The sequence below is a fragment of the Burkholderia sp. GW821-FHT14F03 genome (genome assembly GCF_058803765.1).
This window is the reverse complement of sequence record NZ_JBXAPG010000021.1, coordinates 1-51814: the sequence shown is the minus strand read 5'-3', so window position 1 is coordinate 51814 and position 51814 is coordinate 1. Positions and strand designations below refer to the sequence as shown.

Below are 51814 nucleotides of genomic sequence, written 5' to 3'. Positions count from 1 at the left end.
GCGCAAGGCGCCGGCGGAGGATTTCAGCGACAGGCGGGGCGCTTCATGGTCGAGGGCGCCGGCCGGTGCGACGCGTGCGACCGGGCCGCCGATGTCTTTTCGGCATGGGCGGCCCGAGCGTGCAGGCCGTGTTCGCGCGCCCGCCGAGCGCGCAAGGCGCCGGCGGAGGATTTCAGCGACAGGCGGGGCGCTTCATGGTCGAGGGCGCCGGCCGGTGCGACGCGTGCGACCGGGCCGCCGATGTCTTTTCGGCATGGGCGGCCCGAGCGTGCAGGCCGTGTTCGCGCGCCCGCCGAGCGTGCAAGGCGTCGGCGGAGGATTGCAGCGACAGGCGGGGCGCTTCATGGTCGAGGGCGCCGGCCGGCGCGACGCGCGCGACCGGGCCACCGATGTCCACCCTTGGTTCGACGACGACGGCGCCCCACCGCCCGCCGCCGTCGCCATGACCGGCACGGCGCTTTCCCGGCGCCCGGCTCGCCGCTGCCGCCACGCGCCGCCCGGACAGGCTCAGGGCGCGCTCACCGGATGCTTGAGCGCGTGCGCGGTCTCGATCCACTGGGCGTGGTACTCGGCCTCGTCGCGCGCGAGCCCCAGTTCGCCGTTGCGATACGCCATCGCGAGCGTCTGCACGGCCTCGGGCAACTCATGGTCGGCCGCGTGCCGGTACAGTTCGAGCGCGCGCGCCTCGTCGCGCGGCACGCCGCTGCCGTCGCGATAGGCGTTCGCGAGCATGAACTGCGCGGCCGGGATGCCCTGGCGCGCCGCCTGCTCGAACCAGCGCGCGGCGGCGGCCGGATCGGCCGGCGTGCCGTAGCCGCTGCGATACATGAGCCCGAGATAGTAGCCGGCGGCGGGGTCGCCCGCGGCCGCGACCGGGCGCAGCAGCGCCAGCGCGCGCGGGTAGTCGCGCGCGACGCCGCTGCCGAGCAGCAGCGCCTTGCCGAGCGCGAGCTGCGCGGTGCGCGCGCTGGCGGGCGCCTTGCCGTCGCGCGCGCCGCCATGCGCGGCGGTCTCCAGCCAGCCGAAGCCCTCGTCGCGCAGCCCCGGCTCGCGGGCGCCGAGCAGCGCGACGCCGAGCGCCGCCTGCGCGTCGCCCGAGCCGTGCCGCGCCAGCTCGCGCAGCTTCTGCAGCGCGCGCGGCTCGCTCGCCTGGGCGACCATCGCCTGCCATTCCTCGATCTGCGCGCGGCTGGCAGGCGCGGGCGCGCGAGCCGTCCAGCCGGCCGCCGCCACGCCGGCGGCGAGCACCGCCGCGAGCGCGAGCATGCCGGGCGGCGCGAGCCGCGCGCGCAGCAGGCGCCGCAGCGGGCTGCCCGCCGGCGAGCCGATCGTCACGAATTCAACGTTGCGCATCGCGTGCCTCATTGCGTCAGGTCGATTTCATAGGTCGCGAGGCTCTTGCCCGTGCCGTCGTCGGCCGCCACCTGCGTGATGCCGATCAGGCCGGCCTTGGTCGCTTCCGCGAGCAGGTTCGGCGCCGACGCGAACTGCACGTGCGCGACCGAACCGGCGAGCTTCGTGAAGCGCCAGCTGCGCGCCGAGCCATCGGCCGTGCGCGTGATGTTGACGCGCTTCTTGATGTACGCGATCAGCACGTCGCGGTTCGCATCCGGCGACGCGAAGATCGTCTTGCTGCCGTCGAGGCCCGGGAAGTTGCCGCCGCCGCTCGCGCGGTAGTTGTTGGTCGCGACGATGAACTGCGCGTTCGGATCGAGCGGCGCGCCCTTGTACAGCAGGTTCTTGATGCGGCCGCCCGGCGCCTGCGTGACGTCGATCTCGTAGCTCAGGTCGGCCGACGTGAACATGTCGAAGTTGTAGCCGGGGAAAGCGCTGACGAGCTTCTGCACGGTCGGCTTGGTCGGATCGATCGTGTTGAAGCGCTTCGCCGCGGTCTCGAGCCAGTTCTTCAGGTCCGCGCCGCTCACCTTCACCGCGTACACGGTGTTCGGGTACAGGTACAGGTCGGCCGCGTTGTTGATCGCGAGCGCGCCCGGCGCGACGTCGGTGAAGTCGTTGCCGCCGCCGAAGCCGCTCTTGAACGGCGCGCTCACCGACAGCACCGGCAGCGTCGCATACTGCGGCAGGTTGGCCTGCACGTAGGTCGCCACGTAGTCGGCCTGCGCCTCGTTGACGATCTGGATCGCGCCCGGATCGCCGACGTCGGCGAAGTAGCTGGTCATGCGGTAGTCGGTGCGGCCGACGGGCGTCTTCACGTAGTCGATGGTCGCCTGATGCTCGGTCGCGATCGCCTTCGACACCGACGGGTCGGCCGCCACGTACGACTTGTCGGCGTTCTGGATCGAGCGCGCCTCGACCGTGGTCTGCGACTTGTCGACGTTCCAGCGCTTGCCGTCATAGGCGAGCCCGAGCTTGATCACGCCGAGGTGCTTGCCCCAGAAGTTCGCCATCACGGTCGGCACGCCGTTGACCGTGCCCTTGACCTTGTCGACGCCCGGCAGGTTGAACTGGCCGACCGTGCTCGTCGCATCCGGGAACACCTGGTGCGAGTGGCCGATCAGCATCGCATCGATGCCCGGCACGGTGGACAGCCACCAGCTGCCGTTCTCCATCGTCGGCGAGTACGCCGAGTTGTCGAGGCCGCCGTGCGAGATCGCGACGATCAGGTCCGCGCCCTTCGCGCGCATTTCCGGCACGTACTGCTCGGCGGTTTCCTTCAGGCCGCGCGTGTAGACCTTGCCGTCGAGCCAGCGCTTGTCCCAGTTCATGATCGCGGGCGGCGTGAAGCCGATGATGCCGACCTTCACGGGCGCGCTCACGGTGCTGCCGTCGGGCGCCGTCGCGGTGACCGTCCGGGTGATGATCGTGTAGGGCTGGAACAGCGGCGCGTTGGTCTTCGCGCTCACCACGTTGGCGAGCACCTGCGGGAAATCCGGGCCCGCGCACTTCTTCTGCTGCGCCGGGTCCGGCATGCCGGCCACGTTGAAGGTGTTGCCCGTGACCTGCGACAGGTACGGCAGCCCGTAGTTGAATTCGTGGTTGCCGATCCCGCCGCCGTCGAACTTCGCCGCGTTCATCACCTTGTAGATCGCGAGCGTCTGGTCGCACGACACCGGGCTCACGAGCGCCTGGTAGTCGGCGAGCGCCGTGCCCTGGATCGTGTCGCCGTTGTCGAACAGCAGCGTGTTCGGATACTGCGCGCGCGCCTGCGCGATCAGCGTCGCGACCCGCTCGAAGCCGAGCGAGTTGTCGGCCGCGAGCTTGAAATAGTCGTACGACAGCACGTTGGTGTGCAGGTCGGTCGTCTCGAGCACCGCGACCGTCGCCTTGGTGCCGACGGCGGGCGCTTGCGCGGCGGGCGGCTGGGCGGGCGAGCTGGTGCCGTCGCTGTTGCAGGCGGCGAGGAACGCGAGGGACGCGAGCGCGGCGACGGCCGGCAGACGCGGGCGGGACAACGGCGGGAAGAGCATCGGATTTTCCTGTTCTGTGTGCTGTCTTGTCGTGCGGAAAAGAGAAGCGGCGCGCGGGCGCCGACGGCCGTCTATTCGGCGCGTGAGAGTATCGAAAGGAAACATGACGGCCGAATGAAAGTGCCATGATGGCTGTTCGGAAGCTGCGCGCCAGCTGGCAGGGCTGGCAGGGCCGCGGGCCGGAGCCGGGCAAATCGGCGCGTCGCGGGATGGCCCGGTTCGCTACAATGGCCGCTGTCATCGTTCTGTCCCGAATCGCCACTTGGATTTCCAGACACCTCCGGGCCTGTCGGTCGAGACCGGCAGCCAAGGCAAGACCGTGCGGCTTTCCGGCCAGTGGACGGCGCTCGCGCTCGCGCTCGATCGCGACCGGGGCGGCGCCGCGCGCCGCGTGGCCGGGCTCGCGCGCCATCCGGTGCGCGAGTGGGACCTGTCCGCCATCGAGCGGCTCGACCACGTCGGCGGCCAGGCGCTGTGGCGCGTGTGGGGCCACCGGCTGCCCGCCGACATCGCGCTGACCGACACCCAGCGGATCGTGTTCGAGCGGATCCAGCGGCTCGACGAGGGGCGCGAGCCGCCCGAGCCCGTCGTGCACGCCGGGCCGGTCACGCGCCTCGGGCTCGCGCTGTTCAAGTTCGGCGAGCACCTGCGCGGCGCGATCACGATGTTCGGCAGCGTGATGCTCGACCTGCTCGGGGTGCTGCGCCGGCCGCGCACGATGCCGTGGACCGAGTTCTCCGCGAGCATCTACAGCGCGGGCACGCAGGCGCTGCCGATCACGGCGCTCGTCGCGTTCCTGATCGGCATCGTGCTCAGCTACCTGTCCGCGCAGCAGCTGCAGATGTTCGGCGCGAACCGCTATATCGTGAACATCCTCGGGCTGTCGGTGATCCGCGAGCTGGGGCCGGTGCTGTCGGCGATCCTGGTCGCGGGCCGCTCGGGCTCGGCGATCACCGCGCGGATCGGCGTGATGCGCGTCACCGAGGAGCTCGACGCGATGCGCGTGATGGGGATCCCGCACGGCTTGCGGATCATCCTGCCGCGGGTGCTCGCGCTCGGCGTCGCGATGCCGCTCCTCGTGATGTGGACCAACATCGTCGCGCTGTCGGGCGGCGCGCTCGCCGCGAAGCTCGTGCTGGGCATCGACGTCAGTTACTTCGTGCGCTCGCTGCCGGGCGTGGTGCCGATCGCGAACCTGTGGATCGGGCTCGGCAAGGGCATCGTGTTCGGGATGCTGATCGCGCTCGTCGCCTGCCACTTCGGCTTCCGGATCAAGGCGAATTCGCAGAGCCTCGGCGAGGGCACGACGACCTCGGTCGTCACCTCGATCACGGTCGTGATCCTGGCCGACGCGGTGTTCGCGATCCTGTTCCAGAACGTGGGGCTCGGCTGATGGCGACCAACGACCTCGTGATCGAAGTGCACGACCTGTCGAAGCGCTACGGGCGCAACGTCGTGCACGAGCACCTGGATTTCGACGTGCGGCAGGGCGAGATCGTGTCGATCGTCGGCGGCTCCGGGTCGGGCAAGACCACGCTGGTGCGCCAGATCCTCGGGCTCGAACGGCCGACGTCCGGCACCATCAAGGTGTTCGGCCAGGACAACGCGACCATCGACGCGGATTCCGCGCGGGTCATGCGCAACCGGTCCGGCATGCTGTTCCAGCAGGGCGCGCTGTTCTCGTCGATGACGGTGTTCGACAACATCGCGCAGCCGCTGCGCGAGCTGGGCAAGATCCCGGAAGACCTGCTGCACGATATCGTGATGCTGAAGCTCGAGATGGTCGGGCTGCCGTGCAAGCATGCGTCGAAGATGCCGGCCGCGCTGTCGGGCGGGATGGTGAAGCGGGTGGGGATCGCGCGCGCGATCGCGCTCGAGCCCGAGCTGCTATTCCTCGACGAGCCGACGGCGGGCCTCGATCCGCAGGCGTCGGACGAATTCGTCGAGCTGATCGCGACGCTGCATCGCACGCTGGGCCTCACGGTCGTGATGGTCACGCACGATCTCGACACGATGGTCGCGCTGTCGACGCGGGTCGCGGTGATCGCGGACCGCAAGGTGCTGGTGGCCGCGCCCGTCGAGGCGGTCGCGAACGTCGATCATCCGTTCATCCACGAGTATTTTCTGGGCCTGCGCGGCCGGCGCGCGCTGCAGGCGTTGCCGCCCGAGCGGCGTGCGAAGCTGCCGAAGGCCGCGCTCGCGCCGGCGCTGTCGAGTGTCGAGTTGTAGACGACGAAGGAATTCCCGAATGGAAAACAAGTCACATGCGTTCTGGGCCGGGCTGTTCACGATCGGGTTGCTGTCCGCGATCGTGGGCGCGGTGTTCTGGTTCAACGTCGACCGCACCGTGCGGATCCCTTATGACCTGGTCGCGCGCACCAATGTCACCGGGTTGTTCCCGGACGCGGCGGTGCGCTATCGCGGGCTCGACGTCGGCAAGGTGCAGTCGATCAACTTCGATCGGGCGCACCCGGGCGAGATCGTGATCCGGATCCTGGTCGACAAGGACGCGCCGATCACGCGCTCGACCTTCGGCAGCCTGGGTTTCCAGGGCGTGACGGGCATCGCGTTCGTGCAGCTCGACGACACGGGCGGCGACGTGTCGCCGCTGCCGACCTCGACCAAGTCGGTCGCGCAGATCCCGATGCACCCGAGCCTGTTCGACCAGATCCAGCAGCGCGGCGACGAGCTGCTGCGGCAGATGGAAGTGGCGGCGAAGAGCGTCAACGCGATGCTTTCCGACGACATGCGCGCGCAGCTGCGCGCGACCGCGGCGAGCATGCAGCAGGCGGCGGACGGCGTGACCACCCTGACCCGGCAGCTCGGGCCGGCGGTCGCGCAGATGCCGGAGACGGTCACGCAGGTCAACCGCACGCTCGCGTCGGCGAATGCGCTCGTCGCGCCGGGCGGCCCGCTCGCGGCGAATCTCGACCGCGCCGGCAAGGCCGCCGAGCAGGCGGGCGCGGCGTTGTCGACGATGGACCAGACGCTGGCCGACCTGAACGCCCGGGTCCACTACGACACGCTGCCGCGCTTCAACACGCTGGCGACGAACGTGAGCGACGCGTCGCGCACGCTGAAGGACGTCGCGGGCGAGGTCGGGCGCAATCCGCGCAGCCTGCTGTTCGGCGCGCCGGGCGCGGCGCCGGGGCCGGGCGAGGCGGGCTTCGCCTGGCCGCAGGGCGCGGCCGCCGGGCAGTGAGCGGCGGTGGGAAACAGAACCTTGTCTTTTGAAATGCAGGAACACGTCATGTCACCTTTTCCTCGCCGTCCGGCTCGCCCGGGCGCCGCGCTGCTCGCGGCGCTGACGCTCACGCTCGCGCTCGCGGGCTGCGCCGGTACGCCGGCCGCGCTGAGCAACATCCGCTACGACTTCGGCCCGGCGACGCCGGCCGCGTCGGCGGGCAGCGGGCCCGCGCTCAAGGTGCTCGACGTGACGGCGCCCGACGTGCTCGATTCGGACAAGCTCAACTACCGGCTCGCGTATGCGGACGCGCAGCGCCTCGCGTCCTACCGCGACAGCCGTTGGACCGCGCCGCCCGCGCAGTTGCTGACGCAGCGCCTGCGCGGCGCGCTGGCGCTGCGCGGCACGGTGCTGGAGGGCGCGGACGGCGTGCGCGCGCCGGTGCTCAAGGTCGAGCTCGACGAATTCGAGCAGGTGTTCGACGGCCGCTCGGAAAGCCATGCGGCGGTGACCGCGCGCGCGACGCTGACGCGCGACGGCAAGGTGCTGAGCCAGCGCACGTTCGTCTCGCGCGCGCCGTCGAGCACGCCCGATGCGGCGGGCGGCGCGCGCGCGCTGGCGACCGCGAGCGACGAGCTGGTCGCGCAGCTGGTGGCCTGGCTCGGCGTGCAGACCTACGCGGCCGCGCCGTGACGGGCGCGGCGGCTGCGCGGTCCGGATGAAGCCCGGCGCGGGCCGCCGTTCGACGCTCGCGCGGCAGGCGCTCGCCGTGTACGCGGCGCTGATCGTCTATGCGTCGCTGTCGCCGTTCTCCGGATGGCGCTCGCTCGGCGTGGGGCCGTTCGACTACGTGCTCGCGCCGATGCCGCGCTACGTGACGACGTTCGACGTCGTCACCAATATCCTCGGTTACCTGCCGTTCGGCGCGCTCGCGGTGCTGTCGCTGTATCCGCGCTGGCGCGGCGCGCGCGCCGTGCTCGCGGCGGGCCTCCTCGGCGTGCTGCTGTCGGCGGCGATGGAGGCGCTGCAAACCTACTTGCCCGCGCGCGTATCGTCCAACCTCGACCTGGCGGCCAATGCGGGCGGCGCGCTCGCGGGGGCGCTGCTCGCCGCGCCGGCGGCGGGCGCGCTGATCGAGCGCGGCCTGCTGCGGCGGGTGCGCGACGCGTGGTTCGACGCGGAGGCGTCGACGCCTTTGTTCATCGCGGCGCTGTGGCCGTTCGCGGTGTTGTTTCCCTCTCCCTGGCTGTACGGGCTCGGCGACTGGCCGGCGGCGCTGTGGGCGCGCACGGATGCGTCGATGCGCGGCGCGCTGCTCGATTGGCTGCCGCCCGCCTGGCAGGTGGCGCGCTGGCCGGAGCGGCTCGACGGCTGGCTCGGCGCGTCGGGCTGGGATGCGCTGGTGGCGGGACTGGGACTTGCCGGGGCGCTGCTGCTCGCGTCGCTCGCGATGCGTCCGGACGCGCCGCGCGTGCGGCTGCTGGCCGGCTACGCGGCGCTGGCGCTGGGCTTGAAGGCGGCGGCGGCGTATCTGCAGGCGCGCGGCGGCTTGCGCTTCGAATGGGCCGCGCCCGGCGCGTGGCTGGGGATGGGGTCGGCGCTCGCGGTGGCGTGGCTCGCGCTGCCGCTCGGGCGGCCGGCGCGGGTCGGGCTCGCGACGCTCGCGCTGGCGGCGGCGGTGGCGCTGGTGAACCTGCTGCCGGTGGATCCGTTTTTCGAATACACGCTGTCCGACTGGCGGCAGGGCCGCTATGTGCATTTCAACGGGATCGCGCACTGGCTCGCGTGGAGCTGGCCCTATGCGGCGCTCCTGTGGCTCGCGACGCAGATCGAGCGCGGCTGGCTCGGGCGGCGCGGCTAGCGTCAGCGGGCGGGCGAGCGGCTCGCTATAATCGGGCGTTCCCGAATTCCAACCATTCCCACTCTACCGGCGCCGACGTCGCGCCCGATCGCCCACATCATGGATGCCTACTACCAACACCACGTCTTTTTCTGCCTGAACCAGCGCGAGGCGGGCGCGGAACGCCCGAGCTGCGCGAACTGCGATGCGCAGACGATGCAGGAATACGCGAAGAAACGCGTGAAGGAGCTGGGGCTCGCCGGCGCCGGCAAGGTGCGCATCAACAAGGCGGGTTGTCTCGACCGTTGCGAGGAAGGGCCGGTGATGGTCGTGTATCCGGAAGGGACGTGGTACACGTATGTCGACAAGAACGATATCGACGAGATCGTCGAGTCGCACCTGCGCGACGGTCAGGTGGTGGAGCGGCTCCGGATCTGAGCGCGGGTCGCGGGTTTCGAGTGGTGGAGTGTGAAGTGAACGAGACAGCAGCATGAACGTACATACGCAGAAGTCCCTGATTGCCGGCCCGGTCGGCGAGATCGAGATCGCCGTGGACCTGCCCGACGCCGTGCGCGAAAACGGCGAGGCGCCGCGCGGCATCGCGCTCGTCGCGCATCCGCATCCGTTGTTCGGCGGGACCATGGACAACAAGGTCGCGCAGACGCTGGCGCGCACGCTCGTGCAGCTCGGGTACGTGGTCTATCGATCGAATTTCCGCGGGGTCGGGGCGACGCAGGGAGCGCATGACAACGGCGTCGGCGAAGCGGACGACCTGCTTGCCGTGATCGCGCACATGCGCGCGCAGGGCGCGTATGCGCAGATGCCGCTCGTGCTGGCCGGGTTTTCGTTCGGAACCTTCGTGCTGTCGCATGTCGCCGAGCGGCTGCGCGGGGCCGGGCAGGCCGTCGAGCGCATGGTGTTCGTCGGGACGGCGGCCAGCCGGTGGCAGGTCGCGAACGTGCCCGAGGATACCGTCGTCATTCACGGCGAGGTCGACGAGACGGTGCCGATCTCGGCCGTTTATGACTGGGCGCGGCCGCAGGAATTGCCCGTGGTCGTCATTCCCGGCGCGGAGCATTTCTTTCACCGCAAGCTGCATGTGCTGAAGCGGATCATCGTGGCGGCGTGGCGCTAGGTCCGCCTCGCGCCGCCGCCCCGATGCGCGCGACTCAGGACCCGGCCGGGGGCGCGTCGTCCTGCACGGAATCGGCCCGTTTGCGCGCCGTCCGGGTCAGATCGGACTGAGTCAGGTCGCCGCCGAAGTGATCGACCAGTTTCTGTGAAAGACGCGTGTCGTCGCTGTTGGCATATTGCCCCGGAAACAGCGGGCCGACCTTGTAATCCTGGTCCTCGAAGCGGGTGACGACGAACTTGGGCGTGTGGTCGGGGTTTGCCGCGACGGCTTCGGTCGCGACGGTGTCCCGGTTGACCTCGGTGGTTTCGCATACGTCGCAGGGCGGCTTGGTGCCCGCCACGTAAAGATCGATGGGCTTCGTCGACGCCATTTTCCGCTGCTCGGGCGTGAGGGGCGGCGCGGTGGCGTCGGGCTCCTCGAGCTCGTGGAACTGCCGCCTGGCCTCCGTTTCCAGCGCGGGCTGATTGCGCTGGACGTGCTCGATGATGCGCTGTTCGGCGTGCTGCATGATGCGCGTGGAATCGGTCGCCCGTCCCGGCGCCATCATGATCTTGCCGTCAGCCTCGCTGCTGCGCAGCGCGTCCCGCAACTGCGTCAGCAGATGCTTGACGCGATTGCGCTGGACCGCGCTCAGGTTCAGGCCGTGCGACGGATCGGTCGACGCGCCGGAGGACGTGGACGCGTTGATCTCGGCTTCCGCGCGGTCGAGATGCGCCTTGAATTTATCGGGTTCGTTGACGAAGGCGAGCAGTTTATTCAGGTGGCGCTCCTCCTGCTGGCTGATGCGCGCGTTTTCCTGCAGCTTGGGCAGTTGGACGGCATGGGCGTCTTCCCGAAGCTTGGCCCCCGTCACGTCCCGGAGTTCCTTGGTCAACGTCGCCACGAGCGCCGTCCGGTCCGCGCCGGGCGCCGTATATTTTTCCGCGAGATTCTCTATCTGGCTGCGTTGCGTCGCCGCAGCCGTGCGGAATTGCGCCAGGCCGTTTGTCAGTGCCGCGGTATCGGCGGCGGGCGCGCGAATCTGGGTGAGGAGGTGGTGGGTGGCGGCTTCGTCGTGGGGCTGCCATTTCAACGTTTCAAGCTGCCCCATGTGGGTGTCCAGGTTCTGGTTGGAGAACCCGTTCTGATTGGCGAACAGATCGTGAAGCGCCCGGCCGGACTGCTCCGCGTCGGTGCGGAGCGCCGTGACATCCGCCGCGAGCGAGATTTTCTCGTCGGCGGTCCGTCCATATTTTTCAGCCAGCCCGTTGAGTTCTCCGTCGGCATGGGCATGGGCGGCATGGGCCGCCGCGCCGTGGCCGACGCAGTTCGTCACGAGCTGGGACGTTTCTTCGGCTTTCGTCCTGGTTGCGTTGACGATCTGCGTGCGGTCCGCTTCGTTGTTGATGATCTTGTGCAGTTGCGCCTTGAGCAAGGTGTCCGCGTCCGAGGCCGCATTGGTTCCCAGGTACACCGTGCCGTTGAGCACCGACGCCTGGACTTCCGGGGTGGTTCTCCTGGGAGTCGCCTGTTTCGCGGCCAGCAAGGCGGTCGTCGCGGTCCAGCGCAGCGCCTGGGGCACGCGCGCCTGGCCCTGGTAGCGCGTCAGCGAATCAAGCATGTGCGCCGTGCCCGCGGGCGGATTGCGCTGCGCGACCTTGGCGTTGTCGACCGGATGCTTGCCGTCGGAACGGTTGGCGTTGGGCTGGAAATCCGCCGGCATGTACCGATCGATCTGGACGGCGTTGTGGGCGGTGGGGGATTTGAGCATCGCGAATCGTTCCTTGTCTGGAAGAAATCCCGACAGGATGCAGCGGCGAGGCGCGCGCAGGTCGCCGCACGCGAACCGCCGGCCGCCCAGGCGAAGCCAATGCGGCGCGGCGCCGATGTGCGCCGGGCGTTTCGCCCGGCAGCCGGATCGGCCGGGCCGAACCTCGGCCCCTTCGTTTCGATGCGCAATAATCTCGGCCGATGTTGACCGATACGCGTCGCGACGCGTATCGGCCTGCTTGCCGGCGCCGCCGCACGCCCGGGTTCGCCTCGCAACCCCACGTATAATGCCCAGGTTCCAAGCGCCGCCCGGCTGGTCCGGCCGGATCCGCCGCCCGGTCCGCGGCCCGCGCGCCTCCCGTGCGCCCAGCCCGCGAACCGATCGTCCCGCGATCTGTCCAACCGGCGCGTTTCGCCCGCTCCGCCTCCCGCGAACGCCGAAACGCCCGCCGCCCGGCTCTCAACCGCGCACCCCGTGCGCTGCACTTTCTGCCTGAATCGACCATGCGTTTGTCTTCCTTCGGCCTCACGTCCCTCGCCTCCACCACCACCCTCGCGCTCGCCGCCCGCAATGTCGCCCTCGGCATCGCGCTGCCCGCCGCGCTCGTGTCGACGATCGCCGTCGCCGAAGCCAAGCCCGCCGCCAAGGCCAAGGCGCCCGCCGCGCCCGCCGCTGCCGAGCCGACCGGCGCGCCCGCGACCTTCATGCCCGGCGCCGTGCCCCCGCCCGGCGTCAACGCGCGCTCGTGGGTCCTCGTCGATGCGTCCAGCAATCAGATCCTCGCCTCCGGCAACGCCGACGAGCGCATCGAGCCGGCCTCGCTCACGAAGCTCATGACCGCCTATCTGGTGTTCGAGGCCCTCGACGCGAAGAAGATCTCGATGGAGCAGATCGTCACGCCGAGCGAGGCGGTCCGCCGCGTCGGCCGCGACGAATCGCGCATGTTCATCGAAGCCAACAAGCCGGTCTCGGTGCACGACCTCGTCTACGGGATGATCATCCAGTCCGGCAACGACGCGGCCATCGCGCTCGCCGAGCTGGTCGGCGGCAGCGAAGCCCAGTTCATCAACATGATGAACACCGAAGCCCAGCGCCTCGGCATGAAGAGCACCCGCTTCGCCGACGTGAACGGCATGCCCGATCCGCAGCACTACACGACGGCCAACGACCTCGCGACGCTCTCGACCCATCTGATCCGCGATTTCCCCGACTACTACAACATCTTCTCGGTCAAGGAATTCACGTACAACAAGATCAAGCAGCCGAACCGCAATCGCCTGCTCTGGATCGATCCGACCGTCGACGGCCTCAAGACCGGCCACACCCAGGCAGCCGGCTTCTGCCTGATCGCGTCCGCGAAGCGGCCGCTGCCGGGCGCGTCGGAAGGCAACCGCCGCCTCGTCACGGTGATGATGGGCGAGGTCAAGGAAAGCGACCGCGTCCAGGACAGCATGAAGATGCTGAACTACGGCTACAGCGCGTTCGACGCCGTGCGCCTCTACAAGGCCGGCCAGGCGATCGAAACCCCGCGCATCTACAAGGGCAAGAGCAACACGGTCCAGGTCGGCGTGCTGAAGGACCAGTCGATCACCGTGCCGAAGGGCATGGGCGACAAGGTCAAGCCGGAAGTCGATCTCAACGCCCCGCTGATCGCGCCGCTCGCGCAAGGCCAGCAGGTCGGGACGGTCAAGCTCGTCGCCGACGGCAAGACGCTCGCGCAATTCCCGATCGTCGCGCTCGAAGCCGTGCCGGAAGCCGGTCTCCTCGGCCGGATCTGGGATTCGATCCTGCTGATGTTCAGCAAAAAGAAGTAAGCTACGCGGAGTCTTCCTTCCGATCCCTTCTCGAGCCCAACCGTCATGAGCCAAGCTGATTTCGATCCGGTCGTTTACCTGAGCGTGTCGTCTCACGTGCAACGCGTGCCGCTGTCCGAGGCGCGCATTCCGGTCCTCGACCGCGGCTTCATCTTCGGCGACGGCATCTACGAGGTCGTGCCGGCCTACGCGCATGAAGGCGGCCGCGCGCCGTTCCGGATCGCGCAGCATCTCGCGCGCCTTGAACGCAGCCTCAAGAAGATCGGCATCGAGAATCCGCACGACGAGGCCGGCTGGCGCGCGCTCATCGACGCGTCGCTCGAAGCGAACGCCGCCGCGCTCGGCGAGGGCCGCCATGCGCTCGTCTACATCCAGGTGACGCGCGGCGTCGCGAAGCGCGGCCACGCGTTTCCGGCGGGCGCCGTGCCCACCGTGTTCATGATGGTCAGCCCGCTGAGCCTGCCGAGCGCCGAGGTGCGCGCGCGCGGCGTGCGCTGCGTGACCGCCGAGGATCGCCGCTGGCTCCATTGCGACATCAAGTCGACGTCGCTGCTCGGCAATGTGCTGATGGCCCAGCATGCGGTCGAGCACGATGCGTTCGAGACGATCCAGCTGCGCGACGGCCACGTCACCGAATGCTCGTCGGCCAACGTCTGGATCGTGAAGAACGGCGAGCTGCTCGCGCCGCCGCGCAGCAACAAGATCCTCGAAGGGATCCGCTACGAGCTCGTCGAGGAGCTCGCGAACGCATGCGGCATCCCGTTCGTCTCGCGCGACATCAACGAGGCCGAGCTGCGCGCGGCCGACGAGATCATGATCACGTCGGCCACCAAGGAAATCCTGCCCGTGACGCTGCTCGACGATCTGCCCGTGCAGGGCGGCACGCCCGGGCCCGTCTACGCGGCGCTGTACGAGGCCTATCAGCGCGCGAAGACGCGCGAGCTGGAACCTGTCTGACCTTTTTGCCGGAGTATCACCATGACCGAACCCACCAAGACCGTCGAAATGACCGGCGCGATCGAGGCGCGCAAGGACTCGCTGCTGGAGTTCCCGTGCGACTTCCCGATCAAGATCATGGGCAAGGCGCATCCCGAGTTCAAGGACACGATCTTCAAGGTCGTGAGCGTGCACGACAACGAAATCGACCTCGAGAAGATCGAGGAGCGCGTGTCGAGCGGCGGCAACTACACGGGCCTCACGATCACCGTGCGGGCCACGAGCCAGGCGCAGCTCGACACCATCTATCGCGCGCTCACCGGCCATCCGATGGTCAAGGTCGTGCTCTGATCCTGCGCGTCATACCTGCCGGCGCGCGGCGGCGTCCGCCGCGCGCCGCGCCTCCAGTCCCGCGCACTCCAGCTTGAAGCGCGCGATCTCCTCCAGCAGCCAACGCCGGAACGCCTGTACCCGCGCGGTGCGCAGCATCGGCTCCGGGCACACGAGGAAGTAGTGCCACGGGCTCGGCCCATCGATATCGAACAAGCGCACGATCCGTCCGAGCGCCAGCTCGTGGATCGCCAGCGAGCGCCGCACGAGCGCGATGCCCTGGCCGTCGATCGCCGCCTGCAGCAGGTTCGATGAATCCTGGTACAGCACGCCGCGGCGCGGTTCGGTCAGCGTATCGAGGCCCGCCGCGTCGAACCACGGCCGCCACAGCTCGTCGTTCGAGCGCAGCAGCGCGTAGCGCGGCAGGTCCGCGGGCGTGCGCGGCAGCACGCCGCCGTTCAGGGTCGGCGCGCAGACCGGGAAAAACGCCTCCTCGAGCAAGGGCTCCACGTACAGCCCCGGATAGTCGCCGGTGCCGAAGCGGATCACCGCGTCGACGTCGTCGCGCGAGAAATCGGTGAGCACGTTGGTCGACTGCAATTCGAGATCGATTTCCGGATGCCGTTCGATGAAGGGGCCGATCCGCGGCGTCAGCCAGCGCGCGGCGAACGACGACAGCATCGACACCACGAGGCGCCGCTCGCGATCGCTCGCGCGCACGTCGCGGGTCGCGTCGGCGAGCATGATCAGCGCGGTGCGCACCTGCTGCGCATAGCGGCTGCCCGCCTCGGTCAGCTGCAGGCGCCTGCCGTGACGCAGGAACAGCGGCGTGCCCAGGTCCGACTCCAGCGCGCGCACCTGATGGCTCACCGCGCCGTGCGTGACGAACAGCTCGTCCGCCGCGCGCGAGAAACTGCCGTGGCGCGCGGCCGCCTCGAATACCCGGAGCGCATTCAGCGCAGGCAGCTGGCGTAAGTCCATTTGCTAATTTTTCTCACAAGGCGGTGAAAATAGATCGTTTGGTGCAAGTCGTTGATCCATATACGATTGGAGCCATTGAAGCAGATTTGTCGGAGACTGTCATGAGAGAGATTTCCTCAAGCATTACCTTCGAAATCCAGGCCGGCGAGACGATTCCGCTGCGGGTCGCGCGCAGCACCCGGCTGAGCGTGCAGGGCGGGGTGGTGTGGGCCACGCGCAGCGACGATGTCGACGATTACTTCCTGGTGGCGGGCGAGGGCCTGAAGCTGCGCCGCGGCGAGCGCCTGTGGCTCAGCAGCGACGGCCGGGCAAGCGCCTGCGTCGCGTTCTCGGTGGCGCTGCCGGTGCGGCAGGCGGCCGTGTCGGGCGTGAAGCGCGCGCTCGCGCGCGTCGCCGGCTGGTTCGGCGACGACTGGCGCACGGTCTGACTCCATCGGCCGCCGCGGCGGCCGGTGATTCGTCCCCTTCATAGGCCGGCGGCGCGGGTGGGATTTCGGTAAACTATCGCCCATGTCTGCCTCGCCGGTCGTTCCCCCTCCCTCCGTTTCCGCCCCGCCGCCCGTCACGGTCCGCTGGCTCGGCGTCGAGCCCTACCCGGTCAGTTTCGATGCGATGCGCGCGTTCACCGAGGCGCGCACGGCGGACAGCGGCGACGAAATCTGGGTGGTCGAGCATCCGCCCGTCTACACGCTCGGCCAGGCGGGCGACCCCGCCCACCTGCTGGTGGCCGACAGCGGCGTGCCGCTCGTCAAGGTCGACCGGGGGGGGCAGATCACCTATCACGGCCCCGGCCAGATCGTCGTCTACCTGCTGCTCGACTTGCGGCGGCGCAAGCTGATGGTGCGCACGCTCGTCACCCGGATCGAGGATGCCGTGCTGGAAACCCTCGCGGCGTATAATCTCGCGTCGGTTCGCAAGGCGGGCGCGCCCGGGATCTATGTGGCATCCGGCCCTCACGAGGGCGCCAAGATCGCGGCGCTGGGCCTCAAGATCCGCAACGGCTGCAGCTATCACGGCCTGAGCCTCAACGTGAAGATGGACCTCCGGCCGTTCCTCGCGATCAACCCCTGTGGTTACGCGGGGCTCGAAACGGTCGACATGGCGAGCGTGGGCGCGACGGCCGGCTGGGACGAGGTCGCCCGCACGCTGGTGGCCCGTCTGATCGCCAACCTCGACGGCGCAACCGCGGCCGCCGTATTGCCGCAGGCACTGGAACAATCGAATGACTGACCTTATCGCTACCTCCGCATCGGCCGATCCGGCCGCCGCCTACGATCCGACCGCCAAGCAGAAGGCGCAGGCGAAGACGGCGCGCATCCCGATCAAGATCATCCCGATCGAGAAGCTGAAGAAGCCGGAGTGGATCCGCGTGAAGGCGGCCACCGGCAGTTCGCGCTTCAACGAGATCAAGACGATCCTGCGCGAGCACAACCTGCATACGGTGTGCGAGGAAGCGAGCTGCCCGAACATCGGCGAGTGCTTCGGCAAGGGGACGGCGACCTTCATGATCATGGGCGACAAGTGCACGCGCCGCTGCCCGTTCTGCGACGTCGGCCACGGCCGCCCCGATCCGCTCGACGTCGAGGAGCCGAAGAACCTCGCGCGCACGATCGGCGCGCTCAGGCTCAAGTACGTGGTGATCACGAGCGTCGACCGCGACGACCTGCGCGACGGCGGCGCGGGCCATTTCGTCGAGTGCATCCGGCAGGTGCGCGAGCACTCGCCCGAGACCCGCATCGAGATCCTCACGCCGGATTTCCGCGGCCGTCTCGATCGCGCGCTGCAGATCCTCAACGCCGCGCCGCCCGACGTGATGAACCACAATCTCGAAACGGTGCCGCGCCTTTACAAGGAAGCGCGCCCCGGTTCGGACTACGCGCACTCGCTCAAGCTGCTCAAGGATTTCAAGGCGCTGCACCCGGACGTCGCGACCAAGTCGGGGCTGATGGTCGGTCTCGGCGAGACGCCGGAGGAAATCCTCCAGGTGATGCGCGACCTGCGCGAGCACGACGTCGACATGCTGACGATCGGCCAGTACCTGCAGCCGTCCGAGCATCACCTGCCGGTGCGCGAGTACGTGCACCCGGACACCTTCAAGATGTACGAGGAAGAGGCGTACAAGATGGGCTTCACGCACGCGGCGGTCGGCGCGATGGTGCGTTCGAGCTATCACGCGGATCTGCAGGCGCACGGCGCCGGCGTGGTGTAAGCCGCGCGCAGCGTTTCCGTTGCGCCGCACCGAGAAAGGCCCGCAGCGATGCGGGCTTTTTGCATGGCCGCGCGCCGAACAGCGCCGCTGCGCCCGCGACCCCCGCACACACAGCGATCGCCATCGCCAGCACCCCCTGACCCGTCCCGAATCCCGCGCTCACGCCGAACGCGGCGAGCGATGCGCCGCCGATCTGGCAGCAGCCGACGAGGCCCGACGCGATCGCGGGCCGCCCGTGCCGGGCGCCGATCGCGGCCGGCACCGCGAGCGACAGCGACGACCCGTTCGCCACGCTGACGAGCAGCATCGGCAGCACCAGCGCGGCGACCTGCGCGACCCCCAGCGCGGCGCAGACGACGAACGCCGCGCCGCCGAGCGCGAAGCTCGCGAGGCCGAGCGCGACGATCGCGTCGTAGGGCAGGCGGCCGAGCAGCCGCTTCGCGGCGAGGTTGGCGGCGATGATGCCGCCCGTGAGCGGCAGGTACAGCCAGCCGGCGGTGGTCGGCGCGACGCCGAGCCGTACGAACAGGAACGGCGACTGGGTGAGGTAGATGAACCATGCGGCGTAGATCGCGCACACGACCAGCGTGTAGCGGATGAAGTCGCGGTCGGTGAGCACTGCGACGAAGCCGGCGCGCGCGCGGGGCGTGTCGACGCCCTGCGTGTCGACGCCCTGCGTATCGACACCCTGCGTATCGACACCCTGCGTGTCGACGCCCTGCGTGTCGACGCCCTGCGTGTTGACGCCCGGCGTATCGACGCCCGACGTATCGACGCCCGATGCGTCGCGACGGGTTTCCGGCAGATAAACGAGCGTGAGCAGCAGCGCGAGCGCACCGAACGCGGCGACGAAGACGAAGTCGGCCCGCCAGCCGAACCGCTGCGCGAGATGCGCGCCGAGCGCGGGCGCGAGCGCCGGCGACAGGGATACGAGCGGATACACGATGCCGTACACGCGGGCGGCCGCCTGCGTGTCGCAGGTGTCCGCGATGATGGTGCGGCCGAGTACGAGCCCGGCCGCCGCGCCGAGCGCTTCGAGCGCGCGCCAGGCGAGAAACGGCATGAAGCCGGCGGCGCTCGCGCAGCCGAGCGAGCCGGCGATGTACAGCAGGATGCCGGCGATCAGCACGGGCTTGCGGCCCCAGCGGTCGGCCAGCGGCCCGTAGCCGAGTTGCGCGATCGCGAGCGCGAGCAGGTAGACGGACACGGTCTGAGGCATCCGCCAGTCGGCGACGCCGAACGCGACGGCCATCGCGGGCATGGCCGGCAGGTAGACGTCGGAGGCGAGCAGGCCGAACACGCTCAGCACGGCGACGACCAGGATCAGGGAGGGGTGGGGCATGGCGGGAGCAGGGCGGAGTGAAAAGGTCTCGCATCGTAGGCGCGTCGTGCTCGTGTGAAAATGCATGGAAATGCACGAGGCGCATGCAAAAACGCCTGAACGACGAGAAACGAAAGCGATGACGAACGGGAACTGGGACGACCTGCGGATCTTTCTCGCGATCTGCCGCGCGGGTTCGCTGTCGGGCGCGGGACGCACGCTCGGGATCGACCAGACGACGGTCGGGCGCCGCCTGGCCGCGCTCGAGGCGCGGCTCGGCGCGACCCTGTTCCTGCGCACGCGCGGCGGCGAGGCGCTGACCGACGCGGGCCGGCAGGCGCGCGACGCGGGCGCGGCGATGGAGCGCCTCGCGCTGTCGTTCGAGCGGCGCGCGGAGCAACTCGACGAACGGATCGCGGGCGAGGTGCGGGTCACCACCACCGATGCGCTCGCGGTCGATTTCGTGACGCCGGCGATCGCGTCGCTGCGCGAGGCCCACCCGGACGTGCGCGTGATCCTGACGACGACCCGGCGGCTTCTCGACCTGTCGCGCCGCGAGGCCGACATCGCGATCCGCACCGTGCGTCCGGCCCAGGGCGAACTGATCGTGCGCCGGCTCGCGCAGTGGGAGGTCGGGCTGTACGCGACGCGCGGCTACCTCGACGCGCGCGGCGCGCCGCGCGCGGGCGACGGGCTCGCGGGCCACGACATCGCGCTGTACCAGGCGGGCGTGACCGAGCGGCAGGACGGCACGCTCGTGGGCGAGTCGATCGCGCACGCCCGGGTGGCGGCCGAACTGGATTCGAGCCTGATGCTCGCGACTTTCGTGCGCGCGGGGCTGGCGCTCGGCGAACTGCCCGTCTATCTCGCGCGCCGCGATCCGGCGCTCGTGCGGGTCTGGCCGGAGGCGCGCCGGGCGGCCGACTACGAGGCGTGGCTGGTCCTGCATCGCGACCTGGCGCGCGCGGCGCGCGTGCGGGTGGTGGTCGACGCGCTCGCGGCGGCGTTCGCGCACGCGTGAGCGTCGCTGCGGCGCGGCTTTGCCGGCCCGATCGCGCGGCGCATCCAATCGAACAGGGAAAGCAAAGCGCCAACGGCATCAATAGCATCGCAGGATTAATTGGAACCCCGCGGTTTCAAACCTCCTATAGTCGGAAGCCTTTTTGCCGCACCGACAGGAGAGAAGTGCCATGCAGCGTTCCCGATTGATTCGCCTCGCGGCGGCCGCGCTGACGGTCGTCGCATCCGCCGTGGCCGCGCCGGCCGCGCACGCCGGGCCGCGCGAAGTGGTGATCGCGTACCAGGACATGGTGGTGCCGTGGCGCTATGCGCAGGCGAGCGGTGAAGTCGAGAAGGCGACCGGCTACAAGGTCACGTTCCGCAAGCTCGACAGCGGCGCGGACGTGATCCGCGCGCTCGCGTCGGGCTCGGTGCAGCTGGGCGAGGCGGGATCGAGCCCGATCGCGGCCGGCTTGTCGCAGGGGCTCGACATCTCGCTGTTCTGGATCCTCGACAACATCAACGACGCCGAGGCGCTGGTCGCGCGCGACGGCTCGGGCGTGACGAGCATCGCGGGCCTGAAGGGCCGCAAGATCGGCGTGCCCTACGTGTCGACTTCGCATTTCCACACGCTGGTCGCGCTGCAAAACGCGGGCGTGAACCCGAACGACGTGAAGATCGTGAACCTGCGCCCCCCCGAGGTCGCGGCGGCGTGGGCGCGCGGCGACATCGACGCGACCTACATCTGGGACCCGGTGCTCGCGAAGGTGAAGCAGAGCGGGCGGGTGCTGACCACGTCGGGGCAGATCGCGAAACAGACCGGCAAGGCGACCTTCGACGGCTTCGTGGTGAGCCGCGCGTTCGCGCGCGACAACCCCGAGTTCGTCGCGCGCTTCGTCAAGGTGCTGGCGGCGGCCGACGCGGACTACCGCGCGCGGCCGGCGGCCTGGGGCGTCGGCTCGGCGCAGGCGGCGGCGGTCGCGAAAGTGTCGGGGGCGAACCTGCCCGACGTGCCGGCGAGCCTCGCGCTGTACGCCTTCCCGACGCCGGCCGAGCAGGCCTCGAACGTCTGGCTGGGCGGCGGCGCGCAGTCGGGCGCGGCGAAGTCGCTCGCGGCGACGGCGGCGTTCCTCAAGGCGCAGGGCACGATCCAGGCCGTGCTGCCCGATTATTCGGCGGGCGTCGACCCGCGGTTCGTCCAGAAGGCGGCCGCGCGCTGAGCGCGGGGGAGGTCAACATGAGCAGGCTGGAGATTCGGCGACTGTCCGTCGCGTATCCGGGCGCGCGCGGCCAGGCCGGCACGCAGGCGCTGGCCGGGGTCGATCTGTGCATCGAGGCGGGCGAGTTCGTGGTGGCGCTGGGGGCGTCGGGGTGCGGCAAGACGACCCTGCTCAACTGCATCGCGGGCTTCGTCGCGCCGACCGAGGGCGACGTGCTGATCGATGGCGCGCCCGTCACGGGGCCGGGCGCGGAGCGCGGCGTCGTGTTCCAGAAATATGCGCTGCTGCCGTGGCTCGACGTGCTGGGCAACGTCGCGCTCGGCCTGCGTTTTCGGCAGGTGCCGAAAGCCGAGCGGGAGGCGCGGGCGCGCCGCATGCTTGCGCTCGTCGGGCTCGAACGACATGCGCATGCGCGCGTCTACGAGCTGTCGGGCGGGATGCAGCAGCGGGTGGGGATCGCCCGCGCGCTGGCGGGCGATCCGGGCGTGCTGCTGATGGACGAGCCGATGGGGGCGCTCGACGCGATGACGCGCGAGGCGATGCAGGAGCTGGTGCTCGACCTGTGGGCGCGGACCCGCAACACGGTGTTCTTCATCACGCACGGCGTCGAGGAGGCGCTGTTTCTCGCGACGCGGCTGGTGGTGATGACGCCGGGGCCGGGACGGATCGCGGAAACCTATGACCTGCCGTTCGCGCGTCGTTACGTGGAGACGCGCGATGCGCGCGCGGTGAAGTCGTCGGCGGAATTCATTGAATGGCGCGAGCGGCTGATCGAGCGCCTGCACCGGCGCGAACCGATGGAGGCGGCGGCATGAGCGGACGGGATGCGGTGGTGGAGCACCCGCGGTTCGCGGAAGAGAGGCGGGACGCGCGCGGCCGGGCGGACGCGCGGCGCGGGCGGCAACGACGCTATCGGGTGCCGGGCGAGGGCGCGACGGCCGGGCTCAGCGTCGCATCGGTGGCGGGGCTGGCCGTGCTGTGGTGGGCCGCGACGCGCTGGCAATGGCTGCCGCCGCTGTTCCTGCCGCCGCCGGACGCGGTGTGGCGCGCGTTCGTCGATGCGTGGCATGGGCGGATCCAGGGCGGCCTGCCGCTCGCGCAGCACCTGGGCTGGAGCGCGCTGCGCGTGTTCGGCGCGTTCGCGCTGGCGGTGGTGGTCGGCGTGCCGACCGGGATCCTGATGGGCGTGAGCCGCATCGCGCGCGGGCTGCTCGATCCGCCGCTCGAGTTCTACCGGCCCTTGCCGCCGCTCGCGTATCTGCCGCTCGTGGTGATCTGGTTCGGCATCGACGAGACCGCCAAGCTGGTCGTGATCTTCCTCGCCTGCTTCGCGCCGATCGCGATGGCCGCGCGCGCCGGCGTGAAGAGCGCGACGCTCGAACAGATCAATGCCGCGTATTCGCTGGGCGGCAGTTTCGCGCAGGTGGTCCGTCACGTGGTGCTGCCCGCCGCGCAGCCGGAAATCCTCACCGGCCTGCGGATCGCGATCGGCTTCGGCTGGACCACGCTGGTCGCCGCGGAAATGGTCGCGGCCACGGCCGGGCTCGGACAGATGGTGCTCAATGCGTCGAGCTTCCTGCGCACCGACGTCGTCGTGATGGGGATCATCATCATCGGCGTGATCGCGTGGGCGTTCGACCTGCTGATGCGGGCGGTCGAGCGCCGGCTCGTGCCGTGGAAGGGGCGGGGGTGAGCGGGCGGCGGCCCGACGGTGGCGGCGCCGGGCCTGGTGCCGCGCGGGCGCTTCGGTTCGGCGGCATCGATGGCCGCCTCCCACGGGCCGCCTTGCCCGATACCTGTCTCGCGGGACAACCGCGCGATATATCGAAAGCCGTTTATCGAAAGCCGTTCGCTCGTGACGGAATGCGCGCATTGGAACCGTTCGGCCGCGCGTTAAATCCGCGGATTCTCCGGGATTGACTGATGCGTGTTGCGATTTTAAGCGAATGGGTAATGGAAAAGCGGACGATCGAATAAATCGGGAATCCCGGAATTCACGAAATTCACGGAATTCCCCGAGTCAATAAATCGAAGCTGATTTCTCCGATTCGCGCCAATGCCCGGCCATGCACGTTTTCCCACAGCCGCGGCACACTGATCCGAAAGCAGTGTCGATATGAATCGGAGACGCTGAACATCGTGCCCGGGGCGATCAGGATTTGCTCCTGAAGGCACGCCTTGAAAAGCGCGAGCGAATCCAATTCCCCCGGCAATTCGACCCACAGTATTGATCCTCCGATCGGATCATTCACGCGCGTCCCCTTTGGAAAGGCGCGCGCGATGATGCGCCGGGCTTCGACGCGGCTCTTGCAATACGCCTGATGCAGCGCGCGGAGCCGCCGATTGTAGTGGGACTCCGCGAGCAGTTCGGCGAGCGCCAGCTCGTTGATCAGGCAATTGCTGCCCGATATCGCGGATTTCAGCGTGCGGATGCGCGTGGCGAACGCACCGGCGGACAGCCAGCCCACCCGCAATCCGGGCGAGATCGTTTTCGAATAGGAGCCGCACAGCAGCACGGTTCCCGTCTTGTCATACGACTTCACCGCTCGGCGGTACACGTCGTCGTGGACCAGGTCGTTGTAGATCACGTCTTCGATCAACGGAATCTCACCCCGCGCCAGCAACTGCACCAGGCGTTCGCGTTCCGCGAGCGGCATGCACGTACCCGTCGGATTTGCCAGCGTCGGCGTCGCCAGCACGGCGCTCACGCGGTTGGTGCGCAACGCGAGCGCCAGCGCATCGACGGACAGCCCGTGCGTGGGATGAGAGGGGATCTCCAGGACGCTGAGCCCCAGCACGCCCAGGGTTCGCAGGAAGCCGAACGAGGTGGGCGACTCCACCGCCACCGTGTCTCCGGGCCGGGTCACGGCCATCAGGCACAAGCTGACCGATTCGGTTGCGCCGGTCGTCAGGATGATCTCGCGGGGATCGAGCGCGCATCCCATCGTCAAGGTTCGTCGCGCGATGGCCTTGCGCAGCGCATCCTCCCCGGGCGTCGTCGGATCGTATCCCGGCGCCCTGCCGCCGCGTTGCACGGCATGCAGCATGGCGCGCCTCATCTCGGCCTGCATCAGGTCGCACGCGGGGTACCCCGATCCAAACGAAACCAGATGGGGGACGGTCGTGGAGCGCATCATCGTCTCGATCAAGGTCGCGACTTCCACCGCCGCCGACCACGCGGGCAAGGCGCCGACCTCGGTCTCCGAGGCCCGAGGCAGCGGAACGGACACGAAATGCCCGGCCTTGGGGCGGCATTCGATCAGTCGCGCGTCCTCGAGACTCCGATAGGCCTCCAGAACCGTCGACAGCGAGACGGAATGATCTTGTGCGCATTTCCTCAACGACGGCAAACGATCCCCCGGCGAGTAGGCGCCCACTTGAATCGCATATTCGATTCGCTTCGCCAACTTGACATAAAGAGGTTGGTATCCATATGAATCTGCTCGCATTCGACCCTGTACCTTTTTTCTATATGGCTGGTGAGTAAATCGGTTCCATGCTGTTCGGGTGTGTTTTTTTGTAATTGAATTGTTGCGAGATGTCTCGCGTAACCCGGTACAGATAGCCCGATATGAGGGGAGCACAGAATACAACTTGCGTCAGGTGCGAGTGTTAAAGCGTGGTTCCGTGTATCTGGTGCGATTCTTTTTCAAGGCTGATTATTTGGAAACGATTAAGCGTGTTGTGACCAACCAGCGAATCTATTTGTGATGCACACCATCCAGACAGAAGTTTTCCCAATCGGCATCAAACCCGGCGTCGATCCGTTCAGCGTGTATCGCCTGGCTGTCGAACGATTCGGAGCGCAACACGCATTTCTCGCCGAATCGGTGCGCGGGCCGGCGGCCGATTGCCAGCAGTCGTTCGTCGCCGTCAACAAGCTGGGCTCGATTTGCATGACGGCCGACGAGGTGCGCATCGACGCCGCCGACGCCGTGCGCCAGCACCTGATTCGCACGGTCGAGGCGGTGCCGGGCATGCCCCGGTTCGATGCCGCCGGGCGTGCGGCGCTGACTTCCACGGATCTGCTGTGGCGCATGCTTCGCACCTTGCTGTTCTCGAGCTACCGGATGGAGAACGCCGGGGAGCCCTTCGTCGCCGGCTTCGTGGCAAGGATCGGCTACGACGCGGCCGCGCTCGTCGAGCGCCTGCCTCGCCGCCTGCCGCGTGACGAATCGACGCTGATCCGCCTGGATCTCTACCAGCACATGATCCTCTTCGGGACGGATGGCGCGACCCTGTACGTGAACCACGCGCCGGGCTTCGATGCGCCGGACCTCCCGGCCCTGCTGGGACTGTTCGACGCGCCGTCGCCGTTCCTGCCGGTTTCGCCGGAGGTCGGAGAGATTCGATGGTCGACCACCAAGGGGCGCTATCTCGATGCGTCGTGGACCGCGCTGGAGCATATCCATGCGGGGGACATCTACCAGGTTCAACTGGGGCATGAAATCCGCATCGGATCCGCGATGGACCCGTTGTCGCTCTACGCGAAGCTCCGGATGCAGAATCCCTCGCCGTACATGTTCCTGCATCAGGCCGACGACATGACGCTGGTCGGCGCGAGCCCCGAGAACTACGTGCGGCTCGCGGGCCGCCGGCTGTCGATGCGGCCGATCGCGGGCACCCTGGCGAAATCGGCCGGGATGGATCCGCAGGCGCTGAGGAACGAACTGAGCGCGTCCGTGAAGGAGAACGCCGAGCACGTGATGCTGGTCGATCTGTGCCGCAACGATATCGGGCGCATCTGCAAGCCGGGCTCGCTCGAGGTGCCGAGCTTGATGGCCCTGGAGGAATTTCCCTCGCTGTATCACCTCGTCTCGACCGTATCCGGCGATCTGCGTCCCGAGTGCGATGCGATCGACGTGCTGCGCGCCACGTTTCCCGCGGGCACGATGGTCGGCGCGCCGAAAATCCGCGCGATGGAAATCATCGAGAACCTGGAGGCCTCGCCGCGCGGCCAATACGCCGGCGCGATCGGGCTGATCGATTTTCGCGGCGAGATGAACCTGGCGCTCTGCATTCGGATGGCATGCCGGATCGAAGGCGAATATCGGCTGCGCGCCAGCGCGGGCGTGGTGTACGACTCGCATCCGGAACGCGAATGGCAGGAAACGCTGGCCAAGTTGCGCATGCTCTATCGCACCGTCACTGGACAGGAGTTGCTCGCATGAAGGTTGTGCTCGTGGATGCGTACGACAGCTTCGTATTTGTCATTGATATCTATCTCCGATCGATCGGACTGGATACCCGTGTTCTGCGCTACGACGATCCGGGGATCGACGCGATGCTCGCCGATCCGCCGGATGCCGTGGTGCTGGGGCCGGGGCCCGGGCGTCCCGAGGAGGCGCGCTATCCGGACATGATCCGCGCGCTGGAGCGACGCGCGCCGGTGCTGGGGGTCTGCCTCGGGCATCAGGCCATCGGGATGGCCTATGGCGGGCAAGTCGTGCGTGCGCCCATCTGCATGCATGGCAAGACGAGCGTGATCGCCAACGACGGGATCGGCGTGTTCCGAAAGACCTCGGGCAAGCCGTTTGCCGCCACGCGCTACCACTCGCTCGTGATCGCGCGCGACAGCGTGCCGGACGCGTTGATCGTCACGGCGCACGCGTTGGACGACCAGCAGGTGATGGGGGTGCGTCATCGGCATTTGCCGGTCGAGGGCGTGCAGTTTCATCCGGAAAGCATCTCCACGGAGAACGGCCTGTCGATCTTCAGCAGTTTCTTCGAACACCACCTGGGCGCCGCGTCGTCCAGGCGCGTAGCCGTCCCTGTCTAATCAGCAGTCCTTTTCTCTCACTAACGGAACGCCACGATGTCCAACATTGCCTACGATCCCGTCACCTTCGATGCCGAGCAGGCGCCCTGGGAGCGCTGGACCAAGCCCGGCGCCGATGGGCGGGTCAAGATCTTCTATTCCAACGGCAAGCGCCTGCGCCTGCTCGAACTGCCGCCCGGGTTCGACGAACAGCACTGGTGTCTGGTCGGGCATCAGGGTTATGTCCTCGAGGGGCGCTTCACGATCATCTTCGACGACCAGACATTCGACTGCCACCCGGGCGCGGCATTCTCGATTCCCGACGGCGTCCGGCATCGGTCCCGCGGCGCGGTCGACGGCCGGACCCTCGTGTTCGTGGTCGACAACCAGACGGAAGCCGCGTCGCGTTGATGCGCCGGTGGACACATGCCGATCCGTCATTGGTCTCCCCCTCACTCGCTGCGAGATGCGCTCGACGCCTGGCGCGCGCGCGATGCGCTCGTGGAAATGGACGCGGGGCTCGATCCTCATCTGGAAATCGCGGCCCACTATCGCACGCACTTCGCCGTATCGCCGGGGAGCCCGCGCAGCGGCGATGAGCCTGTCGTCCTGTACACCGGCGCGAACGGGCGCATGCCCGTGGCCATGGGCTGCTTCGGCTCGCGGGCGCGCAATGAATGGCTGCTCGGCGCGAGTCCCGGGAGCGGTGCGCGACATCTCGCGCTGAAGCTGGGCGCCCGCATTGCGCCGCGCTGGTGCGCCGCGCCGCCGTGCCGCGAGGAGCAGGCGCCGGCGGGGCTGGATGCGCTCCCGATCCTGACGACCACGGCGGACGACGCCGGGCCGTATCTGACCGCCGGCATCGTGTGCGCGGGGGATCCGGACCGCGGATTCGCAAGCGTGTCGATCCACCGGATGCGCGTGCTGGACGCCACGCGCCTGACGATCTGGATCCTGCCGGGTCGCGACCTCGACCAGCTGTATCGGAAAGCGCTCGACCAGCGTCGTCCGCTGCCGATCTCGATCAACATCGGTGCGCCGCCCGCGGTCTATCTCGCGTCGTGCCTGAGCGCGCCCTTCGTCGAACCCGGCCGTGGCGAACTGGAAACCGCAGGCGCCCTCCTGGGCAAGCCGATCGACATCGCGCGCTGTGCGACGAACGAGACGTTCTGTCTCGCGCAGAGCGAAATCGTCATCGAAGGCATGCTGCTCGCGGATACCGCGGACGAGCGCGCGCACGCCGCCGCGCGCGGGGCGATGCCGGAGTTCCTGGGCTACATGGGCGACGCGCACGCCGCGTTGCCGGTGATCGAGGTATCCGCGGTGTTCCATCGGCGCTCGCCGATCTATCAGGCGTTTCTCGGGCCGGGCAAGGAGCAATCCGAGCTGCTTGCCTTGCCGACCGAGGCCGGCATGATCCGCTATTTCGCGCAGCGGCCCGGCGCCGACCTGGCCGTGCTCGATGTGCATTATCTGTCCGCCGGCGGCGGCCAGCTGATTGCCGTGCTGCGCGTCAGGAAACACCGCGACACGGACGGCGCGATGGCGCGGCTCCGCGACGAGGTGATCGCGCGACACCGCCTCGTCAAGGCGATCTGGGTCGTCGACGAGGATATCGACATCCATTCCCCGGAGGACCTGTTCTGGGCCATGGCGACGCGCTTCCAGCCCAGCCGCGATCTTCATCTGCAAGCCGCGGTGCCGGGATTTCCGCTCGATCCTTCGCAGGGGATCGGCTATCTCGACGCAGCCGCGTGCCGAACCGACAAATATCTGCTGGACCTGACCGCGCCCCTGGCATTGCGGCAGCGATTCCAGCGCATCTGACGAGGGCCATCGATCATGAATCCACCTGAAGCGACGCCGCTGCATTTCGCGATCGTCACGGGCTCGGAACGGGCAATGGGCAACACCGAGCAGGTCGCCGAACACATCCGCTCGATCCTGGCGGATCACGCGTGCACGATAGACGTCGTGCATCTGCGCGAGCATCGGATCCTGCCGTGCGGAGGATGCGGCGAATGCAACATGCGCTCGACCTCGTGCGAGCTGGACGACGACATGCCGGGGATCGTCGCGAGGCTTCGCAAGGCCGACGGGATCATCTACGCGGTGCCGGTCCACGGCTACGGCATGGCGCATCCGATGCAGATCTTCATCGAGCGCGCCGGGGTCGGCTATCTCCGTTTCGAGCGACCGCTGGCCAACAAGGTCGCGGGTGCGGTGATCACCGGCCGGCGCTATGCGCACGAAGCCGTGTTTCACCAGCTGGTCAGCAATTTCCTGCTCAACAGAATGATTCTCGTCGGCAGCGGCTACCCGGTCGTCATCCACGGCGGTTCGCCGGGCGCCGGCATGAAGGATCGAGAGGGGCTCGAATCGCTGCACGCGATGCTGATGCGCATGATCGGCATGGCCGGCCTGCTGCGCGCGGTGCCGCCCGCGCAGCGGGCGCAGTATCTGGCGCCGCATACCGTCAACGAGCGCGCGGCATAGCGCCCGCCCGCCCCGTTCCCGCTCACCCCTACTTTGTTGGAGGCATTCTCATGTCCATCCCGGAACAACTGGCCGACATCCGCCGACAGATCGACGGCATCGACGATCAGATCGTCCCGCTCCTGGCGAAACGCATCGCGCTTGCATTGGAGGCATCCAAGCACAAGCACACGGTCGAGGAAATCCGCGGCTGCGACCGCGTTCAGCAGGTGCTCGACGCGGCGGCGGCGCGCGCGCGTCGCGCCGACGGGAACGCCGATGCGATCGTCGCGATCTACCGCGCGATCATCGATACGCTCACGGCGCTTCAGTTGCGCGAGAAGGGGCTGACGAATTCATGATGCGCGCCTTCAGGTATGCCGGAACGCTGGTCGCCGATTTTCCGAAACTGCGATCGCTCGTGTGCTTCGTGGACGGGCTGTCTCCCGAGCCCAGCGTGAGCGAGGCGGTCGAGGCGAACCTGGCGATCGCGCGCGAACGGCTGCGGCAACAGGGTTCGGAGAGCCAGATCGAATCGGTGCGCGACTGGCGGGCGGCCTATCGGCAGAGCGGCGTCGATCCGACCAAGTTCCGCATGGCGGCCGAATCGATTCTCCGGCGTCTGAGAACCAGCGATGCGTTCACGGTCGGTCTGCATCCGTTCGTGCTGCTCTGCAATGCGTTGTCCGCGCGCTTCGCGGTGCCCGTGGCCGGGCTGGACATCGACCGGATCGACGGGCGGCTCGAGGTCGGTTACGCCTCCGGCCGTTCCGCGTATGAGGGATTCGACGGCGAGACGGCCGTCGTGCCGGCCGGCGAAGTCACCTTCGAGGACGAGTCCGGCCGCGCGCATGCGCGCAAATGGTCCCATCGGCAAAGCGGCTTCTCCGCCATTTCGTCGTCGACCACGCGGGCGTTCGTCGTGGCGGAAGCGCTGCATGCCGGCGGCGAGGCCGATCTGCTCGCGTTGTCCGCCGTCCTGCGCGAGGCGATCCACGCGCATTGGCCACAGGCGTCCTGCACGGCTCAACTGCTGTCCGGTCATGCGTTGACGGCCGATTTTCCCTGCCCATGCCTTAACTAACGGAACGATTGTGATGAATCAGACTACCCGCTTCATGCTCGACGAGTCGAAACTTCCGCGCGTCTGGTACAACCTCGTCGCGGATCTGCCCCGACCCGCGCCGCCGATGCTGCATCCCGGCACGCGGCAGCCCATCCAGGCGAGCGACCTCGCGGGCCTGTTCCCGCCCGCGATCATCGAGCAGGAACTGTCGACCGAACGGGAGATCCCGATCCCCGACGCCGTGCGCGACGTGTATCGGCTGTGGCGGCCGTCGCCGCTGATTCGCGCGCATCGGCTGGAACGGGCGCTCGATACGCCGGCGCGCATCTACTACAAGTATGAGGGGGTGTCTCCGTCCGGATCGCACAAGCCGAATTCGGCGGTGCCGCAGGCCTGGTACAACCAGCAGGCCGGCATCAAGCGCCTGGTCACGGAAACCGGCGCGGGACAATGGGGCGCCTCGCTCGCATTCGCCGGACAACTGTTCGGGCTGGACGTCACCGTCTACCAGGTTCGCATCTCATACGACCAGAAGCCGTATCGCCGGGCGCTGATGGAAACCTACGGCGCGCGCTGCCTGGCGTCGCCGTCGCCGGAGACCGCATTCGGCCGTTCGATCCTGGCCGGCGATCCCGAGCATCCCGGTTCGCTCGGCATCGCCATCTCCGAGGCGGTCGAGGCGGCCGGGGCGACGCCGGAGACGCGCTATGCGCTCGGCTCGGTCCTGAATCACGTGCTGCTGCACCAGACCATCGTCGGTCAGGAAGCGCTGATGCAGATGGAGATGGCCGGCGACGATCCCGACGTCATCATTGCGTGCACGGGCGGCGGGTCGAATTTCGCGGGCCTGGTCTTCCCGTTCCTCGGCCAGCAGCTGCGCGGCGGACGCTCGCGCCGCTATATCGCGGCGGAGCCGTCGGCGTGTCCGTCGTTGACGCGCGGGCAGTATGCCTATGACTTCGGCGACACGGCGGGCATCACGCCGCTCGCGAAGATGCACACGCTGGGCGCGACCTTCACACCGCCGGGGCTCCATGCAGGGGGGCTGCGGTATCACGGCATGGCGCCGCTGGTGTCGCACATCCGCGAGTTGGGTCTGATCGAGGCGATGGCCTTCCAGCAAACCGAGTGCTTTGCCGCGGGCCAGCTGTTCGCGCGCTGCGAAGGCATCGTGCCCGCGCCGGAAGCCACGCATGCCGTGTCCTGCGCCATTCAGGAAGCGTTGCGGTGCAAGCGGGAAGGGCGGCCGGAGAGCATCCTGTTCAACCTGTCCGGGCATGGTCATTTCGACATGAGCGCGTATCAGAACTTCAACGCGTCGAAGCTCGCCGACCAGACTTACGATGAAGCCGAGATGGCGGCCGCGCTCGCCAAGCTGCCGGTCGTCGACTGACGCCGGGTCGGGCGCCGATGCGTCGGGCGCCGATGCGTCGGGCGCCGGCGCGTCATCGCCTCAGGCCACGGTGTTGCGGCGATAGAGGCTGAGGGCGATCGCCAGGCCGGCCAGCATGCCGGCGCAACCCCGGTTCAGCCATTTCAGCGCCTGTCCGGACATCACCTTCATCACGTGATAGCCGCTGACCGCGTAGACGCTCATCAACAGGATGTCGATCACGGCGGTGAGGATGGCGAGCGTGGCGTACTGGGTCGCCGCGCTCGCTTGAGGCTGGATGAACTGCGGCAGGAAGGCCGAGAAGAACAGCAGCCCCTTCGGATTCGACAGGGCGACGAGCAGCGAGCGCTTGAATGCGGAGCGGCCGTCCTGTGCGCCGTCCGCCTGCACGGCATCGGCCTGGGGCGGGGTCGCGGGCGCGCGCCACAGCGACCAGGCGAGGTACAGCAGGTAGACGGCGCCCACCCACTTCAGCAGCGCGAACAGGTGCTCCGAGGCCTGCATGATCGCGCCGAGCCCGCATCCGACCGCGCCGATCAGGATGAGATCGGACAGCGCGGCCCCGGCGATGCCGTACGCCGCGATGCGCATCCCGCGCGTGGCGCCGTTGTTCAGCGCGAGCAGCATCGTGGGGCCCGGCGTGACCGTGACGGCGGAGACGGCGATGACATACAGTAGGAGAGTCGTCGAATTCATGTCGCGGCTCCTGAATGGGTGTCGAAGTGCGCCAGTTTAATACCGCCCTAACGGACTGGATACCCTTACTTTGCATGGGCCATGCGGATCGTGGCGACGCGAACGAGCGGGGCGGGCCGAGATCAATCGTCGTCACATTGCGTGACAGGGAGGAACACTCTTGAGCGGCATCATCGTCACGAAGACCATCGTCCAGCGCAGCGATCTCGTGCTGTTGCGGCCCGAACACCTGTTGCCCACCGAGGAATTCATCGAGGCCCGCGTACAGGACGTCTCCCGCGAGATCGCGGCGCTGGGCTGCTGGCGCTATCCGCTGCTGATCGAGCAAGCCACGCACGTCATCATGGACGGCCATCATCGGCGAGAGTTCGCCTTGCGGTCCGCGCTGTCCTGGGTGCCGTGCCTGTTGCTCGACTATTCCAGCGTGATCCTGGCCTCGCGTCGTCCGGAGTTCGCGCTCTCGCCGGCGGATGTGATCGCGCGCGGGCTGCGGCGTCATCTCTATCCGCCGAAGACGACCCGCCATCAATTGCGCACCCCCGTCGAATTCCAATGCGACATCGCGCTCGCCGAACTGCAGGGCGGTGACGCTTCGCGCGGGGCCGCTGTCCGGTAGCCGGGGCCCGCCGCCCGGCGGGCCGGACACCGCTCGCGTCGGCGCGGCGCCCTCAATGCCCCATCGCGACCCCTTCGCGCCGGGGATCCGCGCCGCCGAACCACACCGACTGCCCTTCGACATTGATGCGCTGGATGCCCTGCACGCCGGATGTGAGGTCCACGAGCGCGACCTCATGCCCGCGCGCCTTGAGCCCGTCGACGAGCGCGTCGGACACGCGCCCCTTCTCCAGCTCGGTCGGCCCGTTGCGCGAGCCGAAGTTGGGCAGCGCGATCGCCTGCTGCATCGTCATGCCCCAGTCCATGGTTCCGATCAGCGTCTTCGCGACGTAGTTGATGATCGACGAGCCGCCCGGCGAGCCGACCACCATCATCACGCGCCGCGTGCCTTTCTCGAACACGATCTCGGGCGCCATCGACGAGCGCGGCCGCTTGCCCGCCTGCACCCGGTTCGCGACCGGCCGCCCGTTCTCCTCCGAGACGAACGAGAAATCGGTCAGCTGGTTGTTGAGCAGGAAGCCGCGCACCATCAGGCGCGAACCGAACTGATCCTCGATGCTGGTCGTCATCGACACCGCGCCGCCGTACCGGTCGACCACCGAGATCTGCGAGGTCGAGGGCAGTTCCGGGCTGCGATCGTCGGCGCGCGCGAGCGTCGCGCCGTCGGGCGTGCCGGCCGGGGCGCGCCCCATGCTGACGTCGCCGACGAGCCGCGCGCGCTGCGCGAGATAACGCGGGTCCGTCAGCGATTTCGCATCGCCGCCGGGCAGCGGCGTGAAATCGGGATCGGCCACGTAGCGCGCGCGATCCGCGTAGGCGAGCCGCCCGGCTTCGCTGAACAGGTGCGCCGCGAACGGCGTCGGCTCGTCGCCGTACGCGTTGCGCACCGGTTTTTGCGCGCCGATCTGCTGCCAGTCCGGCATGGCCGCGAGGATCCCCAGCATCTGCGCGATGGCGAGGCCGCCCGACGACGGCGGCGGCATCCCGCACACGGTCCACTTGCGGTAGTCGGCGCACAGCGGGGCGCGCGCCTTCGCGCGGTAGCGGGCGAGATCCTGAACGGTGAGGAGGCCCGGGTTGGTCGGATGCCGGCGCACCTTGGCGACGATGTCGCGTGCGATCGGGCCGCTGTAGAACGCATTCGCGCCATGCTCGGCCACCTGCGCCAGCACCGCCGCAAGCTGCGGATTCCTGAGGATCGCGCCGGCCTGCTTCGGCGTGCCGTCGCGGTTGTAGAAATAGGCGCGCGCGGCCGGATCGTTCATCAGGTAGCGCTCGCTCGCGAGCAGCGACGCGAGCCGCGGGCTGATCGCGAAACCCTGTCCGGCGAGCCGGATCGCCGGCTGGAACAGCGTGCGCCACGGCAGCCTGCCGTGCGCGCGATGCGCGAGCTCGAGCATGCGCAGCACGCCCGGCGCGCCCACCGAGCGGCCGCCCACCACGCCTTGATAGAACGGCAGCGGCTTGCCGTCCGGGCCGAGGAACAGGCGATCGGTCGCGGCGGCCGGCGCGGTCTCCCGGCCGTCGTAGGCCTGCATGCCCTGCGCATTCGCGTACAGCAGGAACGCGCCGCCGCCGATGCCCGACGATTGCGGCTCGACGAGCGTCAGCACCAGTTGCGCCGCGATCGCCGCGTCGACCGCGCTGCCGCCCGCCTTCAGCATCTGGTTGCCGGCCTGCGCCGCGAGCGGATTGGCGGCCGCGATCATGTCGCGCTGCGCGGTCCAGCCCGGCTTGTCGGTCCAGCCCGAGGCGGCTTCCGGCGGCGCGGGCAGCGCGCCGCCGTCGCTCGGCGCGGGCGCGGGCGCGGCCGCCCCGGCGGTCGGCGCATGCGGCGCCGACGCGTCGGGCGCGCTCGAACAGGCCGCCATGCCGGCGAGCAATACCGCGAGCGCGGCGCGCATCCATGCGCCGTGCTCGCGCGGGTGATTCCGGTTCGTCATCGACACCTCGCTCAGGGTTCGGGGCCGCCGCGCCGGCCGGCGCGGCGGCGTGTCATTGTCACCGCCGCGCAAGCGGATTGTCATCCGACCATAAACCCTGACGTGCATCGCGTCAGCCGTCGCCGCGCCCGCTGCGCCGCGCCTCGTCGAGCACGAAGTCGATGAAGGTCGACATCGCGCGCGCGTGATGCCGGTCCGGCATGTACAGCATGTACATGTGGGTGCCGAAGATGCTGAGCCGGTATGCGTCGAGCGCGGTTGCCACCGCGCCGCGCCGCGCGTCGTCGTGCACCACGTAGTCCGGCACGAGGCCGACGCCGAGCCCCGCGAGGATCGCGTCGCGCAGGAACAGGAAGTTCTCCGAAATCAGGGTGGGTTCGAGCAGCACCTCGTGGCGCTCGTCGCCGAGATACGCGGCGACGCGCAACTGCCGCCCCATCACCGCCGAGGTGATGAGGGGCGCGCCGCGCAGCGCGCCGAGGCTGCCCGGCATGCCGTGCGCGGCCGCATACGCCGCCGACGCGCACGCGACGTAGCGCACCGCGCCCATGTCGCGCGCGACCAGGTTTTGCGGCGGTTCGGACATCACGCGCACCGCGATGTCGACCTCGTCGCGCATCAGGTCTTCGACGCGGTTCTCGAACACCACGTCGAGCACGATGCCCGGATAGAGCCGCTTGAAGGTGATCAGCCACGCCGACATCACGAGTTGCCCGTAGCCGCTCGGCACCGACAGCCGGACCCGTCCCTGCAGGTCCTGGCCGAGCGTCGTCACGACTTCCTCGGCGGCCAGCAGCTCGCTCTGGATCCGCCGTCCGTGTTCGTACAGCCGCAGCCCGATCTCGGTCGGCTCGATGCGCCGCGTGGTGCGCCGCACCAGCTGCAGGCCGATCGATTTCTCCAGCTGGTTGAGCCGGTAGCTGACGTTCGCGCGGCTCACCCGCAGCCGCTGCGCCGCCTTGCTGAGATTGCCCGCGTCGAGGATGTCGACGAGCAGCGTGAGCGCATTCAGATCCATCGCGACACTCATTGTCAAAGCAGACTTGACGGATTGTAAAGGACTCGGGGAATTGTCAATTCGGGTGGATCAATCGAGAATCGGGCTCACGACCCGCGCCGGCCGGCGCGATCCGACCCGGAGCCACGATGAACCAGGAGCAGGAACCCCCGATGAATCACGAACCGGTGGCGCGCGAGCGGCGCGACAAGGTGCTCGTCGTCACGCTCGACCATCCGCCCGTCAATGCGCTGTCCGCCGCGGTGCGGCGCGGCCTGCTCGACGCGCTGCAGGCCGCGGCCGTCGATCCGGCCGTCGCGGCCGTGCTGATCGTCGGCGCGGGGCGCAATTTCATCGCGGGCGCGGACATTCGCGAGTTCGGCAAGCCGCCGCTGCCGCCGCTGTTGCCCGAGGTCTGCCAGGCGATCGAGGATTGCGCGAAGCCGGTGGTGGTCGCGCTGCACGGCGCGGCGCTCGGCGGCGGCCTCGAGATCGCGCTCGCCGCGCACTACCGGCTCGCGGTGCCGGGCGCGAAGCTCGGCCTGCCCGAAGTGCTGCTCGGCCTGCTGCCGGGCGCGGGCGGCACGCAGCGCGCGCCGCGCCTGATCGGTGCGCAGGCGGCGCTCGACCTGATGTTGAGCGGCCGCCATGTCGGCGCGGAGGAGGCGCATCGGCTCGGGCTCGTCGATCGCGTCGCGCACAGCGACGACACGCTCGCCGAAGGGCTTGCGTATGCGCAGGAACTGCTCGCGGCGGGCGCGCCGGTGCGCCGCACCCGCGATGCGCAGGCGCTTGCCGATCGCGCGTCCGCGCAGGCGGCGCTCGATGCGGCGCGCGCGGAGACGACGCGCCGCGCGCGCGGCCTGTTCTCGCCGCCGAAGATCGTCGACGCGGTCGAGGCCGCGCTCACGCTGCCGTTCGACGCCGGGCTGCGGCGCGAGCGCGAGCTGTTCGCCGCCTGTCTCGACAGCCCGCGGCGCGCGGGGCTCGTGCACGCGTTCTTCGCGGAGCGCGAGGCCGCGAAGGCGCCCGAGGCGCGCGGCGCGACGCCGCGCCCGATCGCGCGGGTCGGGATCGTCGGCGGCGGCACGATGGGCGCGGGCATCGCCGTCGCGGTGCTCGACGCGGGGCTGCCCGTCACGCTGATCGAGCGTGACGCGGCCGCGCTCGAACGCGGTCGCGCGCACGTCGAGAAGGTCTATGCGGGGCTCGTCGCGAAGGGCCGCCTCACGCCCGCCGCGCAGACCGAACGGCTCGCGCGCCTGCACGGCGGCACGACCTACGACGCGCTCGCGCAGGCCGATCTCGTGATCGAGGCGGTGTTCGAGGACATGGCGGTGAAGCAGGCCGTGTTCGCGGAACTGTCGCGCGTGTGCAAGCCGGGCGCGGTGCTCGCGACCAACACGTCATACCTCGACATCGACGCGCTCGCGGCCGGCACGCCGCGCGCCGCCGACGTGATCGGCCTGCATTTCTTCTCGCCGGCCAACCTGATGAAGCTGCTCGAGGTGGTGGTGCCGGCGCAGGTCGATCCGGCGGTCGTGGCGAGCGCGTTCGCGTTCGCGGCGAAGCTGCGCAAGACTCCGGTGCGCGCCGGCGTCTGCGACGGCTTCATCGGCAATCGCGTGCTCGCGGTCTACCGCACCGCGGCCGACTATCTGATGGAGGACGGCGCGTCGCCGTACCAGATCGACCGTGCGGTCCGTGCGTTCGGCTTCCCGATGGGGCCGTTCCAGGTGGTCGACCTCGCGGGCGGCGACATCGGCTGGGCGACCCGCAAGCGCCGCGCGGCGACGCGCGATCCGCGCGCCCGCTATGTCGCGATCTCCGACCGGCTGTGCGAGCGCGGCTGGTTCGGCCAGAAGACGGGGCGCGGCTACTACCGGTATCCGGACGGCGCGCGCGCCGGCGTGCCGGATCCCGAGGTCGAGGCGATCGTGGCGGCCGAGCGCGCGGAGCGGGGCGTGACGCCGCGCGCGTTCAGCGATGCGGAGATCGTGCGCCGCTACCTGGCCGCGATGATCAACGAAGGCGCGAACGTCGTGCACGAGCGGATCGCGCTGCGCCCGCTCGACGTCGACGCGGTGTTCCTGCACGGCTACGGCTTCCCGCGCTATCGCGGTGGTCCGATGCACTACGCGGACACGCTCGGCCTCGATCGCGTGCTGGCCGACATCCGCGAATTCGCGCGCGAGGACCCGCTGTTCTGGACGCCGTCGCCGCTGCTCGTCGACCTGGTCGCGCGCGGCGCGAACTTCGCGAGCCTGGATCGCGCGGGCTGAACGCCGCGCGCCCGATGTCTTCATCGAGAGCTGAATCATGGATCTGAATTTCACCGCCGAAGAGGAAGCGTTCCGCGCCGAGGTGCGGCGCTTCCTGCGCGAACACCTGCCCGCGCCGATCGCGCGCAAGGTGAAGGGCGGCCTGCGTCTCACCCGCGACGACATGCTGAGCTGGCACGCGATCCTGAACGCGCGCGGCTGGCTCGCGAGCCACTGGCCGCGCGAGTACGGCGGCCCGGGCTGGAGCGTCGCGCAGAAGTTCCTGTTCGACAACGAGTGCGCGCTCGCGGGCGCGCCGCGCATCGTGCCGTTCGGCGTCAACATGCTGGGCCCGGTGCTGATCAAGTACGGCAGCGACGCGCAGAAGCGCCATTACCTGCCGCGCATCCTCGACGGCGTCGACTGGTGGTGCCAGGGCTACTCGGAGCCGGGCGCGGGCTCGGATCTCGCGGCGGTCCGGACCACGGCGGTGCGCGACGGCGATCATTACGTGGTCAACGGCCAGAAGACCTGGACCACGCTCGGCCACTACGCGAACATGATCTTCTGCCTCGTGCGCACCGCGACCGACGTGCGCAAGCAGGAGGGCATCAGCTTCCTGCTGATCGACATGGCGGCGCCGGGCGTCGAGGTGCGGCCGATCGTGACGCTCGACGGCGAGCACGAGGTCAACGAGGTGTTCCTCACCGACGTGCGGGTGCCGGTCGCGAATCTCGTCGGCGAGGAGAATCGCGGCTGGACCTACGCGAAATACCTGCTCACCTACGAGCGCACCAACATCGCGGGGATCGGCTTTTCGGTCGCGGCGCTCGAACGGCTGCGCGCGGTCGCGGCGAAGGTGACGAAGCACGGCCGGCCGCTCGCGGACGATCCGCTGTTCGCGGCGCGGCTCGCGCGCGTCGAGATCGAACTGGACAACATGAAGACCACCAACCTGCGCGTGCTCGCGGCGGTGGCGGGCGGCGGCGCGCCGGGCGCGGAAAGCTCGATGCTGAAGATCCGCGGCACGGAGATCCGTCAGGAACTCGCCGCGCTGCTGCGACGCGCGATGGGACCGTACGCGCAACCCTTCATCGACGACGCGCTCGACGCCGGCCACGCGGAGGCGCCGGTCGGCCCGGCCGAGGCGGCCAGCGCGGCGACGCAGTACTTCAACCAGCGCAAGCTGTCGATCTTCGGCGGCTCGAATGAAATCCAGAAGAACATCATCGCGAAGATGATGCTGGGCCTGTAAGGAGCGGCGATGGACTTTCGACATACCGACGACCGCCGGATGCTGGCGGATACGCTCGAGCGCTTCATCGGCGAGCAGTACGGGTTTGCCGCGCGTGACCGGATCGCGCGCTCCGACGCGGGCTACAGCGCCGAGCTGTGGCGGCGCTTCGCGGAACTGGGGGCGGTGGGCGCGCTGTTCGAGGAAGCCGACGGCGGCTTCGGCGGCGCGGGTTTCGACATCGCGGTGGTGTTCGAGGCGCTGGGGCGCGGGCTCGTGGTCGAGCCGTTCCTCGGCGCGCTGCTCGCGGGGCGCGCGCTCGCGGCGACGGGCGAGGCGCGGCACCGCGCGCGCGTCGCGGCGCTGATCGACGGCGCGGCGACCGCCGCGTTCGCGCATGCCGAGCCGGGCACGCACTACGAGCCGTTCCTGGTGCGCGCGCGCGCCGAGCGGCACGGCGCGCAGTGGCGGCTGAACGGCGCGAAGGCGGTGGTCGACCACGGCGGGCAGGCGGATTGCTTCGTGGTGTCCGCGCGCACGGACGGCCGCGACGACGACGAGGCGGGCCTCGCGTTGTTCGTCGTGTCGAGCGGCGCCCCGGGCCTCGCGATACGCGACTACCCGAAGATCGACGGCGGCCGAGCGGCGGAGCTGCGCCTCGACGGCGTGCTGCTCGACGACGATGCGCGGCTCGGCCCGGCGGGCAACGCCGCCGCGCTGCTCGAACGGACGCTCGGCCTCGGCGTGCTCGCGCTGTGCGCGGAGGCGCTGGGCGCGATGGAGGTCGCGAAGGCGCATACGCTCGAGCACCTGCGCACGCGCCGCCAGTTCGGCGTGCCGATCGGCAGCTTCCAGGCCTTGCAGCACCGCATGGCCGACCTGGCGCTGGAAATCGAGCAGGCGCGTTCCGCCGTCATCAACGCGGCCGCGCGGCTCGGCGCGGACCGGCTTGCGCGCGAACGCGCGCTCGCGGCGGCGAAATACAGCATCGGCCGGATCGGCGCGCGGGTTGCGGAGGAGGCGATCCAGCTGCACGGCGGGATCGGCATGACCCGGGAACTGCCGCTGTCGCACTATGCGAAGCGGCTCGTGATGATCGATCACCAGCTCGGCGACGAGGACCATCACCTCGCGCGCTATATCGCGCTGTCCCGCTCTGCGGATGCGCGGACGGGAGCCGGCGATGGGCGCTGAGGGCGCGGCCGCGCTGCCGCTCGCGGGCGTGCGCGTGCTCGATTTCTCGCGGGTGCTCGCGGGGCCGTGGAGCGCGATGGTGCTCGCGGATCTCGGCGCGGAAGTGATCAAGGTCGAGCATCCCGGGCGCGGCGACGATACGCGCGACTGGGGCCTGCGCATCGGCGAGACCGAGACCGCGTACTTCAACAGCGTGAACCGCAGCAAGCGCTCGGTCTGCCTCGACCTCGGTGGCGAGGCGGGCCGGCGGCTCGCGCACGCGCTCGTGCGGCAGAGCGACGTGGTGATCCATAACTTCAAGGCGGGCGGCGCGGAAAAGCTCGGGCTCGGCTACGACACGCTCAACGCGTTGAACCCGCGCCTGATCCATTGCGCGATTTCGGGCTATGACCGCGCGGGGCCGGAGGCGACGCGCCCGGGCTACGACCTGGTCGTGCAAGGCGAGGCGGGGCTGATGGCGCTCAATGGCGAGGCGGAGCAGCCGCCGCTCAAGTTCGGCGTCGCGGCGGTCGACCTGTTCACCGGCATGTACGCGGCGCAGGCGATCCTCGCCGCGCTGTACGAGCGCCATGCGAGCGGGCGCGGGCGCCGCATCGAGATGGCGCTGTTCGATTGCGGGCTGATGATCACGTCGTACTACGGGCTCGAGGCGCTGCTGCTCGAACGCGATCCGCCGCGCTACGGCAACGCGCATCCGTCGATCGTGCCGTATGGCGTGTTCGACGCCGCTGACGGGCCACTCGTGATCACGGTCGGCAACAACGCGCAGTTCGCGCGCTTTTGCGCGGCGATCGAGCGCGCGGATCTCGCCGCGGACCCGCGCTTCGGCACCAACCTCGGCCGCTCCGAGCATCGCGCCGCGCTGCTGCCGGAGATTCGCGCGGCGCTCGCGCGGCGTCGTCGCGCGGATTTGCTGGCCGCGCTGGCCGAGGGCGGTATTCCCTGCGGCGAAGTGCTCGGCCTGCACGAGGCGCTGACCTCGCCGCGCGCGCGGGCGGCGGGGCTCGTGACCCGGCAGCCGCATCCGGTCGCGGGGGAGGTCGACGTGTTCGCGCCGCCGTACCGCTTCGACGGCGAGCGGCTGCCGGTGCGCGGCGCGCCGCCGGTACTGGGCGAGGCGACCGACGAGGTGTTGCGTACGCTGCTCGGGCTGCCGGAGGTGGAGATCGCGGCGCTGCACGCGGTGGGCGCGATCGGGGCGGGGGGGCCGCCCACGCGATGAGCGATGGAGGGCGGCCGGGCCCGTCGGCGGGTGGCGGTTGTTCACTGCCCGCCGCCCGCCGCCCGCCGTCCACCGTCCACCGTCCACCGTCCACCGTCCACCGTCCGCCGTCCGCCGTCCGCCGTCCGCCGTCCGCCGCCCACCGCCCACCGCCCACCGCCCACCGCCCACCGCCCACCGCCCACCGCCCACCGCCCACCGTCCGGATTGCCGGAATCGAAATTGTCCGAATTTCCGGAAAAATGGACGCGACTGTTTCTCTTGTGATTGAAAAACTCAATAAATTCAAGCCTTTGAGTTACGCAGTCGAGCTGGCATCGAGCTTGCAATGTATTGGACAGGGCCGCCTCGGCCTGACAACTACAGCAAGGAGACATTCGATGACCCGCTCGACCCATTCCCCCCGGACGACCTGAGTCCATCGCTTGTCGCGGCACGGCAGCCGCGCGGGCGGATGGCTCCCCTGACATCCGCCCGCGCGCGTGACGCCGCCCTTCGGCTCACCCATCCCCTTCTCCGTTCTGGAAGCATCGTGAACAAGAAACCGTTCTACAAAGTCCTCTACGTCCAGGTGATCTTCGCGATCATCGTCGGCGTGCTCCTCGGCCATTACTATCCGTCACTCGCGATCGACATGAAGCCGCTCGGCGACGGCTTCATCAAGCTGATCAAGATGGTGATCGGCCCGATCATCTTCTGCACGGTGGTGACCGGCATCGCCGGCATGCAGGACATGAAGAAGGTCGGGCGCGTCGGCGGCAAGGCGCTGCTGTACTTCGAGATCGTCTCGACCTTCGCGCTCGTGCTCGGCCTCGCGGCCACCCACCTGCTGCGCCCGGGCGTCGGCTTCAACATCGATCCGGCGACGCTGAACGGCAAGGAAGTCGCGTCGTACGCGGCCAAGGCGCACGGCCAGTCGACCGTCGATTTCCTGATGCACATCATCCCGAACACGATGGTCGATGCGTTCGCGCAGGGCGAGATCCTGCAGATCCTGCTGATCGCGCTGCTGTTCGGCAGCGTGCTCGCGCATCTCGGCGAGCGCGGCAAGGTGGTCACGGACTTCATCGACGGCGTCACGCGCGTGCTGTTCGGGATCGTGCACATCGTCACCAGGCTCGCGCCGATCGGCGCGTTCGGCGCGATGGCGTTCACCATCGGCAAGTACGGCGTCGGCTCGCTGGTGCCGCTCCTCAAGCTGATCGGCACCTTCTACCTGACCTCGGTGGTGTTCGTGCTGGTCGTGCTCGGTTCGATCGCGCGCTTCACCGGCTTCTCGATCATCCGCTTCGTCGGCTACATCAAGGAAGAACTGTTGATCGTGCTCGGCACCAGCTCGTCCGAGGCCGCGCTGCCGCAGCTGATGGAGAAGCTCGAGAAAGCCGGCTGCTCGCGCTCGGTGGTCGGGCTCGTGGTGCCGACCGGGTATTCGTTCAACCTCGACGGCACCAACATCTACATGACGATGGCCGTGCTGTTCATCGCGCAGGCGACCAACATCGAACTGACCTGGATGCAGCAGCTCACGCTGCTCGCGGTCGCGATGCTGACCTCGAAGGGCGCGAGCGGCGTGACGGGCGCGGGCTTCATCACGCTCGCCGCGACCCTCGCCGTGGTGCCGACCATCCCGCTGTCGGGCATGGTGCTGATCCTCGGCATCGACCGCTTCATGAGCGAGTGCCGCGCGCTGACCAACATCGTCGGCAACGGCGTCGCGACCGTGGTCGTGTCGGCGTGGGAAAAGGAACTCGATCGCGCGAAGCTGCGCGCCGCGCTGCGCGGCGAGGCGGTGGACGCGGGCGAGGCCGCCCGGGTCTGAGCGCACGCGCCGCGCGTCGGCGCTGATCGGCCCGCCGCCCGACGGGGCCGGCCCGCGCGCGGCGGGGGCCGGCCCCGCGTCGTTCGGACGCCCCCCTGTGCCACAATGAGTGCCTCTCATCCCCCGGAAGCCGTGACCGTGAAGCGCCGCCTGTTCGTCCTGTTCACGCTCGCCGTGGCGCTGGCGGCGGCCTGCGCGCTGACCTGGCACGTCACCTGGCAGCGCGGCATCGACGAACTGCGCCGCAACGCGGCCGCGCGCGTCGACCGCACCACCAACGCGCTCAAGAGCACGCTCGACCGCTACGAATCGCTGCCCTACCTGCTCGGCGGTCATCCGTTCGTGCAGGACGTGCTCGCGGAGCCGGGTCAGGCGGGCTACGTCGCGCGCGCGAACCGCTACCTGGAGGACATGAACCGCCACGCGCATGCGACCGCGACTTACATCATCGGCGCGGACGGGCGCTGCGTCGCCGCGAGCAACTGGCGCGAGCCGGACAGCTTCGTCGGCAACGGCTACCAGTTCCGGCCGTATTTCGTCGACGCGGTGGACGGCGGCGTCGGGCGCTTCTTCGGGATCGGCACGATCTCGCGCGATCCCGGCTACTACATCTCGCAGCCGGTCCGGCGCGACGGGCGGATCGTCGGCGTCGCGGTGGTGAAGCTCACGCTCGAATGGTTCCAGGGCGCGGACGCGTCCGAGCCGCTCCTCGTCGCCGACGACCACGGCGTGATCTTCCTGTCCTCGGTGCCGGCCTGGAAATATCACACGATGCAGCCCTTGCCCGCGCCGGTCGCAGCGTCGATCTATGCGACCCGGCAGTACGCGCAGCAGCCCGTCACGCCGCTCGCGATGCGCACCGAGCAGGTGCTCGCGGACGACGCGCGGATCGTGCGGGTCGGCGCCGGGCGGCGCGCGCCGCGCTATCTCGCGACCACGCGGCGGCTCGGCGAGCCCGACTGGCAACTGGTCACGCTCGCGCCCGTCGAGCCGGTCGACCTCGACGCGAGCAACGCGACCGTCGTCACCGGCTTCGGCTTCGTGTCGCTGTGCCTGCTGGGGTTCTACTGGCGGATGCGGCGCGCGCGCGTGCGGGAAATGATCCGCAGCCGCGCGCTGCTGCAGAACGCCTACGCGGAGTTGAACCAGCGGGTCGCGGAGCGCACCGCGGACCTGTCGCAGGCGAACGAGCAGCTGCAGAAGGAGGTCGGCGACCGGATCCGCGCGGAGCAGGAGTTGCGCGCCGCGCACGACGAGCTGATCCAGGCGGGCAAGCTCGCGGCGCTCGGCCAGATGGCGGCCGGCATCACGCACGAGCTGAACCAGCCGCTCGCGGCGCTGCGCAGCTTCTCCGACAACACCCGCGTGCTGCTCGATCGCGGCGACCAGACGGCGGCCCGCGAGAACCTCGCGGCGATCGCGGCGCTCACCGAGCGGATGGGCAAGATCACCAATCAGCTCAAGCTGTTCGTCGGCCGCGCGCGGCCGCGCAGCGAGCGCGCGCCGGTCGCGCGCGCGCTGCGCAACGTGCTGGCGCTGCTCGACGAACGCCTGCGGCCCGTCGACGTCGACGTGACGCTGCGCGATCCGACCCGCGGGCCGGCCGAGGCGGTCCGCTTCGATCTCGCGGCCGATCATCCGGCGCTCGTGGTCCAGTGCGAGGACCTGCGGCTGGAGCAGGTGCTGATCAACCTGCTCGGCAACGCGCTCGACGCGGTGGCGGCGGGCGCCGCGCCGCGCATCGAGATCGCGGTCGAGGTGGGGATCTCGACGGTCGCGATCACGGTGCGCGACAACGGCGCGGGCATCGCGCCGGAGGCGTTGCCGCGCCTGTTCGAACCGTTTTTCACGACGAAGGAGATGGGGCGCGGGCTGGGGCTCGGGCTGGCGATCTCCTCGTCGATCGCGAGCGACGCCGGCGGCTCGCTGACCGCGCGCAATGCGCCGGACGGGGGCGCGGCGTTCGTCTTGACGCTGCGCCGCGTGCGCACGCATCATCCGCACACTTCGGCGGCCGGCGCATGAGCCGAGTCGTCATGCATCAGGTAGACGAAAGATGACGATTTCCCTGCAAGTGATCTATATCGAGGACGACGAGCTGGTGCGGCGAGCGAGCGTGCAGAGCCTGCAGCTCGCGGGCTTCGAGGTCGTGGGCTTCGGTTCGGCCGAGGCGGCCGAGAAAGCGCTCGCGGGCGACGCGGCGGGCGTGGTCGTGTCCGATATCCGGCTGCCCGGCGCGAGCGGGCTCGACCTGCTCGCGCAATGCCACGAACGCATACCCGACGTGCCGGTGATCCTCGTCACCGGGCACGGCGACATCTCGATGGCGGTGCAGGCGATGCGCGACGGCGCCTACGACTTCATCGAAAAGCCGTTCGCCTCGGAACGGCTCGTCGAGACGGTGCGGCGCGCGCTCGAACGCCGCACGCTGGTGCTCGAGAATCACGCGCTGCGGCGCGAACTGGCCGGGCAGGGCGTGGTCGCGCCGCGCATCATCGGCCGCAGCCCGGCGATCGAGCAGGTGCGGCGGCTGATCGCCAATATCGCGCCGACCGATGCGTCGGTGCTGATCAACGGCGACACCGGCGCGGGCAAGGAACTGATCGCGCGCAGCCTGCACGAGCTGTCGCCGCGCCGCGACAAGCCGTTCATCGCGGTGAACTGCGGCGCGCTGCCGGAGCCGATGTTCGAGTCGGAGATGTTCGGCTACGAGCCGGGCGCGTTCACCGGGGCGGCCAAGCGCCGCGTGGGCAAGCTCGAATACGCGTCGGGCGGCACGCTGTTCCTCGACGAGATCGAGAGCATGCCGCTCGCGCTGCAGGTGAAGCTGCTGCGGGTGCTGCAGGACGGTGTGCTGGAGCGGCTCGGCTCGAACCAGCCGATCCGCGTGAACTGCCGGGTGGTCGCGGCCGCGAAGGGCGACATGCGCGAGCATGTCGCGGCGGGCACGTTCCGGCGCGACCTGCTGTACCGGCTCAACGTCGTGACGGTCGCGCTGCCGCCGCTTGCCGAGCGTCGCGAGGACATCGTGCCGCTGTTCGAGCACTTCATGCTCGACGCGGCGGTGCGCTACGGCCGGCCCGCGCCGCTGCTCAGCGACCGGCAGCGCGCGGCGCTGCTGCAGCGCGAATGGCCCGGCAACGTGCGCGAGCTGCGCAACGCGGCGGACCGCTTCGTGCTCGGCGTGACCGAGGGGCTGGATGCGGCGGCGGACGAGGCGGCGCCGGACGACGCGGGCGGCCCGGCGCTGAAGGCGCGCGTGGAGCAGTTCGAGCGCGCGGTGATCGCGCAGGCCTTGGGCGAGGCGGGCGGGGCGGTCGCCGATGCGGCCGACCGGCTGCAGGTCGGCAAGGCGACGCTGTACGAGAAGATGAAGCGCTACGGCCTGTCGGCCAGAGGCGAGACGGAGCGCTGACGCGGGCGGCGGCGCGCCCGCGCGGCGTGCCCGGGTCAGGCGGCGGTGTTCAGCGCCTTTTGCAGCAGCTGGTCGAGTTCCGCGAATTGCGGCGTGCCGACATAGCGCTTGAGGATCTTGCCGTTCTTGTCGATCACGAACGTGGTCGGCGTGAGCTGGACGTTGCCATACTGCTTCGCGACGCTGCCGTCGTCGAGCGCGACCTTGAACGGCAACTGGCGCGTCTGCGCGTAGTTCGCGACGTACATCGGCGGATCGTAGTTCATCGCGACCGCGACGAATTCGAGCCCCTGGCCCTTGAAGCGGTTATAGGTCTCGACCATTTGCGGCATTTCCTGCATGCAGGTCGCGCAGCTCGTCGCCCAGAAATTGACCAGATAGACCTTGCCCTTCAGATCGGACGTGGTGGAGACCTTCTGGCCGGACAGCAGCGTGAAGGTGGCGTCGGGCGCGCTCGACTTGCCCGCGAACGCGAAATAGCCGGCGACGGCGATCGCGACCGCGACGACGGCGAGCGCGACGTAGCGCAGCGGGCCGGCGCGGCGGCCGGCGGGGGAGGGAGCGGAACTCATCGGCTGGGCCTCGGGAGTGCGGGGACAAGGCGCGCGGCGCGCGGGCCGCGGGAACGGCGCTCATTGTACCGTCAATCGGCCGCGCGCATCGCGGCCCGCCGCGCCGCGCGGCAGCGGATAATGCGCGTTTTGCATGATGGTTCGAGACGCATGATTCATTCCGGTTTGTCCCTGGTTCGAGCGACGTGGCGCATGCGCGTCGCGGGGTGGCGGCGCGCGTTCGTCGTGGGGTGCGCGTGCGTGGCCTGCGCGGCCTGCACGCCCGCGTACGACTGGCGCACGCTGCACAGCGATGCCGGCTACAGCGTCGATCTGCCGGCGAAGCCGACCGTGGAGGCGCATCAGGTCGAGATCGGCGGCGTGCCGATGGAGATGCGGATGCAGGCCGCGCACTTGTCGGGCGCGGTGTACGCGGTCGGGACGGTGATGCTGCCGGACGAGCGCGACGCGACCCAGCACGCGGTGCTCGACTACCTGCGGGCCGGGCTCGCGCGCAACCTGGGGGCCGAGCCGGCGGTCAAGCCGGTGCTGGTGCCGCTCGCGGCGGGCGGGCAGACGGCGGGCGTCGAGCTGCGGCTCGACGGCGCGGGCGCGGCGCGCAAGATCGCCGTCGCGCGGCTGGTGGCGCGCGGCCGGCATGTGTATCAGGCGATCGTGATCGCGGATGCCGCGCCGCCCGACGAACAACTCGAGCAGTTCTTCGGATCGCTGAAGCTCGATTGAGGCGGGGTTCGCGCGACGGGTGCGCGGATTGAAGTCGCTTCGCAGGAAAAGCCGCTAATCGCCGGATTTTGCAGGGCTTTTTGAGCTATCCACAATGGATGTGGATAACTTTGTTGACAAGTGCGGCCCGATCGCCGCGAAACCCGGCCGGGAACAGGGCCGACGCGTTTCGGGGTTCACGTCGGTTGATTAAAAAATCAAATTAATCAATGGGTTGCGTGCTTGCTTCGTGAAGCCGCCGCGGATGAGCGTACGCAGGGCTTCATACGCGGAAATGTGCATAAGTCAAGTCTTGACAGCGGATTTTTGTGTCTGACCGGGAGAGAACGCCGGAGACGCCGGGGAGCGCGCAGCCTGTCCGGCGTGCGTTTCGGCGGCCGGCCCGCCGGGGGGGGCGGCTCCATGCCCGGCATGTGCTCACCCGCCCGCCACCACCCGCCGATACCGGATCGCCTCCGCGATCTGCGCGGCATCGGGCGCCGCGCCGCCGGCCAGATCCGCGATCGTGCGCGCGACCTTCAACACCCGGTAATGCGCGCGCGCCGACCACCCGAACCGCTCGCCCGCCTCGCGCAGCAGCAGGTCGCCCGCATGATCGGGCCGGCACAGTTCGTCGGCTTCGCGCCCGCTCAACGCATGGTTGGTCTTGCCCTGTCGCGCGAGCTGCCGCGCCCGCGCCCCGGCCACCCGCTCCGCTACCACCGCGCTCGTCTCGCCCGGTGCGCCCGACCGTTCCGACAGCTCGGCCGGCGTGAGCGCGGGCAGCTCGATCTGGATGTCGATGCGATCGAGCAGCGGACCGGACAGCTTGCGCAGGTAGCGCGCGGCGAGGTCCGGCGTGCAGCGGCAGCGCCCGGCGGGATCGCCGCGCCAGCCGCAGGGGCACGGATTCATCGCGGCGACGAGCTGGCACGCGGCCGGGAACTCGGCCTGCAGCGCGGCGCGCGAGATCGTGATGTGGCCGGCCTCCAGCGGCTCGCGCAGCGTTTCGAGCACGTGCCGGTCGAATTCGGGCAATTCGTCGAGGAACAGCACGCCGAGGTGCGCGAGCGTGATCTCGCCGGGCTGCGGCGGGTTGCGGCCGCCGACGAGCGCCGCCGCGCTCGATGAATGATGGGGCGCGCGAAACGGCCGCCGCCGCCACTGCGCGGGCGAGAAGCCGAGCCGGCTCGACGACAGCAGCGCCGCCGACGCGAGCGCCTCGTCGTCGCTCATCGGCGGCAGGAGGCCCGGCAGCCGCGCGGCGAGCATCGATTTGCCCGCGCCGGGCGGCCCGACCATCAGCAGGTGGTGCCCGCCCGCTGCCGCGACCTCCAGCGCGCGGCGCGCCTCGCGCTGACCGATCACGTCGGCGAGGTCCGGGACCGGCGAGCCCGGCCGCGCGTCGAGACAGGGCGCGGTCGCGGGCGTGAGGCGGCCGTCCGGCGCGCCGGCCAGATGGGCGCACAGCGCCGGCAGGTCGGGCGCGCCGTAAACCGTCACGCCGGGCGCGAGCGCCGCCTCGGCCGCGCTCGCGAGCGGCAGATACAGTTCGGGCGGGCCGGCGGCGGCCCGCGCATCGGGCTCCGCCGCGCCGCGCGCGGTGCCGCAGGCCATCGCGAATGCGCCGCGCATCGGCCGCAGCGCGCCCGTGAGCGACAGCTCGCCCGCGAACTCGCGCCCGTCGAGCACGCCGGGCGGCAGTTGCCCGCTCGCGGCGAGGATGCCGAGCGCGATGGGCAGGTCGAAGCGGCCCGATTCCTTGGGCAGGTCGGCGGGCGCGAGATTGACGGTGATGCGGCGCACCGGGAAGTCGAAGCCGCAGTTCTGCAGCGCGGCGCGTACGCGCTCGCGGCTTTCGCGGACTTCGAGGTCGGGCAGGCCGACGATCGAGAACGCCGGCAGGCCGTTGGCCAGATGGATTTCGACGGTGACGTCCGGCGCGCGGCCGGCGGCCGGGGCGCGACTGCGCACGACGGCGAGCGACATGGCGGGCACTCCTCGCTGGGCGAAGCGCGGCGGGCCGCGCTTCGTTCAAGGTGGGCGATTTCGCTGCGCGCTTGCCGGCGAGGCGCGAACTGGGACGGAAAACCGGGCCGCGAGAGCGGCGGTGAGCGGCGGACGCCGGCCGGGCCGGCGTCCGCGCGAGGTCAGGATTGGGCGTCGGCCAGCTTCTGCTCGAGTTCCGCGACGCGTTTTTCCAGCTCCTCGAGCCGGACGCGGGTGCGTGCGAGCACCTGCGTCTGCGTGTCGAACTCCTCGCGGGTGACGAGATCGAGCTTCGAGAAGCCTTGCGCGAGCATGGCCTTCACGTTGCGCTCGACATCCCTGGCCGGCGAGTTTTTCAGCAGATCGCCGACCCGCGCCTGCAGGTCGTTGAAAACGTCGCTGGGTTGCTTCATGGTGTTTCCCCTTCTTTGCACATTATTTGTGCATGTGCCGTTACGTTCGTGCCCGGAAGGCGCGCATGACCGGAATTGGTGCGCGGGCCGGGCCCGTTTTCCGGGCATGGCGGCCGCCTGATCGGGGCCCTCATGCCTTGGACGTGCGTGAACTCTAGCAATGATCCTTTTGCTGCGCCAGCGAACTGGCCGAGCGTTGGCCGTTCGGCCCAGGCTGCGCGCGCCTGAGCGCCGCCTCGCTGCACCGCGGAAATCTTGCTGAAAGCCTGTTGAGCGCCGTGCGGCGCGACATGGCATGCGAGTTGCTCAGGGTGTCCCGTCACACAGGCAAGCGGGTTGACGGGACAACACAGCGAGAGGATTTCATGAAACTGATTACCGCCATCATCAAGCCGTTCAAGCTCGATGAGACGCGCGAGGCCCTGTCGGCCCTCGGCGTCTCGGGCATCACGGTCACCGAGGTCAAGGGCTTCGGCCGCCAGAAGGGGCACACCGAGCTGTATCGGGGGGCGGAATACGTGGTCGATTTCCTGCCCAAGATGAAGATCGAGGCCGCGGTGTCGGACGATCTCGTCGAACAGGCGGTGGAAGCGATCGAGCGGGCCGCGCGCACCGGCAAGATCGGCGACGGCAAGATCTTCGTCACGCCGATCGAGCAGGTGGTCCGGATCCGCACCGGGGAGACGGGCGCGGACGCCCTGTAATACACGACACAAGACGAGCGATAAGAGGAAACCCAAGATGCGCAACTTCCTGATGTCCCTGCTGATGGCCGGCTCGCTGATTGCGGGCGGCGTGGGCACGGCACTGGCCGACGACGCCGCGTCGGCGGCCGCGGCTTCCGCCGCGACGGCCTCCGACACCTGTCTCTTCTCCACATCTGACGCTGCCGACGATCGGCGG

The 51814-nt window shown here is 69.4% G+C and carries 47 protein-coding genes; 35 read left to right on the top strand and 12 right to left on the bottom strand.

All coding sequences use genetic code 11. The features are described from left to right. Nucleotides 1-507: 507 nt before the first annotated feature. Nucleotides 508-1353 carry a tetratricopeptide repeat protein gene (locus AC1RQF_RS16180; protein WP_492872464.1) on the bottom strand — a complete coding sequence of 282 codons (846 nt, stop codon included), beginning with the start codon at nt 1351-1353 and terminating at the stop codon, nt 508-510. An 8-nt stretch (nt 1354-1361) separates the two neighbouring features. Beyond that, nucleotides 1362-3428, bottom strand: a complete 2067-nt coding sequence (locus AC1RQF_RS16175; protein WP_492872463.1) for a bifunctional 2',3'-cyclic-nucleotide 2'-phosphodiesterase/3'-nucleotidase — start codon at nt 3426-3428, stop codon at nt 1362-1364. A gap of 262 nt (nt 3429-3690) precedes the next feature. On the opposite strand from AC1RQF_RS16175, the gene AC1RQF_RS16170 reads away from it, so the two are divergent. From AC1RQF_RS16170 to AC1RQF_RS16140, 7 genes are all read left to right on the top strand, one after another. Continuing rightward, entirely contained in the window at nt 3691-4821 is a 1131-nt protein-coding gene (locus tag AC1RQF_RS16170; protein ID WP_273999329.1) for an MlaE family ABC transporter permease, read from the top strand. Next, nucleotides 4821-5657 carry an ABC transporter ATP-binding protein gene (locus tag AC1RQF_RS16165; protein WP_273999327.1) on the top strand — a complete coding sequence of 279 codons (837 nt, stop codon included), beginning with the start codon at nt 4821-4823 and terminating at the stop codon, nt 5655-5657. Before AC1RQF_RS16170 ends, AC1RQF_RS16165 begins: the two co-directional genes overlap by 1 nt. Before the next feature lie 19 nt (nt 5658-5676). After that, complete coding sequence (locus tag AC1RQF_RS16160; RefSeq protein ID WP_273999326.1) at nt 5677-6630, top strand: MlaD family protein; 954 nt, start codon at nt 5677-5679, stop codon at nt 6628-6630. A gap of 33 nt (nt 6631-6663) precedes the next feature. Then, on the top strand, nt 6664-7305 hold the full coding sequence (locus tag AC1RQF_RS16155) for an ABC-type transport auxiliary lipoprotein family protein (RefSeq protein ID WP_274004386.1): 642 nt from the start codon (nt 6664-6666) through the stop codon (nt 7303-7305). Nucleotides 7306-7330: 25 nt separating this feature from the next. Then, entirely contained in the window at nt 7331-8473 is a 1143-nt protein-coding gene (locus AC1RQF_RS16150) for a VanZ family protein (RefSeq protein WP_273999325.1), read from the top strand. Between the two features lie 99 nt (nt 8474-8572). Next, entirely contained in the window at nt 8573-8890 is a 318-nt protein-coding gene (locus tag AC1RQF_RS16145; protein WP_273999324.1) for a (2Fe-2S) ferredoxin domain-containing protein, read from the top strand. 52 nt (nt 8891-8942) lie between these two features. Continuing rightward, nucleotides 8943-9587, top strand: coding sequence for an alpha/beta hydrolase (locus AC1RQF_RS16140; protein ID WP_273999323.1), 645 nt, complete (start codon nt 8943-8945; stop codon nt 9585-9587). 34 nt (nt 9588-9621) lie between these two features. On the opposite strand, the gene AC1RQF_RS16135 is transcribed toward AC1RQF_RS16140, so the two are convergent. After that, nucleotides 9622-11337, bottom strand: coding sequence for a hypothetical protein (locus AC1RQF_RS16135; RefSeq protein WP_273999322.1), 1716 nt, complete (start codon nt 11335-11337; stop codon nt 9622-9624). Between the two features lie 503 nt (nt 11338-11840). On the opposite strand from AC1RQF_RS16135, the gene AC1RQF_RS16130 reads away from it, so the two are divergent. The 3 genes from AC1RQF_RS16130 to AC1RQF_RS16120 are packed head-to-tail and all read left to right on the top strand — an operon-like array spanning nt 11841 to nt 14438. Then, nucleotides 11841-13151 carry a D-alanyl-D-alanine carboxypeptidase family protein gene (locus AC1RQF_RS16130; RefSeq protein ID WP_273999321.1) on the top strand — a complete coding sequence of 437 codons (1311 nt, stop codon included), beginning with the start codon at nt 11841-11843 and terminating at the stop codon, nt 13149-13151. A gap of 45 nt (nt 13152-13196) precedes the next feature. After that, nucleotides 13197-14108, top strand: a complete 912-nt coding sequence (locus tag AC1RQF_RS16125) for a D-amino acid aminotransferase (protein ID WP_492872462.1) — start codon at nt 13197-13199, stop codon at nt 14106-14108. A gap of 21 nt (nt 14109-14129) precedes the next feature. Continuing rightward, the gene (locus tag AC1RQF_RS16120; RefSeq protein WP_273999319.1) at nt 14130-14438 is read left to right on the top strand and encodes an HP0495 family protein; all 309 of its coding nucleotides are present in this window, start codon (nt 14130-14132) and stop codon (nt 14436-14438) included. A 9-nt stretch (nt 14439-14447) separates the two neighbouring features. On the opposite strand, the gene AC1RQF_RS16115 is transcribed toward AC1RQF_RS16120, so the two are convergent. Beyond that, entirely contained in the window at nt 14448-15398 is a 951-nt protein-coding gene (locus AC1RQF_RS16115; protein ID WP_273999318.1) for a transcriptional regulator GcvA, read from the bottom strand. 101 nt (nt 15399-15499) lie between these two features. On the opposite strand from AC1RQF_RS16115, the gene AC1RQF_RS16110 reads away from it, so the two are divergent. The 3 genes from AC1RQF_RS16110 to lipA all read left to right on the top strand — a co-directional run bounded on the left by AC1RQF_RS16110 (nt 15500) and on the right by lipA (nt 17607). Then, nucleotides 15500-15826, top strand: a complete 327-nt coding sequence (locus AC1RQF_RS16110; protein WP_273999317.1) for a DUF2917 domain-containing protein — start codon at nt 15500-15502, stop codon at nt 15824-15826. 82 nt (nt 15827-15908) lie between these two features. Continuing rightward, the gene (gene lipB, locus AC1RQF_RS16105) at nt 15909-16628 is read left to right on the top strand and encodes a lipoyl(octanoyl) transferase LipB (protein WP_273999316.1); all 720 of its coding nucleotides are present in this window, start codon (nt 15909-15911) and stop codon (nt 16626-16628) included. Continuing rightward, the gene (gene lipA / locus AC1RQF_RS16100) at nt 16621-17607 is read left to right on the top strand and encodes a lipoyl synthase (protein WP_273999315.1); all 987 of its coding nucleotides are present in this window, start codon (nt 16621-16623) and stop codon (nt 17605-17607) included. The genes lipB and lipA overlap by 8 nt, the downstream gene beginning before the upstream one ends. Here the strand turns inward: lipA and AC1RQF_RS16095 are convergent. Next, nucleotides 17528-18949 carry an MFS transporter gene (locus tag AC1RQF_RS16095; protein ID WP_492872461.1) on the bottom strand — a complete coding sequence of 474 codons (1422 nt, stop codon included), beginning with the start codon at nt 18947-18949 and terminating at the stop codon, nt 17528-17530. The two genes, lipA and AC1RQF_RS16095, sit on opposite strands and share 80 nt — an antisense overlap. Before the next feature lie 118 nt (nt 18950-19067). Between AC1RQF_RS16095 and AC1RQF_RS16090 the strand changes: the two genes are divergently transcribed. The 4 genes from AC1RQF_RS16090 to AC1RQF_RS16075 all read left to right on the top strand — a co-directional run bounded on the left by AC1RQF_RS16090 (nt 19068) and on the right by AC1RQF_RS16075 (nt 22840). Then, nucleotides 19068-19949 carry a LysR family transcriptional regulator gene (locus tag AC1RQF_RS16090; RefSeq protein WP_273999313.1) on the top strand — a complete coding sequence of 294 codons (882 nt, stop codon included), beginning with the start codon at nt 19068-19070 and terminating at the stop codon, nt 19947-19949. A 169-nt stretch (nt 19950-20118) separates the two neighbouring features. After that, the gene (gene tauA / locus AC1RQF_RS16085; protein ID WP_273999312.1) at nt 20119-21147 is read left to right on the top strand and encodes a taurine ABC transporter substrate-binding protein; all 1029 of its coding nucleotides are present in this window, start codon (nt 20119-20121) and stop codon (nt 21145-21147) included. A 17-nt stretch (nt 21148-21164) separates the two neighbouring features. After that, on the top strand, nt 21165-21962 hold the full coding sequence (locus AC1RQF_RS16080) for a taurine ABC transporter ATP-binding protein (RefSeq protein WP_492872460.1): 798 nt from the start codon (nt 21165-21167) through the stop codon (nt 21960-21962). After that, entirely contained in the window at nt 21959-22840 is an 882-nt protein-coding gene (locus AC1RQF_RS16075; protein ID WP_273999310.1) for an ABC transporter permease subunit, read from the top strand. Before AC1RQF_RS16080 ends, AC1RQF_RS16075 begins: the two co-directional genes overlap by 4 nt. A gap of 310 nt (nt 22841-23150) precedes the next feature. Here AC1RQF_RS16075 and AC1RQF_RS16070 read toward each other — a convergent pair whose 3' ends face one another. Then, nucleotides 23151-24554: an aminotransferase-like domain-containing protein gene (locus AC1RQF_RS16070; RefSeq protein WP_492872459.1), complete on the bottom strand. Its 1404-nt coding sequence runs from the start codon at nt 24552-24554 to the stop codon at nt 23151-23153. A gap of 366 nt (nt 24555-24920) precedes the next feature. On the opposite strand from AC1RQF_RS16070, the gene AC1RQF_RS16065 reads away from it, so the two are divergent. Genes AC1RQF_RS16065 through AC1RQF_RS16030 form a run of 8 tightly spaced genes read left to right on the top strand, consistent with a single transcriptional unit; the run spans nt 24921 to nt 31839 of the window. After that, complete coding sequence (locus tag AC1RQF_RS16065; RefSeq protein ID WP_492872458.1) at nt 24921-26318, top strand: anthranilate synthase component I family protein; 1398 nt, start codon at nt 24921-24923, stop codon at nt 26316-26318. Between the two features lie 11 nt (nt 26319-26329). Then, on the top strand, nt 26330-26926 hold the full coding sequence (locus AC1RQF_RS16060) for an anthranilate synthase component II (RefSeq protein WP_273999306.1): 597 nt from the start codon (nt 26330-26332) through the stop codon (nt 26924-26926). Between the two features lie 36 nt (nt 26927-26962). Then, nucleotides 26963-27316, top strand: a complete 354-nt coding sequence (locus AC1RQF_RS16055) for a cupin domain-containing protein (RefSeq protein WP_273999305.1) — start codon at nt 26963-26965, stop codon at nt 27314-27316. A gap of 15 nt (nt 27317-27331) precedes the next feature. Further along, nucleotides 27332-28732: a UbiD family decarboxylase gene (locus AC1RQF_RS16050; RefSeq protein WP_273999304.1), complete on the top strand. Its 1401-nt coding sequence runs from the start codon at nt 27332-27334 to the stop codon at nt 28730-28732. 15 nt (nt 28733-28747) lie between these two features. Continuing rightward, entirely contained in the window at nt 28748-29401 is a 654-nt protein-coding gene (locus AC1RQF_RS16045; RefSeq protein WP_273999303.1) for a flavodoxin family protein, read from the top strand. A gap of 50 nt (nt 29402-29451) precedes the next feature. Continuing rightward, the gene (locus tag AC1RQF_RS16040) at nt 29452-29742 is read left to right on the top strand and encodes a chorismate mutase (RefSeq protein WP_273999302.1); all 291 of its coding nucleotides are present in this window, start codon (nt 29452-29454) and stop codon (nt 29740-29742) included. Further along, on the top strand, nt 29742-30464 hold the full coding sequence (locus AC1RQF_RS16035) for a B3/B4 domain-containing protein (RefSeq protein WP_273999301.1): 723 nt from the start codon (nt 29742-29744) through the stop codon (nt 30462-30464). The genes AC1RQF_RS16040 and AC1RQF_RS16035 overlap by 1 nt, the downstream gene beginning before the upstream one ends. Before the next feature lie 13 nt (nt 30465-30477). Beyond that, nucleotides 30478-31839 (top strand): TrpB-like pyridoxal phosphate-dependent enzyme, encoded by a 1362-nt coding sequence (locus tag AC1RQF_RS16030; protein WP_492872457.1) that lies wholly within the window; start codon nt 30478-30480, stop codon nt 31837-31839. A 60-nt stretch (nt 31840-31899) separates the two neighbouring features. On the opposite strand, the gene AC1RQF_RS16025 is transcribed toward AC1RQF_RS16030, so the two are convergent. Further along, nucleotides 31900-32535, bottom strand: a complete 636-nt coding sequence (locus AC1RQF_RS16025; protein WP_273999299.1) for a LysE family translocator — start codon at nt 32533-32535, stop codon at nt 31900-31902. A 160-nt stretch (nt 32536-32695) separates the two neighbouring features. Between AC1RQF_RS16025 and AC1RQF_RS16020 the strand changes: the two genes are divergently transcribed. After that, nucleotides 32696-33151 carry a ParB N-terminal domain-containing protein gene (locus tag AC1RQF_RS16020; RefSeq protein ID WP_273999298.1) on the top strand — a complete coding sequence of 152 codons (456 nt, stop codon included), beginning with the start codon at nt 32696-32698 and terminating at the stop codon, nt 33149-33151. A gap of 52 nt (nt 33152-33203) precedes the next feature. Here AC1RQF_RS16020 and ggt read toward each other — a convergent pair whose 3' ends face one another. Beyond that, entirely contained in the window at nt 33204-35093 is a 1890-nt protein-coding gene (ggt, locus tag AC1RQF_RS16015; protein WP_443111539.1) for a gamma-glutamyltransferase, read from the bottom strand. A 112-nt stretch (nt 35094-35205) separates the two neighbouring features. Next, on the bottom strand, nt 35206-36111 hold the full coding sequence (locus AC1RQF_RS16010) for a LysR family transcriptional regulator (protein ID WP_492872456.1): 906 nt from the start codon (nt 36109-36111) through the stop codon (nt 35206-35208). A 152-nt stretch (nt 36112-36263) separates the two neighbouring features. On the opposite strand from AC1RQF_RS16010, the gene AC1RQF_RS16005 reads away from it, so the two are divergent. The 7 genes from AC1RQF_RS16005 to AC1RQF_RS15975 all read left to right on the top strand — a co-directional run bounded on the left by AC1RQF_RS16005 (nt 36264) and on the right by AC1RQF_RS15975 (nt 47235). Continuing rightward, nucleotides 36264-38372 (top strand): 3-hydroxyacyl-CoA dehydrogenase NAD-binding domain-containing protein, encoded by a 2109-nt coding sequence (locus AC1RQF_RS16005; protein WP_492872455.1) that lies wholly within the window; start codon nt 36264-36266, stop codon nt 38370-38372. A 37-nt stretch (nt 38373-38409) separates the two neighbouring features. Further along, a complete protein-coding gene (locus AC1RQF_RS16000) occupies nt 38410-39606 on the top strand; it encodes an acyl-CoA dehydrogenase family protein (RefSeq protein WP_273999294.1) in 1197 nt (398 codons plus the stop codon). Nucleotides 39607-39615: 9 nt separating this feature from the next. Further along, on the top strand, nt 39616-40779 hold the full coding sequence (locus AC1RQF_RS15995) for an acyl-CoA dehydrogenase family protein (protein ID WP_492872454.1): 1164 nt from the start codon (nt 39616-39618) through the stop codon (nt 40777-40779). Then, on the top strand, nt 40769-42001 hold the full coding sequence (locus AC1RQF_RS15990) for a CaiB/BaiF CoA transferase family protein (RefSeq protein WP_492872453.1): 1233 nt from the start codon (nt 40769-40771) through the stop codon (nt 41999-42001). Before AC1RQF_RS15995 ends, AC1RQF_RS15990 begins: the two co-directional genes overlap by 11 nt. 532 nt (nt 42002-42533) lie before the next feature. Then, nucleotides 42534-43820 (top strand): dicarboxylate/amino acid:cation symporter, encoded by a 1287-nt coding sequence (locus tag AC1RQF_RS15985; RefSeq protein WP_273999290.1) that lies wholly within the window; start codon nt 42534-42536, stop codon nt 43818-43820. A gap of 105 nt (nt 43821-43925) precedes the next feature. Further along, nucleotides 43926-45845: a sensor histidine kinase gene (locus AC1RQF_RS15980; RefSeq protein WP_273999288.1), complete on the top strand. Its 1920-nt coding sequence runs from the start codon at nt 43926-43928 to the stop codon at nt 45843-45845. Nucleotides 45846-45876: 31 nt separating this feature from the next. Then, nucleotides 45877-47235: a sigma-54-dependent transcriptional regulator gene (locus tag AC1RQF_RS15975; protein WP_273999287.1), complete on the top strand. Its 1359-nt coding sequence runs from the start codon at nt 45877-45879 to the stop codon at nt 47233-47235. Between the two features lie 35 nt (nt 47236-47270). On the opposite strand, the gene AC1RQF_RS15970 is transcribed toward AC1RQF_RS15975, so the two are convergent. Continuing rightward, on the bottom strand, nt 47271-47807 hold the full coding sequence (locus AC1RQF_RS15970) for a peroxiredoxin family protein (RefSeq protein ID WP_273999286.1): 537 nt from the start codon (nt 47805-47807) through the stop codon (nt 47271-47273). Between the two features lie 63 nt (nt 47808-47870). Between AC1RQF_RS15970 and AC1RQF_RS15965 the strand changes: the two genes are divergently transcribed. Beyond that, the gene (locus tag AC1RQF_RS15965; protein WP_492872452.1) at nt 47871-48530 is read left to right on the top strand and encodes a hypothetical protein; all 660 of its coding nucleotides are present in this window, start codon (nt 47871-47873) and stop codon (nt 48528-48530) included. A 417-nt stretch (nt 48531-48947) separates the two neighbouring features. Here AC1RQF_RS15965 and AC1RQF_RS15960 read toward each other — a convergent pair whose 3' ends face one another. Both AC1RQF_RS15960 and AC1RQF_RS15955 read right to left on the bottom strand, forming a co-directional pair. Beyond that, entirely contained in the window at nt 48948-50498 is a 1551-nt protein-coding gene (locus AC1RQF_RS15960; protein ID WP_273999285.1) for a YifB family Mg chelatase-like AAA ATPase, read from the bottom strand. A gap of 161 nt (nt 50499-50659) precedes the next feature. After that, complete coding sequence (locus tag AC1RQF_RS15955; RefSeq protein ID WP_492872451.1) at nt 50660-50911, bottom strand: accessory factor UbiK family protein; 252 nt, start codon at nt 50909-50911, stop codon at nt 50660-50662. 365 nt (nt 50912-51276) lie between these two features. Here AC1RQF_RS15955 and AC1RQF_RS15950 point away from each other — a divergent pair, with 365 nt between their 5' ends. Continuing rightward, nucleotides 51277-51615 carry a P-II family nitrogen regulator gene (locus AC1RQF_RS15950; protein WP_273999282.1) on the top strand — a complete coding sequence of 113 codons (339 nt, stop codon included), beginning with the start codon at nt 51277-51279 and terminating at the stop codon, nt 51613-51615. Nucleotides 51616-51814: the final 199 nt, after the last annotated feature.

Excerpts from the sequence above, each read along its gene's own strand:
- AC1RQF_RS15990 (WP_492872453.1), top strand. The coding sequence starts at position 40,769 with ATGGGCGCTGAGGGCGCGGCCGCGCTGCCGCTCGCGGGCGTGCGCGTG.
- AC1RQF_RS16080 (WP_492872460.1), top strand. The coding sequence starts at position 21,165 with ATGAGCAGGCTGGAGATTCGGCGACTGTCCGTCGCGTATCCGGGCGCG.
- AC1RQF_RS16110 (WP_273999317.1), top strand. The coding sequence starts at position 15,500 with ATGAGAGAGATTTCCTCAAGCATTACCTTCGAAATCCAGGCCGGCGAG.
- AC1RQF_RS15980 (WP_273999288.1), top strand. The coding sequence starts at position 43,926 with ATGAGTGCCTCTCATCCCCCGGAAGCCGTGACCGTGAAGCGCCGCCTG.
- AC1RQF_RS16150 (WP_273999325.1), top strand. The coding sequence starts at position 7,331 with ATGAAGCCCGGCGCGGGCCGCCGTTCGACGCTCGCGCGGCAGGCGCTC.
- AC1RQF_RS16120 (WP_273999319.1), top strand. The coding sequence starts at position 14,130 with ATGACCGAACCCACCAAGACCGTCGAAATGACCGGCGCGATCGAGGCG.
- AC1RQF_RS16180 (WP_492872464.1), bottom strand. The coding sequence starts at position 1,353 with ATGCGCAACGTTGAATTCGTGACGATCGGCTCGCCGGCGGGCAGCCCG.
- AC1RQF_RS16175 (WP_492872463.1), bottom strand. The coding sequence starts at position 3,428 with ATGCTCTTCCCGCCGTTGTCCCGCCCGCGTCTGCCGGCCGTCGCCGCG.
- AC1RQF_RS16165 (WP_273999327.1), top strand. The coding sequence starts at position 4,821 with ATGGCGACCAACGACCTCGTGATCGAAGTGCACGACCTGTCGAAGCGC.
- AC1RQF_RS15960 (WP_273999285.1), bottom strand. The coding sequence starts at position 50,498 with ATGTCGCTCGCCGTCGTGCGCAGTCGCGCCCCGGCCGCCGGCCGCGCG.
- AC1RQF_RS16000 (WP_273999294.1), top strand. The coding sequence starts at position 38,410 with ATGGATCTGAATTTCACCGCCGAAGAGGAAGCGTTCCGCGCCGAGGTG.
- AC1RQF_RS16025 (WP_273999299.1), bottom strand. The coding sequence starts at position 32,535 with ATGAATTCGACGACTCTCCTACTGTATGTCATCGCCGTCTCCGCCGTC.
- AC1RQF_RS16125 (WP_492872462.1), top strand. The coding sequence starts at position 13,197 with ATGAGCCAAGCTGATTTCGATCCGGTCGTTTACCTGAGCGTGTCGTCT.
- AC1RQF_RS16130 (WP_273999321.1), top strand. The coding sequence starts at position 11,841 with ATGCGTTTGTCTTCCTTCGGCCTCACGTCCCTCGCCTCCACCACCACC.
- AC1RQF_RS16115 (WP_273999318.1), bottom strand. The coding sequence starts at position 15,398 with ATGGACTTACGCCAGCTGCCTGCGCTGAATGCGCTCCGGGTATTCGAG.
- AC1RQF_RS15995 (WP_492872454.1), top strand. The coding sequence starts at position 39,616 with ATGGACTTTCGACATACCGACGACCGCCGGATGCTGGCGGATACGCTC.
- AC1RQF_RS16040 (WP_273999302.1), top strand. The coding sequence starts at position 29,452 with ATGTCCATCCCGGAACAACTGGCCGACATCCGCCGACAGATCGACGGC.
- AC1RQF_RS16135 (WP_273999322.1), bottom strand. The coding sequence starts at position 11,337 with ATGCTCAAATCCCCCACCGCCCACAACGCCGTCCAGATCGATCGGTAC.
- tauA (WP_273999312.1), top strand. The coding sequence starts at position 20,119 with ATGCAGCGTTCCCGATTGATTCGCCTCGCGGCGGCCGCGCTGACGGTC.
- lipA (WP_273999315.1), top strand. The coding sequence starts at position 16,621 with ATGACTGACCTTATCGCTACCTCCGCATCGGCCGATCCGGCCGCCGCC.
- AC1RQF_RS16005 (WP_492872455.1), top strand. The coding sequence starts at position 36,264 with ATGAATCACGAACCGGTGGCGCGCGAGCGGCGCGACAAGGTGCTCGTC.
- AC1RQF_RS16050 (WP_273999304.1), top strand. The coding sequence starts at position 27,332 with ATGCCGATCCGTCATTGGTCTCCCCCTCACTCGCTGCGAGATGCGCTC.
- AC1RQF_RS16045 (WP_273999303.1), top strand. The coding sequence starts at position 28,748 with ATGAATCCACCTGAAGCGACGCCGCTGCATTTCGCGATCGTCACGGGC.
- AC1RQF_RS15950 (WP_273999282.1), top strand. The coding sequence starts at position 51,277 with ATGAAACTGATTACCGCCATCATCAAGCCGTTCAAGCTCGATGAGACG.
- AC1RQF_RS16140 (WP_273999323.1), top strand. The coding sequence starts at position 8,943 with ATGAACGTACATACGCAGAAGTCCCTGATTGCCGGCCCGGTCGGCGAG.
- AC1RQF_RS16075 (WP_273999310.1), top strand. The coding sequence starts at position 21,959 with ATGAGCGGACGGGATGCGGTGGTGGAGCACCCGCGGTTCGCGGAAGAG.
- AC1RQF_RS16055 (WP_273999305.1), top strand. The coding sequence starts at position 26,963 with ATGTCCAACATTGCCTACGATCCCGTCACCTTCGATGCCGAGCAGGCG.
- AC1RQF_RS15970 (WP_273999286.1), bottom strand. The coding sequence starts at position 47,807 with ATGAGTTCCGCTCCCTCCCCCGCCGGCCGCCGCGCCGGCCCGCTGCGC.
- AC1RQF_RS16030 (WP_492872457.1), top strand. The coding sequence starts at position 30,478 with ATGAATCAGACTACCCGCTTCATGCTCGACGAGTCGAAACTTCCGCGC.
- AC1RQF_RS16160 (WP_273999326.1), top strand. The coding sequence starts at position 5,677 with ATGGAAAACAAGTCACATGCGTTCTGGGCCGGGCTGTTCACGATCGGG.
- AC1RQF_RS16035 (WP_273999301.1), top strand. The coding sequence starts at position 29,742 with ATGCGCGCCTTCAGGTATGCCGGAACGCTGGTCGCCGATTTTCCGAAA.
- AC1RQF_RS16090 (WP_273999313.1), top strand. The coding sequence starts at position 19,068 with ATGACGAACGGGAACTGGGACGACCTGCGGATCTTTCTCGCGATCTGC.
- AC1RQF_RS16155 (WP_274004386.1), top strand. The coding sequence starts at position 6,664 with ATGCAGGAACACGTCATGTCACCTTTTCCTCGCCGTCCGGCTCGCCCG.
- AC1RQF_RS15955 (WP_492872451.1), bottom strand. The coding sequence starts at position 50,911 with ATGAAGCAACCCAGCGACGTTTTCAACGACCTGCAGGCGCGGGTCGGC.
- ggt (WP_443111539.1), bottom strand. The coding sequence starts at position 35,093 with ATGACGAACCGGAATCACCCGCGCGAGCACGGCGCATGGATGCGCGCC.
- AC1RQF_RS16145 (WP_273999324.1), top strand. The coding sequence starts at position 8,573 with ATGGATGCCTACTACCAACACCACGTCTTTTTCTGCCTGAACCAGCGC.
- AC1RQF_RS16010 (WP_492872456.1), bottom strand. The coding sequence starts at position 36,111 with ATGGATCTGAATGCGCTCACGCTGCTCGTCGACATCCTCGACGCGGGC.
- AC1RQF_RS16095 (WP_492872461.1), bottom strand. The coding sequence starts at position 18,949 with ATGCCCCACCCCTCCCTGATCCTGGTCGTCGCCGTGCTGAGCGTGTTC.
- lipB (WP_273999316.1), top strand. The coding sequence starts at position 15,909 with ATGTCTGCCTCGCCGGTCGTTCCCCCTCCCTCCGTTTCCGCCCCGCCG.
- AC1RQF_RS15975 (WP_273999287.1), top strand. The coding sequence starts at position 45,877 with ATGACGATTTCCCTGCAAGTGATCTATATCGAGGACGACGAGCTGGTG.